General features: G+C 68.5%; 62 protein-coding genes and 2 pseudogenes (2 of these 64 only partly in view). 41 read left to right on the forward strand and 23 right to left on the reverse strand.

Features of this window, described 5'->3' with window-relative positions; genetic code table 11:
- Window positions 1-307 carry the 5' portion of a twin-arginine translocation signal domain-containing protein gene (locus tag AC5Y43_RS00825; protein ID WP_499968319.1) on the reverse strand. 221 nt of this gene lie to the left of the window's left edge, so the window shows 307 of its 528 coding nt (coding positions 1-307); its start codon is at window positions 305-307; its stop codon lies off the left edge, out of view.
- Window positions 308-463: 156 nt separating this feature from the next.
- On the opposite strand from AC5Y43_RS00825, the gene rimP reads away from it, so the two are divergent.
- The 7 genes from rimP to AC5Y43_RS00860 all read left to right on the forward strand — a co-directional run bounded on the left by rimP (window position 464) and on the right by AC5Y43_RS00860 (window position 8,074).
- Window positions 464-982, forward strand: a complete 519-nt coding sequence (gene rimP / locus AC5Y43_RS00830; RefSeq protein ID WP_499968321.1) for a ribosome maturation factor RimP — start codon at window positions 464-466, stop codon at window positions 980-982.
- Between the two features lie 76 nt (window positions 983-1,058).
- Window positions 1,059-2,102: a transcription termination factor NusA gene (gene nusA, locus AC5Y43_RS00835; RefSeq protein ID WP_499968323.1), complete on the forward strand. Its 1,044-nt coding sequence runs from the start codon at window positions 1,059-1,061 to the stop codon at window positions 2,100-2,102.
- Window positions 2,103-2,266: 164 nt separating this feature from the next.
- Complete coding sequence (locus AC5Y43_RS00840; RefSeq protein WP_499969344.1) at window positions 2,267-2,503, forward strand: YlxR family protein; 237 nt, start codon at window positions 2,267-2,269, stop codon at window positions 2,501-2,503.
- A gap of 89 nt (window positions 2,504-2,592) precedes the next feature.
- Window positions 2,593-5,307, forward strand: coding sequence for a translation initiation factor IF-2 (gene infB / locus AC5Y43_RS00845; RefSeq protein ID WP_499968325.1), 2,715 nt, complete (start codon window positions 2,593-2,595; stop codon window positions 5,305-5,307).
- The gene (gene rbfA, locus AC5Y43_RS00850) at window positions 5,307-5,789 is read left to right on the forward strand and encodes a 30S ribosome-binding factor RbfA (protein WP_499968327.1); all 483 of its coding nucleotides are present in this window, start codon (window positions 5,307-5,309) and stop codon (window positions 5,787-5,789) included. The genes infB and rbfA overlap by 1 nt, the downstream gene beginning before the upstream one ends.
- Complete coding sequence (locus tag AC5Y43_RS00855; RefSeq protein ID WP_499968329.1) at window positions 5,764-6,771, forward strand: DHH family phosphoesterase; 1,008 nt, start codon at window positions 5,764-5,766, stop codon at window positions 6,769-6,771. Before rbfA ends, AC5Y43_RS00855 begins: the two co-directional genes overlap by 26 nt.
- Window positions 6,764-8,074, forward strand: coding sequence for an MATE family efflux transporter (locus AC5Y43_RS00860; protein WP_499968331.1), 1,311 nt, complete (start codon window positions 6,764-6,766; stop codon window positions 8,072-8,074). The genes AC5Y43_RS00855 and AC5Y43_RS00860 overlap by 8 nt, the downstream gene beginning before the upstream one ends.
- Window positions 8,075-8,083: 9 nt before the next feature.
- Here the strand turns inward: AC5Y43_RS00860 and AC5Y43_RS00865 are convergent, their stop codons facing one another.
- Together AC5Y43_RS00865 and AC5Y43_RS00870 are read right to left on the reverse strand one after the other, a co-directional pair.
- Window positions 8,084-8,647, reverse strand: coding sequence for a hypothetical protein (locus AC5Y43_RS00865; RefSeq protein WP_499968333.1), 564 nt, complete (start codon window positions 8,645-8,647; stop codon window positions 8,084-8,086).
- A 62-nt stretch (window positions 8,648-8,709) separates the two neighbouring features.
- Complete coding sequence (locus AC5Y43_RS00870) at window positions 8,710-9,459, reverse strand: enoyl-CoA hydratase (RefSeq protein ID WP_499968335.1); 750 nt, start codon at window positions 9,457-9,459, stop codon at window positions 8,710-8,712.
- Window positions 9,460-9,504: 45 nt separating this feature from the next.
- Between AC5Y43_RS00870 and AC5Y43_RS00875 the strand changes: the two genes are divergently transcribed.
- A complete protein-coding gene (locus AC5Y43_RS00875; protein ID WP_499968337.1) occupies window positions 9,505-9,753 on the forward strand; it encodes a DUF2277 domain-containing protein in 249 nt (82 codons plus the stop codon).
- Window positions 9,750-10,322 (forward strand): DUF1802 family protein, encoded by a 573-nt coding sequence (locus AC5Y43_RS00880; RefSeq protein ID WP_499968339.1) that lies wholly within the window; start codon window positions 9,750-9,752, stop codon window positions 10,320-10,322. Before AC5Y43_RS00875 ends, AC5Y43_RS00880 begins: the two co-directional genes overlap by 4 nt.
- On the opposite strand, the gene AC5Y43_RS00885 is transcribed toward AC5Y43_RS00880, so the two are convergent.
- Together AC5Y43_RS00885 and AC5Y43_RS00890 are read right to left on the reverse strand one after the other, a co-directional pair.
- Complete coding sequence (locus AC5Y43_RS00885; protein WP_499968341.1) at window positions 10,281-11,993, reverse strand: CocE/NonD family hydrolase; 1,713 nt, start codon at window positions 11,991-11,993, stop codon at window positions 10,281-10,283. The two genes, AC5Y43_RS00880 and AC5Y43_RS00885, sit on opposite strands and share 42 nt — an antisense overlap.
- 9 nt (window positions 11,994-12,002) lie before the next feature.
- Window positions 12,003-12,575: a DUF3558 domain-containing protein gene (locus AC5Y43_RS00890; protein WP_499968343.1), complete on the reverse strand. Its 573-nt coding sequence runs from the start codon at window positions 12,573-12,575 to the stop codon at window positions 12,003-12,005.
- Window positions 12,576-12,716: 141 nt separating this feature from the next.
- Here AC5Y43_RS00890 and pptH point away from each other — a divergent pair, with 141 nt between their 5' ends.
- The 5 genes from pptH to AC5Y43_RS00915 are packed head-to-tail and all read left to right on the forward strand — an operon-like array spanning window position 12,717 to window position 17,748.
- A complete protein-coding gene (gene pptH, locus AC5Y43_RS00895) occupies window positions 12,717-13,682 on the forward strand; it encodes an ACP phosphodiesterase PptH (protein WP_499968345.1) in 966 nt (321 codons plus the stop codon).
- Window positions 13,679-14,377, forward strand: coding sequence for a 4'-phosphopantetheinyl transferase PptT (gene pptT, locus AC5Y43_RS00900; RefSeq protein WP_499968347.1), 699 nt, complete (start codon window positions 13,679-13,681; stop codon window positions 14,375-14,377). The genes pptH and pptT overlap by 4 nt, the downstream gene beginning before the upstream one ends.
- Window positions 14,332-15,252 carry a tRNA pseudouridine(55) synthase TruB gene (gene truB, locus AC5Y43_RS00905; RefSeq protein WP_499968349.1) on the forward strand — a complete coding sequence of 307 codons (921 nt, stop codon included), beginning with the start codon at window positions 14,332-14,334 and terminating at the stop codon, window positions 15,250-15,252. Before pptT ends, truB begins: the two co-directional genes overlap by 46 nt.
- A gap of 47 nt (window positions 15,253-15,299) precedes the next feature.
- Window positions 15,300-16,490 (forward strand): lipid-transfer protein, encoded by a 1,191-nt coding sequence (locus tag AC5Y43_RS00910; RefSeq protein WP_499968351.1) that lies wholly within the window; start codon window positions 15,300-15,302, stop codon window positions 16,488-16,490.
- Window positions 16,491-16,503: 13 nt separating this feature from the next.
- The gene (locus tag AC5Y43_RS00915) at window positions 16,504-17,748 is read left to right on the forward strand and encodes an acyl-CoA dehydrogenase family protein (RefSeq protein WP_499968353.1); all 1,245 of its coding nucleotides are present in this window, start codon (window positions 16,504-16,506) and stop codon (window positions 17,746-17,748) included.
- On the opposite strand, the gene mntR is transcribed toward AC5Y43_RS00915, so the two are convergent.
- Window positions 17,745-18,449 (reverse strand): manganese-binding transcriptional regulator MntR, encoded by a 705-nt coding sequence (mntR, locus tag AC5Y43_RS00920; protein ID WP_499968355.1) that lies wholly within the window; start codon window positions 18,447-18,449, stop codon window positions 17,745-17,747. The two genes, AC5Y43_RS00915 and mntR, sit on opposite strands and share 4 nt — an antisense overlap.
- A gap of 47 nt (window positions 18,450-18,496) precedes the next feature.
- Here mntR and AC5Y43_RS00925 point away from each other — a divergent pair, with 47 nt between their 5' ends.
- From AC5Y43_RS00925 to AC5Y43_RS00945, 5 genes are all read left to right on the forward strand, one after another.
- A complete protein-coding gene (locus AC5Y43_RS00925; protein WP_499968357.1) occupies window positions 18,497-19,465 on the forward strand; it encodes a bifunctional riboflavin kinase/FAD synthetase in 969 nt (322 codons plus the stop codon).
- A 94-nt stretch (window positions 19,466-19,559) separates the two neighbouring features.
- On the forward strand, window positions 19,560-19,829 hold the full coding sequence (rpsO, locus tag AC5Y43_RS00930; protein ID WP_499968359.1) for a 30S ribosomal protein S15: 270 nt from the start codon (window positions 19,560-19,562) through the stop codon (window positions 19,827-19,829).
- A 330-nt stretch (window positions 19,830-20,159) separates the two neighbouring features.
- Window positions 20,160-22,427 (forward strand): polyribonucleotide nucleotidyltransferase, encoded by a 2,268-nt coding sequence (locus AC5Y43_RS00935; RefSeq protein WP_499968361.1) that lies wholly within the window; start codon window positions 20,160-20,162, stop codon window positions 22,425-22,427.
- Entirely contained in the window at window positions 22,405-23,721 is a 1,317-nt protein-coding gene (locus AC5Y43_RS00940) for a M16 family metallopeptidase (protein WP_499968363.1), read from the forward strand. Before AC5Y43_RS00935 ends, AC5Y43_RS00940 begins: the two co-directional genes overlap by 23 nt.
- A gap of 63 nt (window positions 23,722-23,784) precedes the next feature.
- A complete protein-coding gene (locus AC5Y43_RS00945; RefSeq protein WP_499968365.1) occupies window positions 23,785-24,807 on the forward strand; it encodes a nitronate monooxygenase in 1,023 nt (340 codons plus the stop codon).
- On the opposite strand, the gene ald is transcribed toward AC5Y43_RS00945, so the two are convergent.
- Window positions 24,804-25,919, reverse strand: a complete 1,116-nt coding sequence (ald, locus tag AC5Y43_RS00950) for an alanine dehydrogenase (protein ID WP_499968367.1) — start codon at window positions 25,917-25,919, stop codon at window positions 24,804-24,806. The genes AC5Y43_RS00945 and ald overlap by 4 nt on opposite strands.
- Window positions 25,920-25,986: 67 nt before the next feature.
- Between ald and aldR the strand changes: the two genes are divergently transcribed.
- Genes aldR through AC5Y43_RS00975 form a run of 5 tightly spaced genes read left to right on the forward strand, consistent with a single transcriptional unit; the run spans window position 25,987 to window position 30,263 of the window.
- Window positions 25,987-26,499 (forward strand): HTH-type transcriptional regulator AldR, encoded by a 513-nt coding sequence (aldR, locus tag AC5Y43_RS00955; protein WP_499968369.1) that lies wholly within the window; start codon window positions 25,987-25,989, stop codon window positions 26,497-26,499.
- Window positions 26,500-26,506: 7 nt separating this feature from the next.
- Complete coding sequence (locus AC5Y43_RS00960) at window positions 26,507-26,968, forward strand: SRPBCC family protein (protein WP_499968372.1); 462 nt, start codon at window positions 26,507-26,509, stop codon at window positions 26,966-26,968.
- Window positions 26,969-27,014: 46 nt separating this feature from the next.
- The gene (locus tag AC5Y43_RS00965) at window positions 27,015-28,427 is read left to right on the forward strand and encodes a flavin-containing monooxygenase (RefSeq protein WP_499968374.1); all 1,413 of its coding nucleotides are present in this window, start codon (window positions 27,015-27,017) and stop codon (window positions 28,425-28,427) included.
- Between the two features lie 18 nt (window positions 28,428-28,445).
- The gene (locus tag AC5Y43_RS00970) at window positions 28,446-29,354 is read left to right on the forward strand and encodes a metal-dependent hydrolase (RefSeq protein ID WP_499968376.1); all 909 of its coding nucleotides are present in this window, start codon (window positions 28,446-28,448) and stop codon (window positions 29,352-29,354) included.
- Window positions 29,355-29,357: 3 nt separating this feature from the next.
- On the forward strand, window positions 29,358-30,263 hold the full coding sequence (locus tag AC5Y43_RS00975; RefSeq protein ID WP_499968378.1) for an alpha/beta fold hydrolase: 906 nt from the start codon (window positions 29,358-29,360) through the stop codon (window positions 30,261-30,263).
- Here AC5Y43_RS00975 and AC5Y43_RS00980 read toward each other — a convergent pair.
- Together AC5Y43_RS00980 and AC5Y43_RS00985 are read right to left on the reverse strand one after the other, a co-directional pair.
- Window positions 30,242-30,754 carry a GNAT family N-acetyltransferase gene (locus AC5Y43_RS00980; protein WP_499968380.1) on the reverse strand — a complete coding sequence of 171 codons (513 nt, stop codon included), beginning with the start codon at window positions 30,752-30,754 and terminating at the stop codon, window positions 30,242-30,244. The two genes, AC5Y43_RS00975 and AC5Y43_RS00980, sit on opposite strands and share 22 nt — an antisense overlap.
- A 3-nt stretch (window positions 30,755-30,757) precedes the next feature.
- Window positions 30,758-31,315 carry a TetR/AcrR family transcriptional regulator gene (locus tag AC5Y43_RS00985; RefSeq protein WP_499969346.1) on the reverse strand — a complete coding sequence of 186 codons (558 nt, stop codon included), beginning with the start codon at window positions 31,313-31,315 and terminating at the stop codon, window positions 30,758-30,760.
- A gap of 122 nt (window positions 31,316-31,437) precedes the next feature.
- Here AC5Y43_RS00985 and AC5Y43_RS00990 point away from each other — a divergent pair, with 122 nt between their 5' ends.
- Window positions 31,438-32,436 (forward strand): aromatic ring-hydroxylating dioxygenase subunit alpha, encoded by a 999-nt coding sequence (locus AC5Y43_RS00990; RefSeq protein WP_499968382.1) that lies wholly within the window; start codon window positions 31,438-31,440, stop codon window positions 32,434-32,436.
- A gap of 5 nt (window positions 32,437-32,441) precedes the next feature.
- Window positions 32,442-33,524: an NAD(P)H-dependent amine dehydrogenase family protein gene (locus AC5Y43_RS00995; RefSeq protein WP_499968384.1), complete on the forward strand. Its 1,083-nt coding sequence runs from the start codon at window positions 32,442-32,444 to the stop codon at window positions 33,522-33,524.
- An 8-nt stretch (window positions 33,525-33,532) separates the two neighbouring features.
- On the opposite strand, the gene AC5Y43_RS01000 is transcribed toward AC5Y43_RS00995, so the two are convergent.
- Window positions 33,533-34,894, reverse strand: coding sequence for an HNH endonuclease signature motif containing protein (locus AC5Y43_RS01000; RefSeq protein WP_499968386.1), 1,362 nt, complete (start codon window positions 34,892-34,894; stop codon window positions 33,533-33,535).
- Between the two features lie 117 nt (window positions 34,895-35,011).
- Between AC5Y43_RS01000 and AC5Y43_RS01005 the strand changes: the two genes are divergently transcribed.
- Window positions 35,012-35,326, forward strand: coding sequence for a DUF732 domain-containing protein (locus tag AC5Y43_RS01005; RefSeq protein WP_499968388.1), 315 nt, complete (start codon window positions 35,012-35,014; stop codon window positions 35,324-35,326).
- 6 nt (window positions 35,327-35,332) lie between these two features.
- Here the strand turns inward: AC5Y43_RS01005 and AC5Y43_RS01010 are convergent, their stop codons facing one another.
- The gene (locus AC5Y43_RS01010) at window positions 35,333-35,635 is read right to left on the reverse strand and encodes a DUF732 domain-containing protein (RefSeq protein ID WP_499968390.1); all 303 of its coding nucleotides are present in this window, start codon (window positions 35,633-35,635) and stop codon (window positions 35,333-35,335) included.
- A gap of 132 nt (window positions 35,636-35,767) precedes the next feature.
- On the opposite strand from AC5Y43_RS01010, the gene dapB reads away from it, so the two are divergent.
- The 5 genes and pseudogenes from dapB to AC5Y43_RS01035 all read left to right on the forward strand — a co-directional run bounded on the left by dapB (window position 35,768) and on the right by AC5Y43_RS01035 (window position 38,547).
- Window positions 35,768-36,505 (forward strand): 4-hydroxy-tetrahydrodipicolinate reductase, encoded by a 738-nt coding sequence (gene dapB / locus AC5Y43_RS01015; protein WP_499968392.1) that lies wholly within the window; start codon window positions 35,768-35,770, stop codon window positions 36,503-36,505.
- Window positions 36,502-36,951, forward strand: coding sequence for a tetratricopeptide repeat protein (locus AC5Y43_RS01020; protein ID WP_499968394.1), 450 nt, complete (start codon window positions 36,502-36,504; stop codon window positions 36,949-36,951). The genes dapB and AC5Y43_RS01020 overlap by 4 nt, the downstream gene beginning before the upstream one ends.
- 50 nt (window positions 36,952-37,001) lie before the next feature.
- A pseudogene (locus tag AC5Y43_RS01025) lies at window positions 37,002-37,166 on the forward strand (flavodoxin family protein); the annotation flags it as partial.
- Between the two features lie 41 nt (window positions 37,167-37,207).
- On the forward strand, window positions 37,208-37,660 hold the full coding sequence (locus tag AC5Y43_RS01030; RefSeq protein WP_499968396.1) for a flavodoxin family protein: 453 nt from the start codon (window positions 37,208-37,210) through the stop codon (window positions 37,658-37,660).
- A gap of 71 nt (window positions 37,661-37,731) precedes the next feature.
- Entirely contained in the window at window positions 37,732-38,547 is an 816-nt protein-coding gene (locus AC5Y43_RS01035; protein ID WP_499968398.1) for a trypsin-like peptidase domain-containing protein, read from the forward strand.
- Here AC5Y43_RS01035 and AC5Y43_RS01040 read toward each other — a convergent pair.
- The gene (locus AC5Y43_RS01040; RefSeq protein ID WP_499968400.1) at window positions 38,530-39,384 is read right to left on the reverse strand and encodes a hypothetical protein; all 855 of its coding nucleotides are present in this window, start codon (window positions 39,382-39,384) and stop codon (window positions 38,530-38,532) included. The genes AC5Y43_RS01035 and AC5Y43_RS01040 overlap by 18 nt on opposite strands.
- Window positions 39,385-39,470: 86 nt before the next feature.
- Between AC5Y43_RS01040 and AC5Y43_RS01045 the strand changes: the two genes are divergently transcribed.
- Window positions 39,471-41,024 (forward strand): hypothetical protein, encoded by a 1,554-nt coding sequence (locus tag AC5Y43_RS01045; RefSeq protein ID WP_499968402.1) that lies wholly within the window; start codon window positions 39,471-39,473, stop codon window positions 41,022-41,024.
- Window positions 41,025-41,036: 12 nt separating this feature from the next.
- Here the strand turns inward: AC5Y43_RS01045 and AC5Y43_RS01050 are convergent, their stop codons facing one another.
- From AC5Y43_RS01050 to AC5Y43_RS01060, 3 genes are all read right to left on the reverse strand, one after another.
- Complete coding sequence (locus AC5Y43_RS01050) at window positions 41,037-42,545, reverse strand: terminase large subunit domain-containing protein (protein ID WP_499968404.1); 1,509 nt, start codon at window positions 42,543-42,545, stop codon at window positions 41,037-41,039.
- Window positions 42,542-42,838 carry a hypothetical protein gene (locus tag AC5Y43_RS01055; RefSeq protein ID WP_499968406.1) on the reverse strand — a complete coding sequence of 99 codons (297 nt, stop codon included), beginning with the start codon at window positions 42,836-42,838 and terminating at the stop codon, window positions 42,542-42,544. Before AC5Y43_RS01055 ends, AC5Y43_RS01050 begins: the two co-directional genes overlap by 4 nt.
- A gap of 492 nt (window positions 42,839-43,330) precedes the next feature.
- A complete protein-coding gene (locus AC5Y43_RS01060; protein WP_499968408.1) occupies window positions 43,331-43,603 on the reverse strand; it encodes a helix-turn-helix domain-containing protein in 273 nt (90 codons plus the stop codon).
- Between the two features lie 143 nt (window positions 43,604-43,746).
- Between AC5Y43_RS01060 and AC5Y43_RS01065 the strand changes: the two genes are divergently transcribed.
- The 5 genes from AC5Y43_RS01065 (at window position 43,747) to AC5Y43_RS01085 (ending at window position 46,312) form a co-directional block, all read left to right on the forward strand.
- Complete coding sequence (locus tag AC5Y43_RS01065; protein WP_499968410.1) at window positions 43,747-43,968, forward strand: CDGP domain-containing protein; 222 nt, start codon at window positions 43,747-43,749, stop codon at window positions 43,966-43,968.
- A 104-nt stretch (window positions 43,969-44,072) separates the two neighbouring features.
- Window positions 44,073-44,378, forward strand: coding sequence for a CDGP domain-containing protein (locus AC5Y43_RS01070; RefSeq protein ID WP_499968412.1), 306 nt, complete (start codon window positions 44,073-44,075; stop codon window positions 44,376-44,378).
- A 58-nt stretch (window positions 44,379-44,436) separates the two neighbouring features.
- Window positions 44,437-44,820, forward strand: coding sequence for a hypothetical protein (locus AC5Y43_RS01075; protein WP_499968414.1), 384 nt, complete (start codon window positions 44,437-44,439; stop codon window positions 44,818-44,820).
- Window positions 44,821-44,900: 80 nt separating this feature from the next.
- Entirely contained in the window at window positions 44,901-45,188 is a 288-nt protein-coding gene (locus AC5Y43_RS01080; RefSeq protein ID WP_499968416.1) for a hypothetical protein, read from the forward strand.
- Window positions 45,189-45,409: 221 nt separating this feature from the next.
- Window positions 45,410-46,312: a hypothetical protein gene (locus AC5Y43_RS01085; RefSeq protein WP_499968419.1), complete on the forward strand. Its 903-nt coding sequence runs from the start codon at window positions 45,410-45,412 to the stop codon at window positions 46,310-46,312.
- A gap of 187 nt (window positions 46,313-46,499) precedes the next feature.
- Here AC5Y43_RS01085 and AC5Y43_RS01090 read toward each other — a convergent pair whose 3' ends face one another.
- From AC5Y43_RS01090 to AC5Y43_RS01100, 3 genes are all read right to left on the reverse strand, one after another.
- Entirely contained in the window at window positions 46,500-47,117 is a 618-nt protein-coding gene (locus tag AC5Y43_RS01090; RefSeq protein ID WP_499968421.1) for a recombinase family protein, read from the reverse strand.
- A gap of 138 nt (window positions 47,118-47,255) precedes the next feature.
- Window positions 47,256-47,513 (reverse strand): flagellar hook-length control protein, encoded by a 258-nt coding sequence (locus tag AC5Y43_RS01095; RefSeq protein WP_499968423.1) that lies wholly within the window; start codon window positions 47,511-47,513, stop codon window positions 47,256-47,258.
- Window positions 47,510-47,992, reverse strand: a complete 483-nt coding sequence (locus tag AC5Y43_RS01100) for a hypothetical protein (RefSeq protein ID WP_499968426.1) — start codon at window positions 47,990-47,992, stop codon at window positions 47,510-47,512. The genes AC5Y43_RS01095 and AC5Y43_RS01100 overlap by 4 nt, the downstream gene beginning before the upstream one ends.
- Before the next feature lie 64 nt (window positions 47,993-48,056).
- Between AC5Y43_RS01100 and AC5Y43_RS01105 the strand changes: the two genes are divergently transcribed.
- A complete protein-coding gene (locus tag AC5Y43_RS01105; protein WP_499968428.1) occupies window positions 48,057-48,374 on the forward strand; it encodes a hypothetical protein in 318 nt (105 codons plus the stop codon).
- A 344-nt stretch (window positions 48,375-48,718) separates the two neighbouring features.
- Here AC5Y43_RS01105 and AC5Y43_RS01110 read toward each other — a convergent pair whose 3' ends face one another.
- The 4 genes from AC5Y43_RS01110 to AC5Y43_RS01125 form a co-directional block, all read right to left on the reverse strand.
- Entirely contained in the window at window positions 48,719-50,578 is a 1,860-nt protein-coding gene (locus AC5Y43_RS01110; protein ID WP_499968430.1) for a YfjI family protein, read from the reverse strand.
- A 123-nt stretch (window positions 50,579-50,701) separates the two neighbouring features.
- Complete coding sequence (locus tag AC5Y43_RS01115) at window positions 50,702-50,845, reverse strand: hypothetical protein (RefSeq protein WP_499968432.1); 144 nt, start codon at window positions 50,843-50,845, stop codon at window positions 50,702-50,704.
- Window positions 50,842-51,060: a MerR family transcriptional regulator gene (locus AC5Y43_RS01120; RefSeq protein WP_499968434.1), complete on the reverse strand. Its 219-nt coding sequence runs from the start codon at window positions 51,058-51,060 to the stop codon at window positions 50,842-50,844. The genes AC5Y43_RS01115 and AC5Y43_RS01120 overlap by 4 nt, the downstream gene beginning before the upstream one ends.
- A 198-nt stretch (window positions 51,061-51,258) precedes the next feature.
- A complete protein-coding gene (locus AC5Y43_RS01125) occupies window positions 51,259-52,677 on the reverse strand; it encodes a recombinase family protein (protein WP_499968436.1) in 1,419 nt (472 codons plus the stop codon).
- A 61-nt stretch (window positions 52,678-52,738) separates the two neighbouring features.
- Here AC5Y43_RS01125 and AC5Y43_RS01130 point away from each other — a divergent pair.
- Window positions 52,739-52,993: pseudogene (locus AC5Y43_RS01130) on the forward strand (flavodoxin family protein); the annotation flags it as partial.
- Window position 52,994: 1 nt separating this feature from the next.
- On the opposite strand, the gene AC5Y43_RS01135 reads toward AC5Y43_RS01130, so the two are convergent.
- Entirely contained in the window at window positions 52,995-53,828 is an 834-nt protein-coding gene (locus AC5Y43_RS01135; RefSeq protein ID WP_499968438.1) for a thioesterase family protein, read from the reverse strand.
- A gap of 38 nt (window positions 53,829-53,866) precedes the next feature.
- Here AC5Y43_RS01135 and AC5Y43_RS01140 point away from each other — a divergent pair, with 38 nt between their 5' ends.
- Window positions 53,867-54,572, forward strand: the 5' end (the start) of a protein-coding gene (locus AC5Y43_RS01140; protein WP_499968440.1) for a class I adenylate-forming enzyme family protein. It continues 830 nt past the right edge of the window; 706 of the gene's 1,536 nt are visible here — the first part of the coding sequence; the start codon lies at window positions 53,867-53,869; the stop codon falls past the right edge of the window.

The following is a 54,572-nucleotide window of genomic DNA, read 5'->3' on the forward strand; positions in this document are numbered from 1 at the left end:
ACGAGGAGGCGAGCTTGCCGGCGGCCCGCGAGATCTCCGTCGACAGGGCGCGGGCATGCGCGCCGCGCTGGTTCGCGACCACGCTCAGCGCGGCCGCGATCTGCGGCGGGGTGCCGACGGCCGCGGCGGCGGCGGCGGCGAGCGCGCTGTCCTTGCGGGCCTGGTCCAGCGGCCCCCAAAGGTTCTCGACGGCCGGCGGCTTGGGCGGGGATTCGCCGCAGGCGGAGGCGACCACCCCGAGCGCGGCGAGGGCCGCGGCACCGGCGAGCACGCCCCGCCGGTTGGTGACGGGTGCTGCGCTGGACACAGCAACATCCTGCCACGCGGTGACCACGCCGCGGTCCGCCCGTTCTGGGCGAAATCCTGGCGTATCGTGGATAGCTACTAGACCGGAAGCCACCCGGAAGCCACTAGGGTGGCTCCTCCGCCAGATGACCGGACAACTCAAGATGAGGAGCTCGCCGTGACCACCGGGCTACCTTCACAGACGCAGGTGATCGAGCTACTCGGCGGTGAGTTCGCGCGCGCCGGTTACGAAATCGAAGACGTGGTCATCGACACCCGTGCGCGCCCGCCGCGGATCACGGTGGTCGCCGACGGCGACGACCCCCTCGACCTGGACACGATCGCCACCCTGTCGCGTTCGGCGTCGGTTTTGCTGGACGGGCTGGACCGCACCGCCGACGGCTATGTGCTCGAGGTCTCCTCGCCCGGGGTTGAGCGCCCGCTGACCAGCGAGAAGCACTTCCGCCGCGCCCGCGGTCGCCGGGTCGACATCGCGCTGTCGGATGGGTCACGGCTGACCGGGCGCGTCGGCGAGACCCGCGACGGCACGGTCGCGCTGGTGGTCCGCGCCGGGCGGGACTGGACGCTACGCGAAGTCTCACTCGCCGAGATCACGAAAGCCGTTGTGCAGGTTGAGTTTTCGTCGCCAAGCCAGGTGGAGATGGAACTCGCGACGGGGACGGAGGCCGCAACATGAACCGCGCCGGCGACGATGCAGAGCGCAAGAGCGATGTGGGGGCACCTCCCGCTTGCGGGGGAGAGGAGCGGCGCTGATGAACATCGACATGGGCGCGCTGCATGCGATCGAGGTGGACCGGGGCATCTCGGTCAACGAGCTCCTCGAGACGATCAAGTCCGCGCTGCTGACCGCCTACCGGCACACCCAGGGCCACCAGAACGAGGCCCGCATCGAAATCGACCGCAAGACCGGCGTCGTACAGGTGATCGCGTGCGAGACCGACGAGGACGGCAACGTCATCAGCGAATGGGACGACACGCCTGAGGGTTTCGGCCGCATCGCCGCGACGACCGCGCGGCAGGTGATGCTGCAACGGTTCCGGGACGCCGAAAACGAGCGCACCTACGGCGAGTTCTCCACCCGCGAGGGCGAGATCGTCGCCGGCGTCATCCAGCGGGACAGCCGGGCCAACGCGCGCGGCCTGATCGTCGTGCGGATGGGCACCGAGACCAAGGCGTCCGAGGGCGTCATCCCGGCCGCCGAACAGGTCCCCGGCGAGAGCTACGAGCACGGCAACCGGGTCCGCTGCTATGTCGTCGGCGTCACCCGCGGGTCCCGCGAGCCGCTGATCACGCTGTCCCGTACCCACCCCAACCTGGTCCGCAAGCTGTTCTCGCTGGAGGTCCCCGAAATCGCCGACGGGTCGGTGGAGATCGTGGCGGTCGCCCGCGAGGCCGGCCATCGCTCCAAGATCGCGGTGCGCTCCAACGTTCCCGGGCTGAACGCCAAAGGGGCGTGCATCGGCCCGATGGGGCAGCGGGTCCGCAACGTGATGAGCGAACTGTCCGGGGAGAAGATCGACATCATCGACTACGACGAGGACGCGGCCCGCTTCGTCGCCAACGCGCTGTCGCCGGCGAAGGTGGTCTCGGTGGCGGTCATCGACCAGACCGCCCGCGCCGCGCGCGTGGTGGTGCCCGACTTCCAGCTGTCGCTGGCCATCGGCAAGGAGGGCCAGAACGCCCGGCTGGCCGCCCGGCTCACGGGATGGCGCATCGACATCCGCGGTGATTCACCGGGGCACGCCGAGGACCACCCCGAACACGGCGCCAGCCATCCGGTGGCCCACGACCGCTAGCCGTTCGGAGCTCCGGTCGAGGGGCGCTAAACTAGCGCGTGATCCAGCGCGAGCCTTCGGAACCCCGATCACGTTGCGCGCACCGAAGCACCGGCGGACCGGTGCGGACGTGCGTGGGGTGCCGGAAGCGAGAGTTGGCCGCCGAACTGCTTCGAGTGGTGGCTGTGTCGACGGGGAACGGCGAATACGCCGTGATCGTTGACAGCAGGAGTAACCTGCCGGGGCGGGGTGCGTGGTTGCATCCCGAACCGCAGTGCGTACAACAGGCGATCCGGCGGCGGGCTTTCACCAGAGCGTTGCGCATCACCGGTTCACCGGACACCTCCGCGGTGGTCGAGCTGTTACGACAGCCCGACTCGCCCGGCAACAGAACAGGTAGCAAGAACATGAGCACACCGTGAAGTCCCGATGACTCGGATCAACATGCGTTACAGCTAATTCCCGAGGCGCGGCCGCCCACACGACTGTCGCCTCATAGACAGGAGATGTAGTGGCAGGTAAGGCCCGCGTACACGAGTTGGCCAAGGAACTCGGTGTCACCAGCAAGGAAGTTCTCGCCCGGCTGAGCGAACAGGGCGAATTCGTCAAATCCGCATCCTCGACGGTCGAGGCGCCGGTGGCCCGCCGGCTGCGCGAGGCGTTCGGCGGCAGCAAGCCGGCCCCTGAAAAGGCTGCGAAGGCGCCCGCCAAGACGCCCGACAAGTCCCTCGATAAAGCCCTCGACCAGGCGGTCGGCAAGCCGGCCGGCAACGGCGAGGCGACCGCCGCGTCCGCGCCGCCGGCACCCGCCGCCGCGCAGGCCGCCACCGATGCGCCCCCCGCGCCCCCGCGGCCGGCCCCCGGGCAGCCCGCGCCGCCGGTCCCCGGCCAGCCGGCCGCCCATCCCGGCATGGCGCCGGGCGCCCGGCCCGGCCCGGCGCCGAAGCCCGGGGTCCGCACCCCGCGCGTCGGCAACAACCCGTTCTCGTCGGCGCAACCCGTCGACCGGCCCATCCCTCGCCCGGTGCCCCGGCCCGGTGCGCCCCGTCCGGGTGCGCCGCGTCCCGGCGCTTCGCCCGGCAGCATGCCGCCGCGGCCCGGGGGCGCCGCGGGGCAGGGCCGCCCGGCCCGGCCCGGCGCCCCGCGACCCGGGGGCGGCAGGCCCGGCGGCCCCGGTGGCCGCTCCGATGGCGGTGGCGGCAACTACCGCGGTGGCGGCGGCGTCGGCGCCCCGCCCGGGGGCGGTGCGGGCGGCGGTTTCCGCGGCCGCCCCGGCGGCGGTGGTGGCCGCCCCGGCCAGCGCGGCGGTGCCGCGGGCGCGTTCGGCCGTCCCGGCGGCGCGCCCCGGCGTGGCCGCAAGTCGAAGCGGGCGAAACGCGCCGAGTACGAGAACATGCAGGCGCCGGTCGTCGGCGGCGTGCGGTTGCCGCACGGCAACGGCGAGACGATCCGCCTGGCGCGCGGGGCGTCGCTGTCCGACTTCGCCGACAAGATCAACGCCAACCCGGCCTCGCTGGTGCAGGCGCTGTTCAACCTCGGCGAGATGGTGACGGCCACCCAGTCGGTCGGCGACGAGACGCTCGAGTTGCTGGGCAGCGAGATGAACTACGTCGTCCAGGTCGTCAGCCCGGAGGACGAGGACCGCGAGCTGCTGGAGTCCTTCGACCTGACCTACGGCGAGGACGAGGGCACCGAGGAGGACCTGCAGACCCGTCCGCCGGTGGTGACCGTGATGGGCCACGTCGACCACGGTAAAACCCGGCTGCTGGACACCATCCGCAAGGCCAACGTCCGCGAGGCCGAGGCCGGCGGCATCACCCAGCACATCGGCGCCTACCAGGTGGCCGTCGACTTCGACGGCACCGAGCGGCTGATCACCTTCATCGACACCCCGGGCCACGAGGCGTTCACCGCCATGCGTGCCCGCGGCGCCAAGGCCACCGACATCGCCATCCTGGTGGTCGCGGCCGACGACGGCGTGATGCCGCAGACCGTGGAGGCCATCAACCACGCGCAGGCCGCCGACGTGCCGATCGTGGTGGCGGTCAACAAGATCGACAAGGAGGGCGCCGACCCCGCCAAGATCCGCGGGCAGCTCACCGAATTCGGTTTGGTGTCAGAGGATTTCGGTGGCGACACGATGTTCGTGGACATCTCGGCGAAGGTGGGCACCAACATCGAGGCCCTCGAGGAGGCGGTGCTGCTGACCGCCGACGCGGCGCTGGACCTGCGGGCCAACCCCGACATGGAGGCGCAGGGTGTGGCCATCGAGGCACACCTGGACCGCGGCCGCGGCCCGGTCGCGACCGTACTGGTGCAGCGCGGCACGCTGCGCGTCGGTGACTCGGTGGTGGCCGGCGACGCCTACGGGCGCGTCCGGCGCATGGTCGACGAACACGGTGAAGACGTCGAGGAGGCGCTGCCGTCGCGGCCGGTGCAGGTCATCGGCTTCACGTCGGTGCCCGGTGCCGGCGACAACCTGCTGGTCGTCGACGAGGACCGCATCGCCCGCCAGATCGCCGACAAGCGCAGCGCGCGCAAGCGCAACGCGCTGGCGGCGCGCAGCCGCAAGCGGATCAGCCTGGAGGACCTGGACTCGGCGCTGAAGGAAACCAGCCAGCTGAACCTGATCCTCAAGGGCGACAACGCCGGTACGGTCGAGGCGCTCGAAGAGGCCCTGATGGGCATCGAGATCGACGACGAGGTGGCGCTGCGCGTCATCGACCGCGGTGTCGGTGGCATCACCGAGACCAACGTCAACCTGGCGTCGGCCTCGGACGCGATCATCATCGGCTTCAACGTGCGCGCCGAGGGCAAGGCCACCGAGCTGGCCAACCGCGAGGGCGTGGAGATCCGCTACTACTCGGTGATCTACCAGGCGATCGACGAGATCGAGAAGGCCCTGCGCGGCATGCTCAAGCCGATCTACGAGGAAAACCAGCTCGGTCGCGCCGAGATCCGGGCGATCTTCCGGTCCTCGAAGGTGGGCATCATCGCCGGCTGCATGATCAGCTCGGGCGTGGTGCGCCGCAACGCGAAGGCCCGGCTGCTGCGGGACAACATCGTGGTCACCGAGAACCTCACGATCAACTCGCTGCGCCGCGAGAAGGACGACGTGACCGAGGTCCGCGAGGGCTTCGAATGCGGTATGACGCTGGGCTACTCCGACATCAAGGAAGGCGACATCATCGAGTCCTACGAACTCGTGCAGAAGGAACGCACCTGATGGCGGATCCCGCGCGGGCGCGCCGGCTGGCGAAGCGGATCTTCACGATCGTCGCCTCGGCGATCGAGTTCGAGATCAAGGACCCGGGGCTGGACGGCGTGACCGTCGTCGACGCCAAGGTGACCGCCGACCTGCACGACGCGACGGTGTTCTACACGGTGATGGGCCGCACGCTCGACGACGAGCCCGACTACGACGGTGCCGCGGCCGCGCTGGAGCGGGCCAAGGGCGCGCTGCGCACCATGGTCGGGGCGGGCACCGGCGTGCGGTTCACGCCCACGCTGACGTTCACCCGCGACACGACGGCCGACCACGTGCAGCGCATGGACGAGTTGCTCGAGCGTGCCCGCGTCGCCGACGCCGACCTGGCGCGGGTTCGTTCGGGTGCCAAGCCGGCCGGGGAGGCCGATCCGTACCGGGTTAGCGGGGGCAGTGACGCACGCGACGGAGACACCGGTGACGGCGATCGACCCGACGACTGAACTGTCCGGCGCGGCACCGGGGCGGTCCGTGGATGCCGCCGGGGCCGTGGAGTTGCTGTCGGGCGCCGCGACGGTGGCGGTAATCGCCCACGTTCACCCCGACGCCGACACCATCGGCGCGGGGCTGGCACTGGCGCTGGTGCTCGACAGGCGCGGCAAGCGCGTCGAGGTCAGTTTCGCCGCGCCCGAGACGCTGCCTGAGTCGCTGGCCTCGTTGCCGGGCTGCCGGTTGCTGGTGGCCCCGGACGCCCTGCGCCGCGACGCCGAACTGGTTGTGACGGTTGATGTTCCGAGCGTCAAGCGGCTGGGGGAGTTGAGCGACCTGGCGGGTCGCGGCCGCGACTTGCTGGTCATCGACCACCACGCCTCCAACGACCTGTTCGGCACCGCCAACTTCATCGACGTGTCGGCGGACTCGACCACGATGATGATCGCCGACATCCTCGACGCCTGGGGCGAGCCGATCGACCCCGAGGTGGCGCACTGCATCTACGCGGGCCTGACGACCGACACCGGGTCGTTCCGCTGGGCCAGCGCACGCGCGCTGCGGCTGGCGGCGCGGCTGGTCGACGTCGGCGTCGACAACGCCGCGATCAGCCGCACGCTGATGGACACCCACCCGTTCGTGTGGCTGCCGCTGCTGTCGCGGGTGCTGGCCTCGGCGCGGCTGCTGCCCGCCGCGGCCGGCGGCCGCGGGCTGGTCTACGCGGTCGTCGGGCATCCCGACTGGATCAGCTCTCGCCCGGAGGAGGTCGAGAGCATCGTCGACATCGTGCGCACCACGCGGCAGGCGGAGGTGGCGGCGGTCTTCAAGGAGGTCGCGCCGCGGCAGTGGTCGGTGTCGATGCGGGCCAAGGCCGACGTCGACCTGGCGGCCGTCGCGTCCGGGTTCGGCGGCGGCGGCCACCGGCTGGCCGCCGGGTATTCGACCGCCGGCTCGATCGACGACGCCGTCGCGTCGCTGCGCACGGCGCTTGGCTGAATACCGCCAGATCGCGAAGCTGGCGCTACCGGCGCTGGGGGTGCTGGCGGCCGAGCCGCTCTACCTGCTGTTCGACACCGCGGTCGTCGGCCGGCTCGGCGCGCTGAGCCTGGCCGGGCTGGCCGTCGGGGCCTTGGTGCTGGGCCTGGTGGCGTCGGACCTGACGTTTCTGTCCTACGGCACGACGGCGCGCTCGGCCCGTCACTTCGGCGCCGGGCGGCGCGAGGCGGCGGTCGTCGAGGGGGTGCAGGCGACCTGGATGGCCCTGGGGCTGGGCGCGGTGGTGGTGGTTGCGGTGCAGGCCGCCGCCGTGCCGCTGGTGTCGGTCATCGCCGGTGATCATCCGGGGCGCGGCGACATCGCCGGCGCGGCGTTGCCGTGGCTGCGGATCGCCATCCTGGGCGCCCCGGCGATCGTGGTGTCGCTGGCCGGCAACGGGTGGATGCGCGGCGTGCAGGACACCGCGCGCCCGTTGCGTTACGTGACCGCCGGGTTCAGCCTCTCCGCGCTGCTGTGCCCGCAGCTGGTCTACGGGTGGCTGGGGCTGCCGCGCCTGGGTCTGGCCGGGTCGGCGGTGGCCAACGTGGCCGGGCAGTGGCTGGCCGCGGTGCTGTTCGGGCGCGCGCTGCTGGCCGAACGGGTGCCGTTGCGGTGCGACCGTGCGGTGCTGCGGGCCCAGCTGGTGCTGGGTCGCGACCTGGTGGTGCGGACCCTGGCCTTCCAGGCCTGCTTCGTCTCGGCGGCCGCGGTGGCCGCCCGGTTCGGCGCGTCGGCGCTGGCGGCGCACCAGGTCGTGCTGCAGCTGTGGGAATTCCTTGCGCTGGTTCTGGATTCGCTGGCGATAGCGGCGCAGGCACTGGTGGGGGCGGCGCTCGGGGCCGGCGACGTGCCGCACGCCAAATCGGTGGCCCGGCGGGTGACGGTGTTTTCGACGGCGGCCGCCGCGCTGCTGGCGGCGGCGTTCGCGGCGGGCTTTCGCGCGCTGCCCCAACTGTTCACCGGTGACCGTTCGGTGCTGGCCGCGATCGGCGTGCCGTGGTGGTTTCTGGTGGCCCAACTACCTTGTGCGGGAGCGGTTTTCGCTTTGGACGGCGTGCTGCTGGGCGCCGGCGACGCCGCCTTCATGCGCACCGCCACCGTGGTCAGCGCGCTGGCCGGCTTCCTGCCGCTGATCTGGCTGTCGCTGATCTTCGGCTGGGGCCTGGCGGGGATCTGGGCGGGCCTGAGTGCGTTCATCGTGCTGCGGCTGGTCTTCGTGGGCTGGCGGACCGCGACGGGCCGCTGGGCCGTCACGCCCGGCTGACCGGATCTCCTAGAACGCCCAGCTCCCAAAGCGCTGCAGCACGAACCCGTGGTCGCCGCTGGTGGTATCCAGGCAGGCGACCAAGTTGTCGGCGCCCACCGCGCAGGTCACGTTGAGGTAGGTCAACTTCTGGCCCACGCCCAACGGCTTGCCGGCCGGCGGTAGCGGGGGAGGGTTGCCGTCGCAGCCGCCGTAGGACATGCGGCTCAACGCGTAGCCCGGACCCTTGAAGTTCGCCGCACCCACCACGCAATCGCCCGGCTTCGGGCGGCCGCCGCCGGAAATCGGGACGTCGTCCATCCCGGGCATGTCGCCGGTGCACTTGATGTCCTGCGACGGCTGCGCCGGGGGCGTGGTGCCGCCATAGAAGTCGCACACCAGCGTCGGCGTGACGGAAAAGCTGATGCGGGGGGCGTCGCCCTGGCGCGGGGCCGTTGCGTAGCCGTCGGCGGAAACCGCGGTGAAATTGTCGAGGTTGGGAAATCCCGGCGGCGGCGCCGCGCCGGCCTGCGGCGCGGGCAGCGACATCAGCGCCGCAGCCAGCGCCCCCACGGTGAGCCGACCAGCACGCATTCGAGTCCTCCCGCGCCGACAGTTACTGCTGTGGGGATGGTATTGCCCCCGCGGGCCCGTCGCTAACGCACCTGGGCGCGCCCGCGCTGCAGCACCTTCTCGCGGTTGGCGGCGATGTCGCCGGGGGTGGTCCGGAATTGCCGCGCCGCCGTCGCCTCCAGCCACAGCCCGGTGCTGGTGTCGGTGTCGTCGATGCGGTGGTACGAGGCCAGCAGCGCGCGCACCGCGTTCTGGTTGTTGCCGACGATCGACGCCGCCACCTGGCGGGCGGCGGGCAGCAGCCGGTCGTGCGGCACCACCTCGGTCACCAGCCCGGCGCGCAGCGCGTCGGCGGCCGACAGGTAGTCCCCGGTGAGGCTCATCCGCCGGGCCATCCCGACGCCCACCTTCTGGGGTAGCCGCACGCTCAGTCCCCAGGTGGGCAGCAGCCCCACCCGGGCGTGCGTGTCGGCGAAGCGGGCCTGCTCCGACGCGATCAGCACGTCGCAGTACAGCGCCAGCTCCAGGCCGCCGGTGACCGCGGCGCCGTTGATCGCCCCGATCACCGGCTTGGTCATCGCCGGCCAGCGCGGCGAGATGTCCGGCAGCGCCGACTGCCCGCCCAGCTCCTTGAGGTCCAGGCCCGCGCAGAACACCGGGTCGGCGCCGGTGACGACGACGACGTCGACGTCGGCGTCGCCCTCGGCGTCGGCCAGGGCGCCGAAGAACCGGTCCCGCAAGGCCGCCGACAGCGCGTTGCGTGCCTGGGGCCGGTTGAGCGTGAGCGTGCGCACCCGCTCCTCGGTGTCGATCAGCAGGATGTCGTCGGTCATGTGTCTCACCGTAAAGGAGGTCGCGCCCGCGCCTATCGTTGAGCCATGTGCCGGAACATCACCGAACTGCGCGGCCTGCAACCGGCGGTCACTCCCGAGGAGATCGCGGCGGCCGCGCGCCAGTACGTGCGCAAGGTCAGCGGCGTCAGGCACCCCTCGGCCGCCAACGCCGAGGCGTTCGAGGCCGCGGTTGCCGAGGTCACCGAGACGACGGCGCGGTTGCTGGCGGCCCTGCCGGCGCGGCGCCGGCCGCCGAAGACCGTCCCGCCGCTGCGCCGGCTGGCGACCGGGTGACGGCGACCGCGCTCAAGGAGTGGGGCGCGGTCGTGCACGCGCTGCTCGACGGCCGGCAGCGGGTGCTGCTGCGCAAGGGCGGGATCGGCGAGAAGCGGTTCGTGGTACCGCCCGCTTGCGGGGGACTGGCGGCCCGCGAGTTCCTGCTGTTCCCGACCGTCGCCCACAGCCACGCCGAGCGCGTCCGCCCCGAGCACCGCGACTTGTTGGAGGCCGGGGCCGCCGACAGCACCGACGAGCGCCTGGTGCTGCGCGCCGCGGCGAAAGTCGTTGCCGCACAAGAGGTCAACCGGCCCGACGGCCTTGCGGCGATCGAGGACCTGCACATCTGGACCGCCGAGTCTGTGCGCGCGGACCGGCTCGACTTCCGGCCCAGACACCGGCTGGCGGTGCTGGTGGTGTCGGTGCTTCCGCTGGCCGAGCCGGTGCCGATCGCGCGGGTACCCCAATACGCGGGCTGCGTCAGCTGGGTGCAGCTTCCGCTGACCGATGTGCGGCTGGCCGCGCCGGTGTACGACGACGCCGCGCTAGACGGGGTCGCCCGGCGGGTCCGCGACGCGGTCGGCTGACGGGTCGCCGGGGCCGACGGGCAGCAGCAGCCGCGAGCCTCCGTAGTGCACCGAGTGCGTGGCCGGCCGGATCTGCGCGGCGGTCAGCAAGGGTTCGCCGGTGCCGAGGTTGCGCGCGAAGCGGGGGAACCAACCCCCCGCGATCAGGACGCGGATGCGGGATCCGGCACGGAAGCGGTGGGCCACGCCGTCGAGTTCGATCCGCACGGTCCTCCCGCCGGGTCCCGCGGGGTTCAGCCGCAGGTAGCCGTCGCTGACGTTGCGGGAGCGGCCCCTGGCGTCCACCTCGCTCACCCGGACGAACAGGTCGACGTGGCGATTGTCGGCGCTGTGCTCGAGCTCCACAACCGGATTGCCGTAGACGCACACGTCGCGGGCGAGGGTGAGGCTGGTGAAGGCCAGCACGTCGTCGCGCAACGCGAGGCGGCTGTCGTCGCGGTAGCCCCCGTCCGGGGACAGCAGCGGGCCACCGGTGGTGGGTGTCGGGTCGGCGGGGTCGTAGCGAAATGTCGCCGGCGCCAGGCCGGTTAGGTCCGTCGGCGCCGTCTCGCCCAGGTGGCCGCCGGGCCGCAGATACAGCGCCCGTTCGGCGGTCGCGGGCGGCCAGTCGGGCAGGGTGCGCCAGCCCAGGCCGTTGACGTGGACGCGGACCCGGTCGGGCCGGCGTGGGGCCGCGCCGGCCAGGTGCGTGTCGAGCCAGTCCAGCGTGTCCCGCGCGCCGGTGGGCAGGCCCTTGCCGAGCAGCTGGGCGTGCATCCAGGGCCCCACGGTGAGCGCCGCGTCGACACCCCGGCCGCGCAGATGCACGTACTGTTGCAGGGTCTGGCGCAGGAAGATGTCCTGCCAGCCGCCGATGAGCAGCACCGGCACCCGCACCCGGTCCAGCGCCTCGGTGAAGCGCAGCGGGTCCCAGAACGCGTCGTTGCGGTCGTCGTGTTCGGCCCACGATTCGAACCACGGCGCGCCCGGGCCGAGCAGCTCCCGGGCCGCGTCGCCGAGGGGTAGCGCGGCGGCCGTTTCGGGCACCCTGCGCCGGGCCTGCAGCTGGCGGCGCACCAGCCGGATGCGCGACGGCTCCTCCTGGTGGGCGACCTGATCGCACCAGCCCAGAAAATCGTTGACGGTGAACGAGCCGGTGTCCCACGCAGAGGCGTTGAAATCGTGCGGGCCGGCGGTGATGACGGCGGCGGCCAGCTCCGGCGGGGGATCCTGCAACACCGCCCACTGGGTGAAGCCCAGATAGGACACCCCGACGGTGGCGAACCGCCCGGTGAACCACGGCTGCTCGCGCAGCCAATCGACCGTGTCGGCACCGTCGGCGGCCTCGTTGACCATCGGCTCGAACTCGCCGCCCGAGCCGAATGTGCCACGCACGCTTTGCAATACGACGTGATAGCCGCGCGCGGCATACAGCCGGGCGAAGGTCCACGAGAACGGGAACGCCCGACCGTACGGGCCGCGGGCCAGCAGGGTGCCCGCCGGGCTGGAGGTGACGGGCGCGTAGTGGTCGGCGGCCAGCGCGACCCCGTCGCGCATCGGCACCTCGACGCGACCCACCGTGTACTCGGTGCTCGCCCGCGGCAGCCCCAACAGCCGGCCGAGCGCGTCGTCGCCGATCCGCCCCGCGACGCCCGGCCCGGAGCGCGCGGCGCTGGTGGACGTCGTGCTCACCCGGGGTGGCTAGAACTTGTAGTAGGGCGCGAGGTCGTTGGCGCGCTGCACATTGGTGGACATGCAGTCGACTTCGGGGTTGGAGTAGACCGTCGAGTAGTACAGCGCCTGCTGGAGCACCCCGTAGCTGGTCTTGAACGCCACCATGCACGAGAAGAACCAGAAGCTGTTGTGATAGGTCGGCTTCATCACCCAGTACTGCGCGGCGCGGTGCCCCTGGATCGTCGTCTCGATGGCGTCCGGGGGCAGCGACTGCTCATAGGTGCGCCAGATGATGGGCTCGACGGCCAGCTGGTAGTTGCCCGCGTCGAAGTGGCAGCGCAGCCCGTCCTCGTGCTCGGGCGGCGTGAACGCCAAGCCCAGCCCCTGCAGCGCGTCGAACGGGATGTCCTCGCACGCGTCGAAGGGCCGCGGGTCGGTGGTCGCCACGATGGGACTCTTCATGGTGGTCTCCATCGGCGCGGCGGTCGACCGCAACTCGACCGGCCCGCCGCCGGCCGGCGCCGGCGGGGCGCACTGCCAGCCCAGCACCACGGCCGCGCCCAGCGCGCCCAGCGCGGACAGCAAACGCAGATTGACCAACGTGACACCCCCTGACGCCTCGGCGGGCCCTTGCCGGGAGTGTACAAGCCGGGTCAGCACCGTCACAGTCAAACGAGAACACGTTCTAATCCCGGGTTGCAAGGGCCGGCCCACCGAAGTGGGTCGTTAGGCTGGGTAGTCGTGGCGACTCGGGAATCGACGAACGGCGGGCAGCCGACGCTGTGGGCGGTGTCCGACCTGCACACCGGGCATCTGGGCAACAAGCCGGTCACCGAATCGCTGTACCCGTCGTCGCCGGACGACTGGCTGATCGTCGCCGGCGATGTCGCCGAACGCACCGACGAGATCCGCTGGGCGCTTGACCTGCTGCGACGCCGGTTCGCCAAGGTGATCTGGGTGCCCGGCAACCACGAACTGTGGACCACAAACCGCGATCCCCTGCAGATTTTCGGCAAGGCGCGCTACGAGCACCTGGTCGACATGTGCGACGAGCTGGGCGTCGTCACGCCCGAACATCCGTTCCCGGTGTGGACCGAGCGCGGCGGCCCGGCCACCATCGTGCCGATGTTTTTGCTGTACGACTACACGTTCTTGCCCGCGGGGGCGACGAGCAAAGCCGAGGGCATGACGATCGCGCGGGAGCGCAATGTGGTGGCCACCGACGAATTCCTGCTCTCGTCCGAGCCGTACCCCACCCGCGAGGCCTGGTGCCGCGAGCGGCTGACGGCCACCCAGGCCCGCCTCGAAGAGCTGGACTGGATGACACCCACGATCCTGGTGAACCACTTTCCGTTGGTGCGCGAGCCCTGCGACGCGCTGTTCTACCCCGAGTTCTCGCTGTGGTGCGGGACCACCAGGACCGCCGACTGGCACACCCGCTACAACGCCATCTGCTCGGTGTACGGGCACCTGCACATTCCGCGCACCACCTGGTATGACGGCGTGCGCTTCGAGGAGGTGTCGGTCGGTTACCCGCGGGAGTGGCGCCGCCGCAAGCCGTATGCCTGGCTGCGCCAGGTGTTGCCGGATCCGCAGTACGCGCCCGGCTACCTCAACGACTTCGGCGGACACTTCGTGATCACGCCCGAAATGCGCAGGCAGGCCGAGCAGTTCCGGGAACGAGTGCGGCAGCGGCAGTCCCGATGACGGGGGCCAAAGTGGTGTCGTCGGTGCTGCCCGACACCCTCCTCAATTCGGGGGCCGACGATCTCGCCTACGCCGAGGCCTTTTCCGATCCGCCCGGGCTGACGCCGTTGCCCGAGGAGGAGCCGCTGATCGCCAAGTCGGTGGCCAAGCGGCGCAACGAGTTCATCACCGTGCGTCACTGCGCCCGCATCGCGATGGGTGAGCTCGGCGTGCCGCCGGTCCCGATCCTCAAGGGCGACAAGGGCGAACCGTGCTGGCCCGACGGAGTGGTCGGCAGTCTCACCCACTGCACGGGCTACCGCGGCGCGGTGGTGGGACGCGCCGGCGCGGTGCGCTCGATCGGCATCGATGCCGAGCCGCACGACGTGCTGCCCGACGGCGTGCTCGACGCGATCACCCTCGACGAGGAACGCCACGAGATCGCCGCGTTGCCCGAGGGCCTGCATTGGGACCGAATCCTGTTCTGCGCCAAGGAGGCGACGTACAAGGCGTGGTTCCCGCTGACCAAGCGGTGGCTGGGTTTCGAGGACGCCCACATCGTGTTCGACCTCGACCCGCCCGACGGGGGCACCACCGGGGTCTTCGTATCCAAGATCCTGATCGACGGCGAGGCGCTGTCGGGCCCGCCGCTGACGGCGCTGCGGGGCCGGTGGTCGGTCGAGCGCGACCTGGTGCTGACGGCCATCGTGCTGTGAACGCGGGCCTGGTCGTGATCGACAAGCCGGCCGGAATGACCAGTCACGACGTGGTGGGACGCTGCCGGCGGATCTTTTCCACCCGCAGGGTGGGCCACGCCGGGACGCTGGACCCGATGGCCACCGGCGTGCTGGTGGTCGGCGTCGAGCGCGCCACCAAGATCCTCGGCCTGCTGACCGCGGCGTCGAAGTCGTATGCCGCCACGATCCGGCTGGGGCAGACCACGTCCACCGAGGACGCCGAAGGTGAACTGCTGCAATCGATTTCCGCCGAGCATGTGACCACCGAAGACATCGTCCGGGCGATGGCCGTGCTGCGTGGCGACATCGAGCAGGTGCCGTCGGCGGTCAGCGCGATCAAGGTCGACGGCCGCCGCGCGTATCGGCTGGTCCGCGAGGGCCACACCGTCGAACTGCAACCGCGGCCGGTGCGCATCGACCGGTTCGAGCTGCTGGCGGTGCGAGCCCATGACCGGCTCGTCGACTTCGACGTGGAGGTGGACTGCTCGTCGGGCACCTACATCCGCGCGCTGGCCCGCGACCTCGGCGCCGCGCTCGGCGTCGGCGGGCACCTGACGTCGTTGCGGCGCACCCGCGTCGGGCGCTTCGGGCTGGACCGGGCGCTGACGCTGGACGACCTGGCCGAGCGGCCCCGGCTGAGCCTGAGCCTCGACGAGGCGTGCCTGCTGATGTTTCCCCGCCGCGAGATGTCCGCCGAGGAGGCCGAGGCGACCAGCCACGGGCGGCCGCTGTCGCCCGCCGGCCTGGACGGCGTGTACGCCGCCGCCGACCCCGACGGCCGGGTGATCGCCCTGCTGCGCGACGAGGGGTCGCGGACGAAGCCGGTGGTGGTGTTACGGCCCGCGACGCTCTAGGAATACGCTGGGGCGCGAGTTTCCGAGCCGTCTGAAAGGGGCGCGCCATGTCCAGCAAGGTTTACGTCGTCGGCGTCGGCATGACGAAATTCGAGAAGCCGGGCCGCCGCGAGGGCTGGGACTACCCGGACATGGCGCGCGAGTCGGGCACCAACGCCCTGAAAGATGCCGGCATCGACTACCGCGAGGTGCAGCAGGGCTACGTCGGCTACTGCTCGGGTGATTCCACCTCCGGGCAGCGGGCGCTCTACGAGCTGGGCATGACCGGCATCCCGATCGTCAATGTCAACAACAACTGCTCGACCGGTTCCACGGCGCTGTTCCTGGCGGCCCAGGCTATCCGCGGCGGGATCGTCGACTGCGCGATCGCGCTGGGCTTCGAGAAGATGCAGCCCGGCGCGCTGAGCGGGGGCGCCGAGGACCGCGAGTCGCCGATGGGCCGCCACGTCAAGGCGATGGCCGAGATCGACGAGTTCGCGCTGCCCGTCGCGCCGTGGATGTTCGGCGCGGCCGGCCGCGAGCACATGCGCCAATACGGCAGCACCGCAGAACATTTCGCCAAGATCGGCTACAAGAACCACAAGCACTCCGTCAACAACCCGTTCGCGCAGTTCCAGGAGTCCTACACGCTCGACGACATCCTGGCGGCGCGGATGATCTCCGACCCGTTGACCAAGCTGCAGTGCTCGCCGACATCCGACGGCTCGGGCGCGGCGATCCTGGCCTCGGAGGGCTTCGTCGACAGCCACGGGCTGGCCGAGCAGTCGGTGGAGATCGTCGGCCAGGCCATGACCACCGACTTCGCCTCGTCGTTCGACGGGTCCGCCAAGAACCTCATCGGCTATGACATGAATGTGCAAGCCGCGCAACAGGTCTACGACCAGTCCGGGCTGGGTCCCGAGGACTTCCAGGTGATCGAGCTGCACGACTGCTTCTCGGCCAACGAGCTGCTGCTGTACGAGGCGCTCGGCCTGTGCGGGCCCGGGGAGGCCCCCAAGCTGATCGACAACGGCGACACCACCTACGGCGGGCGGTGGGTGGTCAACCCGTCCGGCGGTTTGATCTCCAAGGGCCACCCGCTGGGCGCGACGGGCCTGGCGCAGTGCGCCGAGCTGACCTGGCAGCTGCGGGGCGCCGCGGACAAGCGTCAGGTCGACAACGTCACCGCCGCGCTGCAGCACAACATCGGGCTGGGTGGCGCCGCCGTCGTGACCGCCTACCAGCGCGCCCAGCGCTGACCCCGGGCCACCCGTGTTCGAGTGGTCCGACACCGACCTGATGGTCCGGGACGCCGTTCGCCAGTTCATCGACAAGGAGATCCGCCCGCACCTCGACGAACTGGAAACCGGCGCCCTGTCGCCCTATCCGATCGCCCGCAAGCTGTTCAGCCAGTTCGGTCTCGACGCGATGGCCGCCGAAGCGGTCAAGAAGATGCTGGACCGCGATCGTAGCGGGCAGCGCGAGGAGGGCGAAACACAAGACAGTGCAGGCGGTTTCGGGGCGGGCGGCGCGCAGTCGTCGATGATGGCGGTGCTGGTCTCCGAGCTCGCCGGCGTCAGCATCGGGTTGCTGAGCACCGCGTCGGTCAGCCTGGGCCTGGGTGCGGCGACCATCGCGAGCCGCGGCACCCTGGCCCAGAAGGAGCGCTGGCTGCCCGACCTGATGACGCTGAAGAAGATCGCGGCGTGGGCCATCACCGAGCCGGACTCCGGCTCGGATGCGTTCGGCGGCATGAAGACCCACGTCAAGCGCGACGGCGAGAACTACATCCTCAACGGGCAGAAGACCTTCATCACCAACGGGCCCTACGCCGACGTCCTGGTGGTCTACGCGAAGCTGGACGAGGGTGACGCCTCGGTGGACAAGCGCAACCGGCCGGTGCTCGTGTTCGTGCTCGACGCGGGCATGGACGGCCTGACGCAGGGCAAGCCGTTCAAGAAGATGGGCATGATGTCCTCGCCGACGGGCGAATTGTTCTTCGACAACGTGCGCCTGACCCCCGACCGGCTGCTGGGGGAGAGCGAGCAGCACGCCGCCGGGGACGGCCGCGAAAGCGCGCGCGACAATTTCGCCGCCGAGCGGATCGGGATCGCGATGATGGCGCTGGGCATCATCAACGAATGCCACCGGCTGTGCGTGGACTACGCCAAGTCCCGCACCCTGTGGGGCAAGAACATCGGGCAGTTCCAGCTGATCCAGCTCAAGCTGGCGAAGATGGAAATCGCGCGAATGAACGTGCAGAACATGGTGTTTCAAACCATCGAGCGCCAGCAGGCCGGCAAACCGCTGACGCTGGCCGAGGCGTCGGCGATCAAGCTCTACTCGTCGGAGGCGGCCACCGACGTGGCGATGGAGGCCGTGCAGCTGTTCGGCGGCAACGGCTACATGGCCGAGTACCGCGTGGAGCAGCTGGCCCGCGACGCCAAGTCGCTGATGATCTACGCCGGCAGCAACGAGGTCCAGGTCACCCACATCGCCAAGGGGCTGTTGAGCTAGGCCAGCACCCAGATCGCCCGGGCCGCCGGGCTGCCCAGGTCGACGGTGTTCTCGGCGCCGTCTGCGGATTCGATGGCCACCGAGATCATCCCGGCGAACTCCCGGCGGGTCAGCACCCGCAGCCGGGAGTCCAGGTGGATCCCGACGTCGGTGAAATAACGCAGCATCTCGGGGTCGGCGTCGGAGATGCGGGCCACCGTCCCGGTGTCGCCGTCGCCGCACGCCCACAGCTGGCGCGCCGGCGGAGTGGGCACCTGCCCGTCGGAGGCCGGGATCGGGTCGCCGTGCGGGTCGCGCCGGGGGTACCCGAGCTTGGCGTCGATGCGGGCCACCAGGCGGTCGGATACCGCGTGCTCGAGCACCTCGGCCTCGTCGTGCACTTCATCCCAGCCGTAGCCGAGCTCGTTGACCAGGAAGGTCTCCAACAGCCGGTGGCGGCGCACCACCTCCAGGGCGGCCCGACGGCCGGCCTCGGTCAGCGTCACCGCACCGTACTTCTCGTGATCGACCAGGCCCTGTTCGGCGAGCTTGCGGATCGACTCCGAGGCCGTGCTGGCCGACACCCCGATCCGGTCGGCCAGCATTTTGGTGCTGACCTTCTCGGGCGCGCCTTCCGGGGACCATTCCTGGGCATTCCAGATGACCTTCAAATAGTCCTGGCCGACCGCGGTGATCCCGCCGGGCTCGTCGTCAGCCTTCACAAGCTGAAAGTTTAGGCAACCCCGTCCCGCGTCGTAGGCTTGCGGTCGTGCAGCGGTGGCGCGGCCAGGACGAGATCCCGACGGACTGGGGCCGATGCGTGGTCACCATCGGGGTGTTCGACGGCGTGCATCGGGGCCACGCCGAGCTGATCGCGCACGCGGTCAAGGCCGGCCGCGCGCGCAACGTCCCGTCCGTGCTGATGACCTTCGACCCGCACCCGATGGAAGTGGTCTACCCGGGCAGCCACCCCGCGCAGCTGACGACGCTCGCGCGCCGCGCCGAGCTGGTCGAGGAGCTGGGCATCGACGTCTTCCTGGTGATGCCGTTCACCAGCGACTTCATGAAACTCACCCCGGAGCGCTACATCCACGAGCTGCTGGTGGAAAACCTGCACGTGGTGGAGGTGGTGGTGGGGGAGAACTTCACGTTCGGCAAGAAGGCCGCCGGCAACGTCGAGACCCTTCGCCGCGCCGGCGAGCGGTTCGGCTTCGCGGTGGAGTCGATGTCCCTGCTGTCCGAACATCACAGCAACGAGACCGTGACGTTCTCGTCGACCTACATCCGGTCCTGCGTGGACGCCGGCGACATGGTGGCGGCCGCCGACGCGCTGGGCCGCCCGCACCGCGTCGAGGGCGTCGTCGTCCGGGGCCACGGGCGGGGCGTGGAACTGGGCTTTCCCACCGCGAACGTGGCGCCGCCGATGTATTCGGCCATCCCGGCCGACGGCGTGTACGCGGCGTGGTTCACCCTGCTCGGGCCCGGGCCGGTCACCGGCACGATCGTCCCGGGCGAGCGTTACCAGGCAGCCGTGTCCGTCGGCACCAACCCGACGTTCTCCGGCCGCACCCGCACCGTCGAGGCGTTCGTCCTGGACACCACCGCCGACCTCTACGGCCAGCACGTGGCGCTGGACTTCGTCGGGCGCATCCGCGGGCAGCGCAAGTTCGACTCGGTGGCCGAACTCGTCGCCGCGATGGGCAGGGACACCGAGCGGGCCCGCGCCCTGCTCGGCTGATAAACTGCCGGGCGACATCGGCGCGTGCTGCGGTTCGCGGTGGCCGCGCCCCGATTCCCACCCTGATCGCGGACCGATTGATGGAGATGTTTTCGTGGCGCTTACCGCCGAGCAAAAAAAGGAAATCCTGACCTCCTACGGCCTGCACGAGACCGACACCGGCTCGCCGGAGGCCCAGGTCGCGATGCTGACCAGGCGGATCGCCGACCTGACCGAACACCTCAAGGTGCACAAGCACGACCACCACTCGCGGCGCGGGCTGCTGCTGCTGGTGGGCCGCCGGCGCCGGCTGCTCAAATACGTGTCGCAGATCGACGTGGAGCGCTACCGCTCGCTCGTCGAGCGGCTCGGCCTACGCCGCTGAGCCGGGCCGGGGCGGCCCGGCTATCTCCGAGTCCCCGCTGGCGGGGGCGCTGCGCCCGTGTAGAGTGAGAGCGTTCTGGGCCCGTTCGGCCCGAACAAACGGTGCGGTCGCGCAGATCCGCGTGTGCCGTTCCAGCGTGTCAAGGCGGAAGCAGCCCAGTCTGTATCGGGCGGTCTTCGGTAGTGGCTGCCGTGCTCCCCGGATCTGGGGCCTCTCGGCCGCTTCGATCGATGGCCGTAGCCGTATTCAGACTCATTGCTCTCGGGTTCGCCCGCTTGTCCGCTGACGCGCGAAACCAGCTGAATACCCAGAGAGGCCACACGGGCACCCATGTCTGTAGCTGAAATTGAAGAGGGCGTGTTCGAGGCGACCGCCACCATCGACAACGGGAGCTTCGGCACCCGCACCGTCCGGTTCGAGGCCGGCCGGCTGGCCCAGCAGGCCGCCGGAGCCGTCGTCGCCTACCTCGACGACGAGAACATGCTGCTGTCGGCGACCACCGCGAGCAAGAGCCCCAAGGAGCACTTCGACTTCTTCCCGTTGACGGTCGACGTCGAGGAGCGGATGTACGCGGCGGGCCGCATTCCCGGCTCGTTCTTCCGCCGCGAGGGCCGCCCGTCGACCGACGCCATCCTGACCTGCCGGCTCATCGACCGCCCGCTGCGCCCGTCGTTCGTCGACGGCCTGCGCAACGAGATCCAGGTCGTGGTGACGATCCTGAGCCTGGACCCCAACGACCTCTACGACGTGCTGGCCATCAACGCCGCGTCGGCCTCCACCCAGCTGAGCGGCCTGCCGTTCTCGGGCCCCATCGGTGGCGTGCGCGTGGCGCTCATCGACGGCCAGTGGGTGGCGTTCCCGACCGTCGAGCAACTCGAGCGGGCAGTGTTCGACATGGTCGTCGCCGGCCGCATAGTCGGGGGCGGCGACCAAAAAGACATAGCGATCATGATGGTCGAGGCCGAAGCCACCGACAACGTCATCGAGCTCCTCGACGGCGGCGCCCAGGCGCCGACGGAAAGCGTTGTGGCCGAAGGCCTGGAGGCGGCCAAGCCGTTCATCGACGCGCTGTGCACCGCGCAGCAGGAGCTCGCCGACAAAGCCGCCAAGCCCACCAGCGACTACCCGACGTTCCCCGACTATGGCGACGACGTGTACTACTCGGTGTCCTCGGTGGCCACCGAGGAGCTGGCCAACGCGCTGACCATCGGCGGCAAGGCCGAACGTGACGAGCGCACCGCCGAGATCAAGGCCCAGGTGCTCGAGCGGCTCGCCGACACCTACGACGGCCGGGAGAAAGAGGTCGGCGCCGCGTTCCGCTCGCTGACCAAAAAGCTGGTGCGCCAACGCATCCTGACCGACCACTTCCGCATCGACGGCCGCGGCATCACCGACATCCGCGCGCTGTCGGCCGAGGTCGCCGTCGTCCCGCGGGCGCACGGCAGCGCGCTGTTCCAGCGCGGCGAGACCCAGATCCTGGGCGTGACCACGCTGGACATGGTCAAGATGGCCCAGCAGATCGACTCGCTGGGACCCGAGACGTCCAAGCGCTACATGCACCACTACAACTTCCCGCCGTTCTCCACCGGCGAGACCGGCCGCGTCGGCTCGCCCAAGCGGCGGGAGATCGGGCACGGCGCCCTGGCCGAGCGGGCCCTGGTGCCGGTGCTGCCGAGCGTCGAGGAATTCCCGTACGCCATCCGCCAGGTGTCCGAGGCCCTGGGCTCCAACGGCTCGACGTCGATGGGCTCGGTGTGCGCGTCCACGCTGGCGCTGCTGAACGCCGGGGTGCCCCTGAAGGCGCCGGTGGCCGGCATCGCGATGGGCCTGGTCTCCGACGACGTCGAAACCGAGGGTGGCGGTAGCGAGCGGCGCTTCGTCACGCTGACCGACATCCTCGGTGCCGAGGATGCGTTCGGCGACATGGACTTCAAGGTCGCGGGCACCAAGGACTTCGTCACCGCGCTGCAGCTGGACACCAAGCTCGACGGCATCCCGTCGAAGGTCCTCGCGGGCGCGCTGGCCCAGGCCAAGGATGCGCGCCTGACGATCCTGGAGGTGATGGCCGAGGCCATCGACGCGCCCGACGAGATGAGCCCGTACGCGCCGCGGGTGACCACCATCAAGGTCCCGGTGGACAAGATCGGTGAGGTCATCGGCCCCAAGGGCAAGGTCATCAACGCGATCACCGAAGAGACCGGTGCGCAGATCTCCATCGAGGACGACGGCACCGTGTTCGTCGGCGCCACCGACGGACCCTCGGCGCAGGCCGCGATCGACCGGATCAACGCCATCGCCAACCCGCAGCTGCCGACGGTCGGCGAGCGGTTCCTCGGAACCGTGGTCAAGACAACGGATTTCGGCGCGTTCGTGTCGCTGCTGCCCGGACGCGACGGCCTGGTGCACATCTCCAAGCTCGGCCGCGGCAAGCGCATCGCGAAGGTCGAAGACGTCGTCAACGTCGGCGACAAGCTGCGCGTGGAGATCGCCGACATCGACAAGCGGGGCAAGATTTCTCTGGTCCTGGTGGACGAAGAGGACTCGACGGACAGCACGGCCGCGCCCGCTCCTGCCGATGCCGCAACGGTCACCAGCTGATCCTGCGACCGCCCGGGCCCTGCGCCGCACCACGCTGCCGGGAGGCCTGCGGGTGGTCACCGAGTACCTGCCCGCGGTGCGTTCGGCCTCGGTCGGGGTCTGGGTCGGCGTCGGATCGCGCGACGAGGGTGCCAGCGTGGCGGGCGCCGCGCACTTCCTCGAGCATCTGCTGTTCAAGTCGACCCCGACCCGCACGGCGGTGGACATCGCCCAGGCGATGGACGCCGTCGGCGGGGAGCTGAACGCGTTCACCTCCAGGGAGCACACCTGCTACTACGCGCACGTGCTCGATACCGACCTCGAGCTGGCGATCGACTTGGTCGCCGACGTGGTGCTCAACGGGCGCTGCGCCCCCGACGACGTCGAGCTGGAGCGCGACGTGGTCCTCGAGGAGATCGCGATGCGCGACGACGACCCCGAGGACGCGCTGGGCGACGTGTTCCTCTCGGCGCTGTTCGGCGACCATCCGGTGGGCCGCCCCGTGATCGGCACCGCGCGTTCGGTGTCGGAGATGACGCGCGGCCAGCTGCACTCGTTTCACGTGCGGCGCTACACCCCGCAGCGGATGGTCGTGGCGGTGGCCGGCAACGTCGAGCATGACGCGGTGGTCGCGCTGGTGCGCGAGCACTTCGGGCGGCACCTGGTGCGCGGGCGGCGGCCGATCGCCCCGCGCAAGGGCGCCGGGCGGGTGAACGGCAGCCCCGGGCTGGCGCTGGTGAACCGGGACGCCGAGCAGACCCATGTGTCGCTGGGCGTGCGCACCCCCGGGCGCAACTGGGAGCACCGCTGGGCGCTGTCGGTGCTGCACAACGCGCTGGGCGGCGGCCTGAGTTCCCGGCTCTTCCAAGAGGTTCGGGAGCTGCGCGGCCTGGCGTACTCGGTCTACTCGGCGGTGGACATCTTCGCCGACAGCGGCGCGCTGTCGGTGTACGCCGCATGCCTGCCCGAGCGTTTCCCCGAGGTGATGCGGGTGACCGGCGAGGTGCTCGACGCGGTGGCGCGCGACGGCATCACCGAGGCCGAATGCCGTATCGCTAAGGGCTCGCTGCGCGGGGGGCTCGTGCTCGGGCTGGAGGACTCCGGCTCCCGGATGAGCCGCATCGGCCGCAGCGAGTTGAACTACGGCCGGCACCGCAGCATCGAACACACCCTGCAACAGATCGACGCGGTGACCGTCGACGAGGTCAACGCCGTGGCCCGCCGCCTGCTGGGGAAGCGCTACGGCGCCGCGGTTCTGGGCCCATACACCTCGAAACGGTCGCTGCCCCAACGACTTCGGACGATGGTAACGTAGCCTCAAATGTCCGCCTCCTTACTCGCGCCGTGCCGGCGCTCGCCGTCGGCGAACTAACTACCGATGGTACTGGGCTTCTGGGATATCGCGGTGCCCATCGTCGGTGCGCCGATGGCCGGCGGGCCGGGCACCCCGGCGCTGGCCGCGGCGGTGTCCAACGCCGGCGGGCTCGGCTTCCTCCCGGGCGGGTACCTGAGCCCGGAGCGGTTCGCCGCGGACATCGCCGCCGCGCGCGCGCTGACCACCGGCCCGCTCGGGGTCAACCTGTTCGTGCCGCAACCCAGCGTCGCCGACTGGGTCGCGCTGGACTACTACGCGGACGAACTCGAAGGCATCGCCGAGCACTACCAGGTGGAGGTCGGCCGGCCCGAATACGGTGACGACGACGACTGGGAGCGCAAGCTCGAGGTCATCGCCGACGTGCGCCCCGAGTTGGTGTCCTTCACCTTCGGGGCGCCGCCGCCCGACGTGATCCGGCGGCTGAGCGCGCTCGGACTGCTGGTGATGGTCACGGTGACGTCGCCCTACGAGGCCGGCGTGGCCGTGGCCGCCGGCGCGGACAGCCTGGTGGTGCAGGGTCCCGACGCCGGCGGGCACCGCGGCACGTTCGCCCCGGACCGCGAGCCCGGCACCGAGTCGCTGCACGACTTGATCGACCGGATCCATCGGGCGCACCGCGACGTCCCGATCATCGCGGCGGGCGGGCTGGGCACCGCGGCGGCCGTCGCGGGCGCGCTGCGCCGGGGGGCGGTGGCCGCGCAGGTGGGCACCGCGCTGCTGCTGTCCGACGAGGCCGGCACCAACCAGGCGCACCGCACGGCGATGAAGAACCAGCTCTTCGCCAAGACGATCGTCACCCGCGCGTTCTCCGGCCGGTATGCGCGCGGCCTGGAAAACGAATTCATCCGGCTGCTCGACGGCGTGGCCCCGCTGGGCTATCCCGAGGTCAACCAGATGACGCTGCCGATCCGCCGGGCGGCGACCGAACGGGAGGACCCCAACGGGATGGCCCTGTGGGCGGGAAACTCCTTCGCCGACGCCCGCCCCGGCCCCGTGGCCGACATCATCGCCGGTCTCGCCGGCTAGGCCAGCACGCCCGCCGGATCGGTGTGGGGCAGACCCAGGTCGCCGGCCACCCGTTCCGACAGCAGCGCGCCCTCGTGCGTCGAAAGCCCCTGGGCCAGAGCGGGATCCGAGTGGCACGCCGCCCGCCACCCCCGGTCGGCGAGCTGCAGCACGTAGGGCATGGTCGCGTTGGTCAGCGCGACCGTCGACGTCTTCGGCACCGCGCTGGGCATGTTCGCCACGCAGTAGAACAGGGTGTCGTGCACGGCGAACGTCGGGTCGTCGTGGGTGGTGGGCCGCGAGTCCTGGAAACAGCCGCCCTGGTCGATCGCGATGTCCACCAGCACGGCACCCGGCTTCATCTGCGCGACAACGGAATTCGCGACCAGCGTCGGGGCCCGCCCGCCGGGGACCAGGACGGCGCCGATCACCAGGTCCGCGCGCTTGACGGCGCCCTCGAGCTCGTAGGCCGACGAGTAGCGGGTGCCGACATGGCCGGCGAACTCCGCGTCGAGGCGGCGCAGCCTGGCGATGTCGACGTCGAAAACCAGGACGGCCGCGCCCATGCCGGCCGCGACCCGGGCGGCGTTGTAGCCGGCCGTGCCGGCCCCGACCACCACGACGTCGGCCGGCTTGACGCCCGGCACCCCGCCCATCAGGACGCCGCGCCCGCCGCGGGTGCGCATCAGGTGGTAGGCCCCGACCTGGGCCGCGAGCCGGCCGGCGACCTCGCTCATCGGCGCCAGCAAGGGCAGCGAGCCGTCGGCGGCCTGGACCGTCTCGTAGGCGATCGACGTGGTCCCGGACGCCAGCAGCGCGTCGGTGCACGCGCGCGAAGCCGCCAGATGCAGATACGTGAACAGGACCTGGCCGGCGTGCAACAACCCGTACTCGGCCGGCTCCGGTTCTTTGACCTTGAGCAGCAGGTCGGCGGCCGCCCACACCTCGTCGGCGGTACCCGTCACCTGCCCGCCCGCGGCCTTGAAGTCCGCGTCGGAGATGGCCGACCCGTCGCCGGCGCCGGCTTGGATCAGCACCTCGTGGCCGCGGTGGGTGAGTTCGGCGACGCCGGCGGGGGTGATGGCCACCCGGAATTCGTTGTTTTTGGTCTCCGTGGGAACGCCGACCCGCATCCCTCCAGTGTGAAGAAAGTTCACCAGTACGGCAAATATGCCGGTGATAATTCGGTACGGTGGCGCTATGCCCGTTTCATCTGCCGAGCCGGCGCCCCAGCCGAGCGATCCGTCGAAGGATGTTCGGCCCACCCTGGACTCGGTCGACCGCAAGATTTTGGGCCTGCTGCACGACGACGCGCGGATCACCAACAACGCGCTCGCCGAGGCCGTCGGGATCGCACCGTCGACGTGTCACGGGCGGGTCCGGCGGCTGGTGGACCTCGGGGTCATCCGGGGGTTCCACACGGACGTGGACCCGGTCGCCGTCGGGCTGCCGCTGCAGGCGATGATCTCGGTCAACCTGCAGTCCGGCGCGCGGGGCAAGATCCGCAGCTTCATCCAGCAGATCCGCGCCCGGCGCCAGGTGATGGACGTCTACTTCCTGGCCGGCGCGGACGATTTCATCCTGCACGTCGCCGCGCGCGACACCGAGGACCTGCGCGCGTTCGTCGTCGAGAACCTCAACGCCGACGCCGACGTCGCCGGCACCCAGACGTCGCTGATCTTCGAGCATCTGCGCGGGGCGGCACCGTTATGATCGGCGAATGGGTGAGCGGTGCGTGACGGCAAGCGTGCAGATCGATGCCCGGCCCGAGGCGGTGTACGGGCTCATCACCGACCTGCCGACGCTGGCCTCGCTGGCCGAGGAGGCGGTGGGCATGGAGTGGCGCAAGGGTGACACCGCCTGCCCGGGCGCGGTGTTCGTCGGACGCAACGAAAACGGCGACAAGCGCTGGACCACGAAGTGCACGGTCACCGACGCCGAACCGGGCCGGGTCTTCGCCTTCGACGTGCGCTACGCGGTCTTGCCGGTCGCCCGCTGGCAATACGACATCGCCGCTGCGGACGGCGGCTGCCGCGTCACCGAGAGCACCTGGGACCGCCGGCCCGGGTGGTTTCGCAAACTCGCCGGCAAAAGCACCGGCGTCACCGATCGCGCGGCCGCCAACGCCGAGCACATCCGGCTGACCCTGCAGCGGCTCAAGCAGCGTGCGGAAGCAGGATAGCCGCCCGGCCACACGTGATCCCGCGGTCGCCATCGTCGGAGCGGGGATGTCCGGGCTGTGCGCCGCAATCGCGTTGCTGCGCAGCGGCATTGACGACGTGACCATCTACGAGAAGGCCGGCGAGGTGGGTGGTACCTGGCGCGAGAACACCTATCCCGGGCTGACCTGCGACGTGCCCTCGCGGGTCTACCAGTACACGTTCGCCACGAAACCGGATTGGTCGCACATGTTTTCGCCCGGCGGCGAGATCCAAGCCTACTTCCGCGGCGTCGCCGACCAATTCGGGCTGCGGCAGCGGATCCGGTTCGGCACCGAAATCGCCGGCGCCCGTTTCGACGACGGTCGCTGGACACTGCGTACGGATGCCGGTTCGGAATCGACCGTGGACTTCCTGATCTCGGCGACCGGCGTGCTGCACCATCCCCGGTTCCCGTCGATCGACGGGCTGGACGACTTTGGTGGCCGGGTCTTCCACTCGGCGCGCTGGGACCATTCCGTCGAGCTCGCCGGCAAGCGGATCGCGGTGGTGGGCAACGGGTCCACCGGCGTGCAGCTGGTCTGCGGGCTGGCCGGCGTCGCGGGCAAGGTGATGCTCTTCCAGCGCACCGCCCAGTGGGTGGTGCCGATGCCCAACCCGCGCTACTCGCGCTTCGCCGACCTCACCCACCGGGCGGTCCCGTTCCTGGATCGGTTCGCCTACCGGGCGTACAGCCTCCTCTTCGACACGTTCGCGGTCGCACTGACCAAGCCGGGCCTGCGGCGCCGGATGATGGGCGGGCTGTGCCGGGTCAGCCTGCGCAGGGTGCGCGACCCGAAGCTGCGCGCGGCGCTGACGCCCGACTACCAGCCGATGTGCAAACGGTTGGTGATATCGGGCGGGTTCTACCGCGCGATCCAGCGCGACGACGTCGAGCTGGTGACCGCCGGCATCGACCACGTGGAAGCCCGCGGCATCGTCACCGACGACGGCGTCCTGCACGAGGCCGACGTCATCGTCCTGTGCACCGGGTTCGACACCCACGCGTTCTTCCGGCCGATGCACCTCGTCGGCCGCGACGGTGTCGCGGCCGACGAGGTGTGGCGGGAGGGGCCGCGGGCCTACCAAACCGTCGCGATGCCCGGCTTCCCCAACTTCTTCATGATGCTGGGGCCGCACAGCCCGGTGGGCAACCACTCCCTGACGGCGGTGGCCGAGTCCCAGGCCGACCACATCGTGGCGTGGATCCAGCGTTGGCGCCGAGGCGAATTCGACACCGTCGAGCCGACCCAGTCGGCGACCGAGAGCTACAACGCGCGGCTGCGCGCCGCCATGCCGGACACGGTGTGGACCACCGGCTGCAACAGCTGGTACCTCAACAAGGACGGGGTGCCCGAGGTATGGCCCTTCACGCCCGCCGAGCATCGGGCCATGCTGGCCCGCACAGATCCCGGCCAATACGCTTACACTCACCAGCACTGAAAGGGCAGGGGGCCGACGATGTTCACCGTCGACGACCAGGCAGCGGGTCCGCATGACACGTCTGTGGACCACGAGCGGCTCGTCCTCGAGGCGCGCGACGTCGAGTTCGATTGGACGGGACTGCCTTTCCACTACGTGCCGGGCGAGCCGTTCGCGACGCACGTCCTCAACGTCCTGCATCTGCTGCTGCCCGCCGGCGAGGAGTTCTTCGTCGACGCGTTCAAGAAGGCCCTGCCATTGGTCAAGGACGATCAGCTGCGCCTGGACGTACAGGGCTTCATCGGTCAGGAGGCCACGCATTCGCGCGCGCACGCCAACGTGCTCGCCCACTTCGCGGCCTCCGGCGTCGACCTCACGCCCTACACCGACCAGGTCCGGTGGCTGTTCGAGAAGCTCCTGGGCCCGCGGCCCCAGTGGGGTGCGCGACGACAGCACAGCTGGCTGCTCGAGCAGGTGTCGATCGTGTCGGCGATCGAGCACTACACCGCCATACTCGGCGAGTGGGTGCTCGACGCGCCGGCCCACGACGCCATCGGCACCCACCCGGTGATGCTGGACATGCTGCGCTGGCACGGTGCCGAGGAGGTCGAGCACAAGGCCGTCGCGTTCGACACCATGAAGCACCTGCGGGCCGGCTACTGGCGGCGGGTGCGCGCGCAACTGGTTGTGGCGCCGGCCATGCTGCTGCTGTGGATCCGCGGGGTCCGGTTCCTGTATTCGGTGGACCCGTACCTGCCGCCGGGCAGCAGGCCGCACTGGTGGAACTACCTGCGGGCGGCCCGGCGCGGTCTGGTGCCCGGGCCGCTGCGCTTCGTGCGGGTGGTCTTCGACTATTACCGGCCGGGATTCCACCCGTCGCAGTTGGGCGGCCTGGAGCGGGCGGTCGACTACCTGGCGGTGTCGCCGGCGGCGCGCGCGTCGCGCTGACCGATGGCTACCTCGTCCGCATCATCCTCGCGCGTCACCGCCTCCGACGGTGTCACCCTGGCGGTGCACCGCTACACCGAGATCGATCCGGCGCGCCCGACCATCCTCGCCATTCACGGTTGGCCCGACAACCACCACCTGTGGGACGGGGTGGCCGCCCAACTGCGAGGCCGCTACAACGTGGTGGCCTACGACGTCCGCGGGGCAGGCGAATCCTCCCGTCCCGCAAAGCGATCCGGCTATGTGTTCGCGCAGCTGGTGTCCGACATCGGCGCGGTGATCGACAGCCTTGGCGTCGGCCGCGTGCACCTGCTGGCCCACGACTGGGGCTCGATCCAGGCCTGGGCGGCGGTCACCGACGACTCGGTGGCGGCCCAAGTCGCGTCGTTCACCTCGATTTCGGGTCCGCACCTGCGGTATGCGGGTGCGTTCCTGCGGTCGGCGCGCACGCCGCGGGCCGTGGGGCAGGTCGCGCTGCAGCTGCTGGGATCGGCCTACATCGCCTTATTCTTGTGCCCCGGCGTGCCTGAGCTCGCGTTCTTTTCCCGGATCGGCGTGAAAGTCCATCAGGCACTGGAACGCATCGGCACCCAGGGCACCTGCCGCCCGTCGCGGTCGCTCGCCGACTACGTCAACGGCCTGGGCCTGTACCGGGCGAACATGCCCGGCCCGATGCTGCGGCCCGGTCCGCGGCTGCCGCAGACCACCGTCGCCGTGCAGGTGCTGGCGCCGCGGCGGGACATCTTCGTGACGCCCGCGCTGCAGCGGTTCACCGGCGCAATTCCGCCCGGCGGCAGGGTGATTGAGATCGACGGCGGGCACTGGGTGGTCGCCTCGCAGCCCGACGCCATCGCCCGGCTGACGGCCGAATGGGTCGAGCGGACCCGTCAGCGACGCCTGAGCCGGTAGCCAAGGTGGGCCACCTGGATCCCGGGCAGCGGCTCCCAGGTGAGGGTGCGGCCGTCGGCGCGAAAGTCGTTCTTCTCGTAGAAATTACGTGCCTTGGCGTTCTGTTCGGCGCACCACAGGATCGCGTCACCGCTGGGATGTGCGCTCAGCACTTCGTCGAGTAGGCGGCCGCCGAGTCCGTGCCGCTGGCAGTCGTCCGCGACGTACAGCGCGTCGATCTGCAGATCCTCGGGATCGTCGGCATCCGGGCCGAAGATGGCCACACCGAGCGTCCGGTCGCCGGCCTCGGCGACCCACATGCGCCACCCTTCGCGGTTCAGGCTCTGCGGGTAGACGTCGGCGACCCAGCGCTTGGCCGGGCCGAGCAGATCCAGCACCGCGGGGATCAGGATTCCGGTCCAGGACTGTCGCCACACCGGGTAGTGCATGTCCGCGACGCGCGCGTAGTCGTCCGGAGTGGCCTCCCGGATCGAGATGTCGGCGGCCGCCACGGGTCAGGGCTCCAGATAAGCGGCCAGTGCGTTGGTCAGGCCCCGGCGCGCCAGGTCGAGGTCGGCGTAGGAGCCCAGCTGACGCTCGGACACCAGGCCGCGCATCGCACCGGGGATCAGGGCGGCCACCTCGCGGACGCGGTCCGGGTCGACGTCGAGACCGGCGAAGGCGTGCTGGCAGGTTTCGAGCCAGCTCTTGCCCCAGGAGACCAGCTCGGCGGCGGTTCGCGGGTAGAGGCGCTCGAGCTCACGCGGGTCGCGGGGGAGCGCGGCGCGCAGGTTTTCGATCGCGCGGGAATCCGCGGAGGCCAGGCCGCGGTAGAGGGTGTCGACGATGGCGCCGACCCGCTCGCGCAGGGGGACGTCGCACGGCCCCGGTGCGGAGAACGTCGCGGCGCGCCGCTCGGCGGTGCGGTGCAGCACGGCGGCCCAGAAGCCGTCGGTGTCCCCGAACTGGTACTGCACCGCCCCCCAGGTGGCCCCGATGTCCTTGGCGATGCGATTGGCCGACACCGATCCCGGCTCGCCGGAGGCCAGCGACTTCAGCGCCGCCTCGAGCATGCTCTCGCGCGTCGCGTGGCCGCGCCGGTTGGGGCGCCTGCCGGAGACCTTGGTTTCGGCCACCGGCCTAGCCTAGCATTTTCATAGAGGGTACTGTGATTCCGTGCATGGAGGGCAGTTCGATGGCTAAGCCGCCGTTGTCGATGAAGCCGACCGGGTGGTTCCAGGTCGCCTGGTGCGACGAGATCGGCGTCGGCGACGTGCACAAGATGAAGTACTTCGACCAGGAGATGGTCGCCTGGCGCGCCGAGTCCGGCGAGCTCACCGTGATGAACGCCTATTGCGAACACCTCGGCGCGCACCTGGGTTACGGCGGCAAAGTCGTCGGCGAGGCGCTGCAGTGCCCGTTCCACGGCTGGCAGTGGAGCCACGAGGGCCGCAACGTCTGCATCCCGTACCAGGACCGGCCCAACCGCGGCCGGCGCATCCGCACCTACCCGGTGGCGGAGCGCAACGAGTCGGTCTACATCTGGCACGACGTGCAGCGCCGCGAGCCGTTCTTCGACGCGCCCGACGTGTTCGCCTCCTTCGGCGACGGCAGCGGCGGCCGCGACTATTACCCGCAGCAACGGCTCTACCGGGCGACCTTGGAGCTGCATCCGCAGTACGTGCTCGAAAACGGCGTCGACTTCGCGCATTTCAAGTACGTGCACAACACCCCGATCGTTCCGGTGTTCACCCGCCACGACTTCGCCGACGCGGTGTCCTTCGTCGACTTCACCATCACGTTCGAGGGCGACGACGGCCAAAAGATCGAGGACGTCAACAGCGGAGTGCAGGCCATCAACGGCGGCCTGGGCATCGCCGTGACCAAAAGTTGGGGGATGGTCGACAACCGCACCATCTCCGCGGTCACCCCCGTCGACGACACCACCTCCGACGTCCGGTTCATGGTCTACATCGGGCGGACCCCGGGCAAGGATCCCGCGCGGGCCGAGCTGAGGGCGGCCGAATTCGGCCGGGAGGTGATCCGTCAGTTCGAGCAGGACATCGAGATCTGGCAGCACCAGCGCTACTCGGACCCGCCGGCGCTGGCCACCGACGAGTACGCGGGCTTCACCGCAATTCGCGCGTGGGCCAAGCAGTTCTACCCCGAGGCATTCGCACCGCAGAGAGGCTGAACAGAATGAGTACAGCGCCGATCCGCGTCTTCCAAGTCGCCACCGGAAACGTCGGCACCGAGATGATCAAGCGGCTTGGCACCCAGCCAGACCTGGAACTCGTTGGCCTGCACTGCTATTCGCCGGACAAGATCGGGCGGGACGCCGGCGAGATCGCGGGTATCGCGCCCAACGGGGTGAAGGCCACCGGCAGCGTCGAGGAGATCATCGCCGCCAAGCCGGACGTACTGACCTTTCACGGGGTGTTTCCCGACGAGGACCTCTACGTCAAAGTGCTCGAGGCGGGCATCAACATCGTCACCACCGCCGATTGGATCACCGGCTGGCACCGCGACAAGAACCACCCGCACCCGTCGGGGAAGCCGGTGACCCAGCTGCTGGCCGAGGCCTGCGCAAAGGGCGGCGCCACGTTCTACGGCACCGGCATGAACCCCGGCGTGAACCAGATCCTGGGCGTGGTGTGCTCGGCCGACGTCGCCGAGATCGAGAACATCACCACTATCGAGTCCGTCGACGTGTCGTGTCACCACTCCAAGGACACCTGGATCGAGGTGGGATACGGCCAGCCGGTCGACGATCCGGAAATCCCCTCCAAGCTCGAGAAGTACACCCGGGTGTTCGCCGACAGCGTGCTGATGATGGCCGACTGCTTCGATCTGCCGCTCGACGAGGTCACGTTCAGCTACGAGCTCGGCGCGTGCACCAAGGATGTCGACCTGGGCTGGTACACGCTGCCCAAGGGCTCGCTGGGCGGCAACTACATCCGCTACCAGGGCATGGTCGACGGGGTGCCGCGCGTCGAGACGCACCTGGAATGGCAGATGACCCCGCACACCGACCCGAGTTGGAACATCAAGGGCTGCTACATCACTCAGATCAAGGGCGACCCCTGCATCTACAACAAGCACATGATCTTCCCCAAGCCCGGCGTCGACCTGTCCGACCCGGCCAGCTTCGCCTCCATCGGCATGACCGTCACCGGCATGCCCGCGCTGGCCTCGATCAAGTCGGTGGTGGCCGCGCCGCCGGGGCTCCTCACCAGCGCCGACCTGCCGCTGCGCGGCTTCGCCGGGCGGTTCAAGAGGTAGCCGGGGTATCAACCCGGCTCGTCTTCGTCGAAGAGGCGTTCGGGGTGGTGATAGTCGTTGGTGCGTTTCTGCCCGCGGTCCAGGCCGGGAGGGGGGATCCACTCGGTGCGCCCGTCGGGCAGTTTTCTGGTCCGCCAACCCATTTCGAGCAGCTTGTGGTTGGGCGGGCAGGCGAAGGTGAGCCTGTCGGCGTCGGTCCTGCCCCCGGCGGCCCACTCGTCGATGTGGTGGACCTCCGACCAGTAGCCGGGCACGTCGCAGCCAGGGTGGGTGCAACCGCGGTCCTTCGCGTACAACACAATCCGCTGATCGGGTGAGGCGATCCGGCGGGTACGGCCCAGATACAGCGGGCGTTCGGAATGCTCGTCGAAGATGGCGAGGTAATGCCAGGCGTGGCTTGCCATCCGGATCACGTCGCGCATCGGCAGCAGGGTTCCGCCTCCGGTGACGGCGTGTCCCGCGGCCGCCAGCAGCTCCTGCAGGGTGGCGGAGGCGACGACGGCCACCGGTAAGCCGTTGTGCTGGCCCAGTTTCGGATCGCCCAGCTGGCCGCGGACCAGGGCGTTGAGCGCGTCGTGTTGGCGCTGGGCGTGGCTGCGCGCGTCCCTGTTGACGAACACCTCGGCGGGTTCGCCGTCCACACACGGGAATTCGTCATCCGGGTTGCACATGCCGGGCGCCGCGAACCGCGCGAACCAGGCGTCGAGGTTGGCGCGCAACTCGGGTGAGGCCACCAGCCTGCCCACGCTCATCTTGTCGGAGCGCTGACCACACCAGGCAAACCCACGTTGGCGCGCGCGGTCGGAGTCGGAGAACTTCCCGTCGGGGTTGATCCGCACCGCCCAGCGGTTCGCCACCTTTTGCAGCTGGTCGGGCCGCAGCTCCCGCGCCTGGCGGGCCAGGAATCGCTCGGTCTTTTCCACGATGTCGACCGGCGTGGCCTCCGGCAGGTCGCGGAAGAACGTCTGGATCACCCGCAGGTGCTGACCGTCGAGCATGCCGTCGCGCCACGCGGCGGCGGTGGCCGGCAGCTCGGGCGGCAACTCCTGACCGGTGAGCGTCAATCGCGGCGAGAGCTGTCGGGCGTCACCGAGCCGGCGGCTCGCCTCGGCGCAGCTGATCCGCAGCCAGTCGGCGATCACCTTGTGGACCGGGCCGCCGACGTGGGCGGGGTCCTCCCTGTCCAGGCCCGCCATCACGTCGTGGCTAGCCGCGATCTGCCGTCGGCGCGAGGTCTCCATCCGCTCCAGCGCGCGCAGCCGGAGGGCAGGGGCCAGGGCGCCGAAGTCGAGCGAGGCGATCGCGGCCACGGCGGCGTCGAGCGCGTCGAACGCGGCGGCGACGTCCGGCGCGGCGTTAATCGAAAGCATGTTCGAAGGCTATCCATCCGTAAGGCGGCCGGCCACCGGAAAACCCGCGCCTGTGGACGAACCGCCAACTGTGGATAAAGCGCCCGGGCCGCGGCCAAAACGCTACGATGCGGCACCATGACGCGCGGGATTTCGGCGGTAATCGTGGCGCTTTTGGCCGGGATCGGTCTTGCGATACCAGCGCGCGCCGATGATGACGACACCGCGTTTCTCAACGCCGCCCACGACCGCGGCATCACCATGGAACACGGCGACCCCGAACTGATCGGCTTCGCGCACAACGTCTGCCGGCTGCTGGCCGACGGCTACGGCATGAACTCGCTCGTGGACAGCGACGAGCTGCACGAGGCCAACGGCATCTCGAACGACGACGTGAGGTTCATGGTGCAGGCGGCCGCCACGTCGTACTGCCCCGAATACGCGGTGCCGTAAGACCGATCAGGCGTTGGGGCACAGATCGGCTACCGCGTAGCCGACGAGCGCGTTCGCCTGGTCGGGGGTGAGCCCATTGGCGCCCAGCGTGGCGTCGGAGCGTTGCAGGGCGATGCCCACGAGCTCCGCCGGCGAAGCGCCATAGGTGATCTGGTTGCACAATTTCTGGCCGACCTGCAGCAGTGCGGCGTCGCCGCCGTCGACGTCATGGATACCGACGTTGTGCAGGTGGTCGAGATAGCTTGTGGCGTCGGCGTGCGCCGGCGCGGCCCAAGCCAATCCGGCAATCAGCAGAGGGCCGGTGATCACCGCTAAACCCATTGATCGTGCCGCCATAGCTCGTCTCCAGAATTGGCTGCGATAAATATGAGAATAGCTCTGCCAACTGTGAAATAGCTTCCAAATTCGGGGGACGGCGACGCCCCGTCTAGGGTTGAAGCCATGCGGGTAGGCGTGTTGGGGGCCAAGGGCAGAGTCGGCGCGACGATGGTGGCGGCTGTGCAAGCCGCCGAGGACCTGACCCTGTCCGCGGAGGTGGACGCCGGCGACGCGTTGAGCCTGCTGACCGACGGCGACACCGAGGTGGTCATCGACTTCACCCATCCCGACGTGGTGATGGGAAACCTGGAGTTCCTGATCGCCAACGGAATTCACGCCGTGGTGGGCACCACGGGCTTCACCCAGGAGCGTCTCGGGCAGGTGGAGTCCTGGCTGTCCGCCAGCCCTGACACGTCGGTGCTGATCGCCCCGAACTTCGCGATCGGGGCAGTGCTGTCAATGCATTTCGCCAAACAGGCCGCGCGGTTCTTCGACTCCGTCGAGGTCATCGAGCTGCACCACCCACGCAAGGCCGACGCGCCGTCGGGCACCGCGGCGCGCACCGCGAAACTGATCGCCGAGGCGCGAAAAGGCATGCCGCCCAACCCCGATGCCACCAGCACAAGCCTCGAAGGCGCCCGCGGCGCCGACGTGGACGGCATACCGGTGCACTCCGTGCGGCTGGCCGGGCTGGTCGCACACCAGGAGATCCTGTTCGGGACCGAGGGCGAGACGCTGACCATCCGCCACGACAGCCTCGACCGCACCTCGTTCGTGCCCGGCGTGCTGCTGGCCGTGCGGCGCAGCACCGAACGCGCCGGCCTCACCGTCGGCCTGGAACCCCTGCTCGACCTGACATGACCAAGGCGCTGCGCATTCAGCTGCTGATCGCGTTCCTGTGCGTGGCGATGCTGGTGTACTTCGTGTTGCTGGGCCGCCTGGCCGTGGCGATGGTCGGCTCGGGCCGCGCCGCCGCCGTCGGGTTGGGCGCGGCCCTGTTGGTCATGCCGGCGATCGGGCTGTGGGCGATGGTCGCCACCCTGCGGGCCGGTTTCGCCCATCAGCGGCTGGCCCGCCTGATCGCCGACGACGGGCTCGAACTCGACACCAGCGCGCTGCCGCGGCGGCCCTCGGGCCGCATCGAGCGCGACGCGGCCGACGCGCTGTTCGCCGCGGTGCGCACCGAGGTCCAGGCCGACCCCGACGACTGGCGGCGCTGGTACCGGCTGGCCCGGGCCTACGACTACGCGGGCGACCGCCGCCGCGCCCGCGAGGCCATGAAGACCGCGGTGGAACTCGGCCCGTGACCAAGACGCTGCTGATCGTGCACCACACCCCGTCCCCGCACTGCCAGGAGATGTTCGAGGCGGTCATGTCCGGGGCCACCGACCCCGAGATCGAGGGCGTACAGGTGGTGCGACGTCCCGCGCTGACCCTCGCGCCCGCCGACGTGCTCGAGGCCGACGGCTACGTGCTGGGGACCCCGGCCAACCTGGGCTACATGAGTGGGGCGCTCAAGCATTACTTGGGCGAATACCCGCTTAGTAGACATTGGGCAAGCTAGTGGCCCGTCTGCTGATCATCCACCACACTCCGAGCCCGCACTGCCAGGAGCTGTTTGAGGCGGTCGTGGCTGGGGCGACGGACCCCGAAATCGAGGGCGTGGAGGTCGTCCGGCGGCCGGCGCTGACGGTTTCGCCGGTCGAAATGTTGGAGGCCGACGGCTACCTGTTGGGCTCTCCAGCGAACCTCGGATATCTCAGCGGGGCCATGAAGCACGCCTTCGATCAGTCGTACTACCAGCTCCTCGACTCCACTCGGGGCCGACCCTTCGGGCTGTGGCTGCACGGCAACGAGGGCACCGAGGGAGCCGAACACGCGGTGGACGGAATCACGGCCGGCCTGGGTTGGGTGAAGGCAGCGGAGTACGTGGTGGTTTCGGGCAAGCCGACGAAGGCCGACGTTGAGGCTTGCTGGAATCTGGGCGCGACGGTCGCCGCGCAGCTGATGGGTTGAACTTGACTGAACTTGTATCCCCGCATAAGGGAACGATTCCTCGGGAATCGTTCCGTTCCATCCTGCTTGAGATGGTCTACCGAGGTGGCGGGGCCGATCCACCCGATACGGTATACGCAACGGGATCGGCGTTCTTCTACAAGGTGGGAGAAGAAGACTTTCTGATTACAGCCCGTCACAACTTCACGGGTTGGGATGACGTAAACGATGCGCCGCTTTCATCTCGGGGCGTCGGGCCAACCCACGTCAGCATTGGGTTTTGGCCACCGCAACCGGCGGGCGGCTATGAGCTGACCGACCCCCTCGTGATCAGCCTGTTCAAACTGCCGCTGTATGACGATCCTGATGAGCACGGCGACCGAGCGCCTCGCTGGCTGGAGCACCCGACCTACGGCTCGAAAGTCGATGTAGCGGCGATGAAGGTCAACATTCCTGAGACACCCGAAGTCCTCTATCTCCCTTGGGAAGCGGGCACCCCTAGCATCGCGTACTCAGACGCAAAACTCTGGGTGACACAGAACGTGACCATCGTCGGCTATCCCTACGGTTTAAACAACAACAACTTTCCCGTCTGGGTGCGTGGTTCAATCGCATCGGAACCCGAATTTCTATATGTCAATGAGTCCGGCGAGGGACTGCCTCTCTTCCTGGTCGATGCACGCACTCGTAAAGGTCAGTCTGGCTCGCCCGTAATCCTCTTCCGCCACCCTGGCGAAGTAGTCGCGACGGGCCCAAACTCAGCTGGTGTCACACGTGGAACCCAATCCAAATTGCTCGGCGTCTACTCGGGACGCGTCAACAAAGACTCTGACTTGGGATTTGTCTGGCGAATCGGCATAGTGGACGAAATTTGCCGTGGGGGCGCATTTTCAACGTTCAAGGGGTAGGCACGCCGGTGCCTCCCCATCGTCGTCGTTATCGCCGTCCCAGGACTCGACGTCGCCGAGCACTTCGGTCAGGGCGTCGTGTGGCGACTTCCAGACCTCGGGGTCCAGAGGCTTGGTCAGGTCGGTCGGCACCGGCACGCCCACCGCAGACACGTACGCTTTCACGGGTTCATCGACGCTGGTCATCGTGACGACGACGGCATCAGTGAACACCTCGGGATCGACAGTCAACAACCCCTTGTCTATCAGCGCCCTGATCATGATCTGCGTATAGATCACGCGGTCGCAGATGCGTGCGATGCCGGGGGCGGCGGCGTGGTAACGCTGGTTGATGTCGAGGTCACGGGTGACTGGCGATTCCGGCGACTTCGCGTGCACGACATCGCCATAGAGCCAGGCGTACATCAGTTTGCGGTCGGTAATTGAGCCGCTGGCAGTGGCCACCCAATACGCCTGGGCGTCGAGGTTTGCGTCGATCACCGACCGCCAGTAGTCGTGCCACCAGGCCAGGTCGATCTCTTCGTTGAGCTTGTCGGTTCCGATCAGCTCTTCAAGCGCATTGAGCACCTTTTCGTAGTAGATCGGGTCTGAGGCCAAAATTAGTGGGCGGACCCGGCTTGCCAGCGATTCCATCGCCTCCTCGGGTGGGTACTCGGCTTTGCGTCGGTAGGTCTGCTCGCCTGTATTCGTGTTGACCGTGATGGTGAGATCGATATGGCCGTCGTTCAGCTTCGCCATGAGCTGCGCCTGCTCGCGGATCAGCGAGTGCGACAACACCCGCCGGGTGCGAAGCAGGAAAGCTTCGACGGTGGCTTGGGGAGTCGGTCGTGAGGCCATGAGACGCACTCTAAGGCCGAGGGCCGACACAGTTAGGGAGCGCGTCGTCACGGAAGTCTGTCGGGTGGTCGCGCAACAATCAGCTCATGGTCTCACCCAACACCACCCCGACCGCTCTGGTGATCCCGTCAGACGGCCCTCATTCGAAGTTCCTCCGCTATGCGCGCGCTGTCGCCGAGGAGCACCCACCGCTGTTCCCGATCACGCCCGCGACGCGGCCTCTGGTCGTCGGGCTGGATCTGCGCACCCTCGGCCCGAAACCCGAGGACTATCAAAACCTGGTGCACATCCTCCGCCGGGATGTGGTCACGCCGAAGCTGATGGTGTACGACGATGACGACCGCGATCTGGCCGCAGCGTGGATGCAGGCGTGCGAGGTCGATGAGCGTCATGTCATCCACTACACCGATCCCGAGAGCGCCAGCCGGTTCATGGATGCGATGGAGTTCGGCGTCTCGACCATGCAGGGCGAGGAGCGGCAAGGGTGGCGCAACTGCCGTTTCTTCGACGTCTACGCGCTGATGGATGCTCAGAAAGCGTCAACAACCGATCTGAGCATCGAAGACCGTCTACGCGCCGCGGTGCTCGCCTCCGCTGGGTTCGGTCTGGGCACCGATGTGATCGTGTCGCTTGGCCCCGCAGTGGGACGTGCTGACGTCGGCGACCACGACATCGTCACGATGGTCACACCCGACGATCTGCACCCCGTATTCGGCCACTACCTCCGGATGACCGGCAACCGGACGGTAGCGGAATATCGTTCCGGTGGATCATTTTTGAGTGTTGTCACGATGAAGCCACCTTCGGTGAAGGAGATGTACGACATCGGGCTGTTGAGCCTACTGGGTTGGCTGGACATGTTGCGCTGGGTCGCCGTCAGTCTCCGGGACAGCCAGGCGGTCTCCGAGATTGACACCCTGCAAACACGAGTCCGTCGCGCGGCTCGGGCGCTTGATGAGGTCATCGCTGCATTGAGCCGAACCAACGGGCGTGACGCCGCCCCCTCCGTGGACACCATCGAGTTTGTAAGCGAAGCGTTCGACCGCGAGATGCTTTACCTCATGGCAGTTTTCGACGGGTACGGGCGCGCCTTCGTGCGATGGCTGGAACCGGCCGCGGGCACGAATCTACGCAAGTCACTGCACTCAGCCCAGACGCTCGATGACTACGTGGACCCGAACTACCCCGGTGCGCCACAGCTGACCCGGCTGCGTGAATTGCAACGATTCGCGTTTGCGTGCTCCCAGCTGCGCAACCGAATACACGAAGCCGTGCTACCCACCGGGGCGTTCACAACTCGGGCCTACGGCTCGGCTCAAGCCATCGCTATCGACCTTGGCCAGACCGACGTTGAACTAACCCAGGAACTAGTTGACCGCCTCGGCGTCTGGCAAGCGACGCCACTGAACGACATGTTCGTCCAGCCGACGACCGTGGCAGACGTCGCCACCACCGCGGTCGAGTTGTTCAGAGCCAGCCTCGAGTACGTCAACCTCTTCACGCATCTGATTATGTGCACCAAACCGGCGAATGCTCCCGCCGCTGCTGAGCTGTTGGGCAAGGTGACCGATGACGGATATCGACCGCCGAAACCGCACCCCACCCAGGCGCTTTACCGTCAGCTGTTCCGTTGGGATTGAGTTCAGTCTCACCTAGCCGCCGATCCGGCGGGTCATCCACGCGGGCGGCGGGGGCATTCGGCCCTCGCGGGCGCGGCGGGCGGCGTCCAGCGGCGACGCGAACGCCCACTGTTGCCCGGCTGAGTGGACCAGCACGTCGTGTGCGACCACCAGGGCGGCCAGGGCATCGGGCTGGTGTTGTCCCGCTTGCCAGTTCACCGCCGCTGCCTCTAGACGGGGCAGGTGGCCCGCGATCCGGCAGGTACCCACCTCGAAGGCTTGGAGCAACGCCGCCGACCGAGCCATACTGTCGCCGCCGCCACGACCAGAGCCTTTCGGCGGCCACGTGGAGACGCGGATCGGCCGGTTGAGCTTGGCCCGGCGCAGCGCATCATGGACCACCCGCCGGTACGTCTCACGGGCCGAGAAGCCCTCCACGACGATCTCGGACGCGCAGACATCCACGGCCAGATCGGCGGCCGCCCTGGCCCATTGGTCCGATGTCATCGGCGCGGAGACATCAGCGATCACCGCCACGACGCCGTCGGTGGTCATCGACGCCGCCACGACGCCGCAGCTGTCGCCTGAGCCGCTGTCGGAGGGGTCCACCCCGACGACGGTCTTCACGGGGCGCTGCGGTGCTGCGGGGAGCCGCCAGTCGTCCAGCCACTCCCGCTTGATGAGCGCACCCTCGGGGCTACCGGGCACACCCTGGAACATTGCATACCAGCTGCGTTCGGAAACGGACCGGCGCAGGTCGGCGAATTGCTCGGGTGTCCGGCCCAGCGCCGAGGTCATCGCCACGCCGGGCTCGCGGCCCAGTGCGTCAGGTATCCCCGCCTCGGCGATGGCCGGGATGTTGATGTGGGTCCACCGTTCCGGTTCGTCGGACAGCAGCGTGCCGATCAAATCAGCCTCGGCCCAACGGGTGCCGATGATGACAGCACTGCCGCCGGGGTGTAGCCGCGTCATCAGCGTCGAGCGGAACTCGTACAGGATGCGGCGGCGGTGCGCGGCGGAATCGGCCTCTTGGGCATTTTTGATCGGGTCGTCGATCAGCAATAGGTCTGCGCCGAAACCTGTTATGCCCGAAAGGAGTCCCGCCGCTAGGAGGCCGCCGTCGTAACCGTCAACGCGCCATCGCCCAACTGCGGTCTTGTCCGGGCGCAGCGCGTATCCGAGATAGTCGGAGTGTTCGGCGATCAATGCGCGGGCCGCGTGGCTGTGCTCCTGGGCGAGTGCGTCAGCGTAGCTGGCAAGGATGATGCGTGCGTTGGGGTCGTGCGCGAGCGCGAACAGTGGGCCGACCTGGCTGACCAAGACGCTCTTGCCGGTGCGGGGAGGCGTCGAGATGACGATGCGTCGATCGGGCTGGGCGACCGCATCGGCCAGCGCGTCGGAGATCAGCGCAATTGCCGGCGTCACGCAATAGCCGGGAATGATTCGGCTAGCCAGCTGGGCGGGCGTCTCCGGCCGTCGACGTGCACGCACTGCCTGCCCGGCCCGTGCGGCAACCAGGCTGCGGATCGCCTCGACGGTCACGCCACGATCACCTTGCGCGAACGGCCCCGCGCCCTGGCAATGATGGCGAGCTGTGCGTCGGCGTCGTCGCCCAAGCACACGTAGGGGCGTCCCCGCACCTTGATGAGATACACCCTGCCGTCGTTGTGCAGCCGATGGAGGGCTGTTGCTTTGGACCAGAAGCAACCGGGCACACGCTGGGCGATCCTGGGCCAGCTCACCAGTTCGTCGCCGGTCGGCGCGAGCGCAGCGAGGATCGCGGCGTCGATCTCGTCATCGGTTGGGTCGGCGGTCAAGTCGTGTGTGGTGGCCATGACGTTCTCTCCGCACCTACCCGGGCAGGCTGGGTCGGGGTCGGGATCGGGGTCTTGCGGCGCAGCCTCATGCGGTCACTCCCGTGCGCAAATGAGCCACCAATGCGTCGACACCGCCCCGCGAGAGCCGCCCGGCCTCGGCATCGATGGACCGCCGGATGCGGTGGAATGCCAACGCTTCCCGGCACTCGATGACCCTCGGGTCATCGTCGGGCACACGACGAGACTTCAATGCGGCGAGGCGTGCAGCCCACCCGGAAGCCGACCGAGACGCAGGATCAATGGTTTTTTGTTGCTCCATGCAAGCGACGTTATTGAACGGGGGTGCAAACGCTGCCGCGCTGACCTGCTGCGGGGCTGCCCAGGCTGCATGGGTTGGCACAGAGTTGGCACGATTGCGGCCCGGTAGAGCGCCAACGGGTGGGCGAAAGATGATCAGATAGGAGAGATCATCGGACCTCGGATATAACTGGCACCGCCGAACGGACCGTCTCAATGGCAGGAAACATCGGGTTCGCTGTGTGGGCGACGTTCCTCGGTGAGTAGGTCAAGCGGGTCTATGTCGAGCACATCCGCAATGCGTTCCACGGCTTTGAGCGTGAGATTCCGCTCGCCGCGCTCCAGGCCACCCATGTAGGTACGGTGCACGCCGAGCACGTAGGCGAAGGCTTCCTGACTGAGGCCACGGCCAGCCCGAACAGCGCGCAGATTGCGCCCCAAGGCTCGCTGCAGGTCGCCTTCCATAGCAAGGTCGACAGTGCCCACTTGCTACTTGAGCGTCTACAGACTTATAAATAGCATCTGCTACTTATCGCGTCGTGTTGTGGGCTTGCGACATGGGGAGAGGATCACGACCCATGAGGCTCAGAGCATTTCTGTTGGGGCTAGGCATTGCCGGAGCCGCGCTAATGGCTGCCCCTGCCGCGGACGCCTACCCGGGCCTGTCCGGGACGAACTGCGAGACGAACCAGCTGGGGGTTTTGTTCTGCGACGGAAAGGTGCAGCCGGACGGAACATGGGTTCGGTGTTACCCCATCCCCCAATCGCTGAACTATCAGTGCTGGTCGTATGACCCGAAGTCACCGCCTTCGCTACCGCTATTTCAGCCGAACCATCACATCGACGAATAACCGACGACCACGCTCGGGCGACTGAGCCTGGTCGGCACCACTGTGTTCATCCCTCTGAAACCGACACCGCGACAGCACACTTCGATCATCGAGGATCACACCCTATGAAGATCAACTCATCCCTGGTGGGGTTGGGCATCGCCGCCGCCTCGCTGACGGCCGCCTCTGCTGCGCACGCCTACCCCGGCGATCCGCCAGGAGCCAATTGTGAGACAAATTTTCTCGGGGCGCTGTACTGCGACGGTCCGGTGCAGCCCAACGGCAGCTGGACGAGATGCGTGAGTGTCCAGCCCAGCTGGACCTCGGCCGGCGGCTACACGCCGCCCTTCCAGCAGTGCTACCACTACGACCCGGCACAGCCACCGCTCAAACTAGGTCAGCCGGATCATCACATCGGGGATGGGCTGTGATCTGGGCGGCGCTGCTTGGTGACGCACCGCTGTGAAGCGATTGGCTAGGGGTGCAGTGGTGATGCTGGCGGTGTGCGGTGTCGTGCCGCCACCAGCGCACGCCGACCCGATGGACAGCTGGCCCAGCACCTGCGTGATGATGCAAAAGCTGGATGGCACCGAACCGCACGACATCGAAGAGTTGACGGCCGTCGCCAACAGCATGTCGGCCTACTATCACCTCGACCCAGGTGCGGCGGTGCGCTTGATGAAGCAGCAGGTCGAGCGTTACTGCCCCGACATGGACGCGGCACTGACAGCCGCAGGCGCGTGGACCGCAGAGCACCCAGCACCAGTAGTGCCGCCGCTGGTGGACGTGCAGTGGCTGGCCGGGGTGGGTGTGCCACCCTGCCAGCTGTCAGCATGGGCGCCCGGTGTGCAAGTGAACGGTTGCCCGCAGTAACCCACCCCCGGTCACCGTCTCGCACTACGAGACGGTCAGAGGCCGCTTCGCTGCACCACCGCCTGACACGCTTGTGGGCTATGACCGATGTGCTGCCCGATGGTTTTCACTGCGTGTGCTGCGGCCTCGACTCGCTGAGCGTGCCCTCGCTAGGGTTCCTCGACTGGGATGTCTCCTGCATGGACGACCGGGTGATCGCCTGCCGCGGCTGCATGGACAGCGGACAGGCCGCCCTCGACGCCATCGGGGTCGCACTAATCTCGTGCCGCGATGTCCCCCCCATCACCGATGACAACGCCTTCGAGGTTGACCGCGAGGCCGCCATAGCCGCGATTGCCACGTGGGGCACCCCGGTGATCGACCGCTGATGCCCCGCGTAGCCATCGTTTCCGCCGTCCAAGCCGCCACCCTCAGTCGCGATCGGCGCCTGGCCGATGTCATAGCGGCGACGAAGCTGACACGTTGTTCTATGCTCGTCTGAGTGCGAAACCGCCTCTAGCACAACAAGAATCCCTAAGTCGGTAAGGGATTGTCTGCGCCGCAAACAGCATGGGCTGTCAGCGCACCGTGCACGCCTACTATCACGGCGGTGAACGCAACGCGTATCCCGTTCCCCCGCAACGGCCTGATTAGCTATCACTACTTCCGCACCAAGGACATCTCCATGTTGGAGGGGTTCACGCTGATCGCCGACTCAGGCGCGTTCTCCGCCAAGACACAGGGGGCCGAGATCAAGCTGCCTGACCTCTGCGCCTGGGTCAACGAGTGGCGCGACCGCTTCGCCTGGGTCGCATCACTTGACGTGATCGGCGATCCTGCTGCCTCTCGGCGGAACTGGGAGGAGATGCGCCGCCGCGGTATCAACGCGGTGCCCACCATCCACTTCGCCGATCCACCCATGGCCATCGACGACTACGCCCGCGAGGGCGTCACTTTCATCGGGCTGGGCGGGCAGGTCGGCGGGCTGCCGGGTTCCCTGATGCGGTGGGCGGTCTCGGTGATGCGCTACGCGCGAGACCACTGGCCTGACATGCGGTTCCACGGGTGGGGCACGACCAGCCGGCTCAGTTTGAAGCTGCCGTACTTCAGCGTCGACAGCACGTATTGGCTCCAGGGCGCGATGTGGGGCAAGACGATCCTGCACGACCCGCGCAATCCGCTTGCGACCCACAAGATTCGCTTCGACGGCCGCGACGTGTACCGGCCGGAGGTCGCGAACCTGCTGAGCACCTTCTACAGCGTCGACCCCGCGTCGGTTGCCACCAGCAACCAGATGAACTGGAAGGCCATTGCGTTAATGGCCCGCTCCGCGTCGGTCTGGGAGTCCCACCTGAAAGCCGCGCACGGCCTCATTCAACCTCCGCAGGAGCTGGCTGGCCAGCCCCTAGGCCCCCGGCTTCACATCGTTCTGCCGAACAACATGACCACCGTGCAGCGGATGGCCCAAGTGTTGAACGAGGAGGCTGCGGCGACCGGAAATCAGTTCTTGTAGGTTCGCGCTGGATGGCAGATACCCCGTCGCAGCGGCAGGTGCACTGAGCAGCGTCACCACGGGTGTCGGCGTGCAGGATCGGCTCCTGCACAGCGCGGGTACGTTCGGCCGTCCTGCGCAGATACTCTTTGCGGTGTGCGATCAGTTCGGCCGTCGATGGCGTCGAGTGATGGCTGGCCTTCGGCGGTCATGCCGACGCCGCCGCGCTGCGCTCGGCCAGGAGCCGGTACATGGTCGGCGTGCTGACACCGAGGGTCTGCGCGATCGTCGGCACGGGCTCACCGTTGGCCCGCATCCGTTCAGCCAGCGCGATCTGGTCGTTGCTGAGCACCCGCGGCCTGCCGATGTGCAGCCCGCGTGCCTTGCGCGCAGCCTTCGCCGCAGCACGGCGCTCGCGGCCGAGTTCGAGTTCCAGCTCGGCGAAGCTGGCCAGGGTGCCCATGATGGCGCGACCTACAGCATTGGAGGAGTCGATGCCCTCACGCAGCGACCGGATGGTGATGTCTCGCGCGTTCAGGTCGCGGATGGTGAGCATGACCTCGGCGGCGCTGCGGCCCAGGCGGTCGATGCCCACGACCACGATGGTGTCGCCAGGGCGTGCGTAACCCAGCAGGGCAGCTAATCCGGGGCGCTGTTCGCGGGTCGACGTGCCGGTGAGCTTGTCGGAATACACCTGTGCCATTTCGACGCCCGCAGCCGTCAGCGCGTCGGTCTGCTGGTCGAGGGACTGGTGGTCGGTGCTCACTCGGGAGTAGCCGAGAAGCTGGCCGATGCTGGCAGTGGCGGTAGGAGAATTTGCTGTCATGGCTTAATTTTATATTGAAAGTCGGCATAGTGGCAATTTCAATACAAGAGAACTTTCGAGAGCGTCGAACTGCAAATACCACTGTGACATCGCACGATAGAAGTGCACTATTAAATGTTTACTTTCAATAATCACCCGTCAGCCGTTCGGCTGGCGCGCCACCGCCAGCCATTCGGTCAGCTCATCGGCCGGAACTCCCCTCTGCGCCAACACATCTCGTGCCACCTTGACCTGAAGCTCCCACAGCGCATCACCAGGGCCAGTGACGGTGCCGAACAACTTGCGGCACTCGGCCACTGCCTGTTCGTGCAATGCCGCCGGGCTCAGTCGGCCCTCGGCAGCGTCGCGGGCGACGGACGCGGCCGCCCTGATCACATCGTCGGGCGCCATAGTCATTCGATCACTTCTCCTTCGATCACGCCGCCGAGGGCAGGCTGCGGTTGGCGCTGCAGGGCCACCAGGGCCAGCAGGTCAGACTCCATGCGGTCGATGATCGCGCTGGGGTCGGTGGACACGTTCACGTCCACCTCGGCGCGCCGGGGTGCGTAGGCACCAACAAGCTTGGCGCGCTCGGCAACGGTGCTCCTGATCTCCTTGGAGTACTGCAGCGTCATGTTGTCGTCGCCAGCCTGTAGCGCCGTCAGGTATCGGGTGAAGTTGTTGCGCTGGACAAGCCGCAGGGCGTTGTCGTGCTTGGCACGGGCCTGTCCCACGGTCTCGGGCGGGGTTCGGTTGCCCAGCCGCTTCACTGCTTGCGATGCCGCCTGGCGACTCCGGTAGCCCAGCTGGTCGGCGATCTCCTGCCACGTCGCGCCAGTCGCCGCCATTCGTTCGGCCTGTTCCGCGCGATGCCGGGCATCAAGTCGGTTGGTCACGTAAACATCTTGTCAACGCACCGTGCTGAGGTCGCGCGCTCGCGCAGTAACTACAATCCCGCCGATGACCGACAACAAGAGGCCCGTCGTGTGCTCGCATTGTGCAAAGAGGCTCACGGTCCCAGCCGAAAGCACACGAACGCACTTCAAGTGCGTCGAGTGCGGCGAACGGACGACCATCCAGCTCGGAAGCGCACTCGCAAGGAATACGACCGAGAATTCGACTCCCCAGAACGATTCCGATCAAAGGACAGTTCTCTTTCTCGTGCGGATTATCGCAGCAGTTTTCGGTGTCGTGCTGCTAGCCTTCGGCATCAATCAGTTGGGTGGCTGCGACGGCAGTAAACCGGCGAGGCCGGATTATGGCGTGACAGACCGATGACGAGCGTTAGGCACGGATTCAGGGTCGGCCCAGAACTTTAGCTACTTCCTAGCCGCGGGTTAGCCACGACTCTAGCCGCAGCCCCACAGCCGCCTACCTGGCAAAACAGAGTGGCTTAGCCGGTTTAGCCAGATCTGGCGCAACTGCGCGAAAAACGTTGGCCACCTTCGCCATTGACCAATAAGACGCAAATTAAAGATCTATCTCTCTATAGAGAGTGACGTGTGTGGTCTGTGCGATCTCGACCAGCCCGGCTGGGCCAAATCGTGGCTAAAATGGCTAGGGCTCTCGGTTTTGGCTGGTGACGCGTTGTTTGGCATGGCTAAACCACGGCTAGCCAATAGCTAACATTCGCGGATCGTGGCTAAGGTAGCCGACGCGCACACCACGTCGGAGGCTGTGGGGTTGAGGTACACCGCATCCTTCCTCCCGGTCTTGGTGCGCGCCAGGTAGTTGAGATCCACCAGCAGCGCCACCAGCTTGTCGCGACCCGATTTCTGCCGTGCGCGCCTAGGGTTGGCGTATTGCAGGATCCGCGACAAAGGGATCGGCTGATAGGGCGACTTCGCATGCTCGGCAACCAGCCATCGGACGAACGCCTGCACGTCGTCCGTGTCGACGTCCGTCTCGACATCGGCCAGCCCGTACGCCTCACGTTCGTTTGCGATGAGCCACTCCTCGATCTCGATGGCGCGCTCCACGGTTTCATGTCCGATCAGCAGTCCGGCTGCCCTCACAGCCCCGTACTCGGCCACGTGCTCGACCATGTGGAGGTGCAGCGCGCGCCGTGCCACCCGCCCCGAGCACTTGGCGGCCCAGCGGGAAAGCTTCCCACCGAGGTCGGCATCGGCGCGGCGGCGCGCGTCGATCTCCCGGGTATGGCGCTTCATCCGAGCCTGCGCCGCCTCGGTCAGCCTGGCTGTTGTCTCGGGGGAGTTCCACAGACCAAGGGCCAGGTCGCGGATCACCGCGCGGTACGCCTGCACCACTGCATGGCTCACCGGCTCAGGATCGTCGCAGAGCTGCCCCAGCGCCGACAGACGCTCGGCACGATCCAGACGTGGCTCGGGAAACGCGACCTCTAATCGCGCCACGAAGCCCTTCCCCGCGAACCACTCATTCGCCATCACCGCGTGCCAGACCGCGGGCTGTGTGGCCAGGCACAACGTCAGTGCGGGGTGGGTGAGGTGCACCCGCCCACGGCTGGTGCGATCCACGTCCACCCGCTCGCGGCTGTAGCTCTTGAGATACAGGCTCAGGTTGGGCGGATTGCTGCCCTTGCTGGAATAGCGCCCCGACAGAATGTCGAACACATCGCCCTCGGCGTCCGCGACGATCATGTACTCGCGGCTTTCGGCCATCAGCGCACCGAGCTGTTCGGTCGTCACATCGCTCGCGAGTAGTCGCGGTTCCGGGCCATCGTCGGCCTCGCGCTCGGCACCAATCGCTTCCACGCCCTCATCGACGTCCTCGTGCACGCGCTGGTTGTGCAGCTGGGCCAGCTCCAGCTGTACTGCCATCAGCGGGTCATTGAACATCTGCGCGAACGCCGGGCTCTTGCGGCCGCCGCTCTCGTCAACCACGACGATGTAGGACACCCCGTTCTCGATCCAATTGCCGTGCACCTGAACAACAACACGCCCACACAGCGCACCCGAGATAGCGCCCAGCCCGAAGGCTGCCGTCATCGCTGGGTCGACCCCAAGCTCGGTGGCAACACCCTGGACCATCTCGGCGAGCACCGCAGGTAGTGCGTGCACTGGAAACGGGGGCACCTTGGATACAGCCAGCGGCAGCGGGTCGGACTGAAAGTGCGCCCTCACGTGTGCGCGTCGCCGCTCGGCCCTTAGCGATTCGCCGGCGCTCAGCCTCTCGGCGATCAGATGGGGGTCATCCAGCCCGTGACTGGCCGCGTACTCGGCGACTTCGGCCCGGGTGAGGGTCTTTTCAGCAATCCGGCTGCCAACACTCGCAGGCATGAGGGGCAGCTTGCTCCACGTGATGGTCGTGTCCAGATCTTCTCCGCACAGCTGACGCCAGGCTTCGCACGTCTCGCGCCGCTCGGCCGCGCTCAACTCATCGAACACAGGGTAGTCGAGCATCTCCTCGGTGTAGCTCATCTGCTCGGCGCATTGCTGTGGCGACCAATAGACTGCCGGTTGCGCGACAGCCGTGGTGGCGGCCGCGGGGGTAAACTCACTCACATCTCCTCCTCGGAGTGTTTCTGGTGAGGCGGTGCCGTTTCGGTGGGCGGCACCCCACACATCTCCTTTCCGATGCGTTCGGTCCTGCGGTGTGGTTGTGCGGCGGCGAATTTCAGTCCTGGGTCAAGTGCTCGCGGCGGGTACGTCGGCCGCGAGGCTGACGAGCATCCGTGCCGCGTGGCGCAACTCGTCTGGCGAGAACTTGACGACCTGTTCGGCGACCCACGCGGGGTCGGGCGGAGCGTCGGTCCGGCTGTCGCCGATCATCGCGCACCGCAGCGCGTGGGAGCGACGGGCTTCATCAGCGCGTCGACGTCGGCGATCCTGACTCGAAACGGGCTGTTGGGCTTGTCGCTGATGCGGTACGCGGGCAGCTCGCCGTCGTCGATCTTCTCGCGGAGAGTGGGTATCGAGAATCCAGTCCGGACAGAGGCATCGCGGAGGGATTCGAACACAGGGGTGGGCGCGGACTTGCTGCTCACGGCTCAGAACTCCGGGGAGTTGGGGCCCCGATTCCGTGTGTGTGGGTGTGTGAGGTGCGCAGGCGCTGGTCCGGGGGATTCGACCTAGGTCAATGATAGATGACAAAAGCCGATAAGTGCCTTCAGGTTCGTCGGAAATTGCTCAAAGGTGTTGCAATATAACTAAATCCCCTCACCGACCGAGGGATTGTGGTCGGCTCAGGCTGGCGCTTCGACCTCGGCTACGGTTGTGGTTGTCTCACGGCGCGGCGTGATGATGATGCCGTCCTCCTTGGCGTGCCACCGGCTCACGACCCGCTCCACCTTGATGGTCATTACCGCGCGGATGAACTCGCGCTTGCCTTTCAGCGGCAGGCCACGCCACATCGCCACCGGATCGTGCGCAGTGGCCAGCTCCCGCACCAGCGGCTCAGTGAACGTGGGCGCGGTGGCTTTGTCCAGCTCGGCGATGCGCTCGGCCAGCCGCGTCGCTACCCGAGCGCCCACGTCGGCGGGCATCTTGTTGTCGATCATCTGATCCTCTACGGCCTGTAGCTGGCGCTTGAGTTCGCCTAGGTCGGCCTTGGCGGTGGAGTCGGGCTCGGTGGGCGGCTCGGCCAGCGCTGCCAGTGCCTCGGGAGTGGTGAGGATGCCCGCGACCACCGACAGCACGACGGCATCGACTTGGCCCAGATTGCGCCCCACGCAACCCTTCCGGCATTTGTAAACCTCATAAAGCGAGCCGTCCTTCTTGCGTCCGGCTTTGCCCCGCCAGATTTTGTCGCCGCACACCGCGCACGCCGCGATACCGGATAAGAGGTGGACAGGCTCAGGCCCACGCGGCCCGGTCTTGCGGGCGGCAAATAAGGCCACCAGGTCGTCGTGCTGCGCGGGCGTGAGGAGCGGCTGCCAGGTGCCCTCGCCGTGGATCATCTGAGGGCCGCGCTTGCCGTTGACCTTGTGGCTTTGGGTCCGGTACCCCGCGCTGGTGGGGTTGAGCAGAATCCGCCGCAGCTTCGCGCCGTTCCAACGGGGGTCGGGGTCTTTGCTCGCGATCCACCGCACCGTCGATTGAAGGCTGTGGCCGTCGAGTACCCGCCGCGCTGCCTCAGCCACCAGCGGAGCGCGGGCCGGGTCAGGTTCGCGCCCGGTGGCCCTGCCGGTCTCTGGGTCGCGAACAATCCTGTAGCCGTAGGGAACTCGGCCGTGTGGCTTGCCTGCCGCTAGGTTGGCCCGGTGGGCACGGACGATGCGTTTACGGATGTCCTCAGCTTCACGCTCGGCGATCAGCGCGTCCAGGCCGGTGGCGAAGCGGTCGTCGCCATTGTCCATGTCGAACAGCCTGCCGGAGTAGGACAACAACACCCCGCGCTCGGCACACAGCCGCCGGAGATCGACGTAGTGGTCCAGTGACCGGCCCGCTCTGCTTGCCTCCCACACCACCAGCACGTCACCCGGCCGGAGGATTGTCCGCAACCGCTCATACTCCGGCCGGTCCTTCGTGGCGAAACGTGTTGCGGAGCGATCGTTGTCGATCAGAACGTCGTCGGCGACGGGCCAGCCTCGGCGTTCACACTCGGCCCGGCATTCTGCTTCTTGCTCGACGACGGAGCGCCCTTTGGCCCGGTCGGATGACACCCGCGCATAGATGACAGCACGAGTGACCTGCGGTGATAGCGTCGGGAGCATACTAAGAGATTATATATCAAATAAGCACGCGTTCGACGTCTGCTACTACCCGTGCCTCGACGCGACGCGGGGGCGACCGTTCGGCCTGTACCTGCACGGCAACGAGGGGACCGAGGGCGCCGAGCGCGGCGTCGACGCCATCACGACCGGCCTGGGATGGACGAAAGCGGCTGAGACCGTGGTGGTTTCGGGCAAGCCAAGCAAGGCCGACCTGGAAGCGTGCTGGGAGCTGGGCGCGACGGTGGCCGCGCGGCTGATGGAGTGACCTACTGATAGGTCGGCCGGAACGCGTCGGCGGGTTGGGCCAGCGCCAGCGCGGTGCTGGAGCCGAGCGGCCCGTGCCGGTCGAACAGGACGGCGCTCCCCGTGGCGACGCCGTCGGCGCCGTAGTGGCTCTGGGCCGCCAGGCCGAGGAATTCGCCGTCGGGCAGGCGGCTCGCGGTGACGGTGTAGTCGGCGTTGATGTAGCGCAATCCGCCAGTGCCCCAATGGGTGAGCGAGCTGGTGCAGTCGCCGGCGAACGCCAGGCGAACGAACGGCGTGAGCGGGAAGCCCGCCACCATCGGCCGGAACAGCCGCGCCCACGCGAACTTCTGGGAATGGGCCTGTTCCCACTCGCCGGCCGCGATGCCGGGGGTGCCGTCGAGGGTGGCCCCATAGCCCCAGATGAGGAACGGCATGTCCGCTGGGAAGCCGTCGGTGCGCGTCGGAAGCGGCGGCATTTCCACCGGGGCGCACCACACCTGACCGTCGGGATGATCGCCGCGCCGCAGGAACAGTGCGCTGGCGCGCGCGACGGTCCGCCCGTTCTGCACCAGCGCGGCGTCGACCAACCGGATGCGCCGGCCCTCCCGCTGCACCGAGGTCTCGATCCGCACCGGCTCGAGCAGGACCGGGCGCAGCAGGTCGACGGTGAGGCGCGCGGGCTGAAATTCGGGGTCGATGCCCGATCGCTCGATGCCCCAGCCCAACAGGCCGCCGACGATCTGGCCGCCCATCGCCGCACCCCACGGCCCCCGCGTCATCGCGCCCGGCACATAGGAGTCGCCGTCGACAGTGAAGAACGCCTCGGGCATGATGGCGGAATCCTCGATCGTCACCGCTATCACGATAGGACACCGGAGAGTAGGGACCGGGCATGCCTCCAGTGATCGAAATTCCGCGGGAGCACAACCCATTCCCGACGGCCGGGGTGTCCCGCGGCGCCGACGGCATCCCGCGCTATGACGGCCTGCCCGCGACCCTGCTGGACATGCTCGCCGAGCAGGTCGACCTGCTCCCCGACAGCGAGGCCGTGGTGGAGCTGGGTGGCGGCCGGTTGTCCTACCGGCAGCTGTGGGACCGCGCGGCGCGGGTCGCCGGGGGGCTGCGCGCGGCGGGCCTGAAGCCCGGCGACCGCGTGGCCGTGCGCCACCCCGCGGGCATCGACTGGGTGCTGGCGTTTTGGGGCACCGTCATGGCCGGCGGGATTGCGGTGGCGGTCAATACGCGCTCGGCGGGGCCGGAGGTCGAGTTCGTGCTGTCCGATTCGGGCGCGCGAATCAACCTGCCCGCGGGCGCGCCGCTGCCCGACGGACCGCCCTACGTGACGGAGCGACTCGGCCGCGCGGACACCGCCGCGCTGTTCTACACCTCGGGCACCACCGGCCACCCCAAGGGCGTGCCCACCACCCACGAGGCGTTCCTGACCAACACCGAGAACGCGATCCGATGCCTCGAGCAGCCGAGGGACCTCGGCGAGGAGATGCGCACGCTGATCTCGGTGCCCCTGTTTCACGTGACCGGATGCAACACACAGCTTTTGGTCGCCACCCGGCTCGGGGGTGCATCGGTGATCATGCCCG

The sequence above is a fragment of the Mycobacterium sp. NGS57 genome (genome assembly GCF_059812405.1).

What these genes read in the sequence shown, in the direction of transcription:
- nusA (WP_499968323.1), top strand. Translation starts at nt 1,059, where the DNA reads ATGAACATCGACATGGGCGCGCTGCATGCGATCGAGGTGGACCGGGGC.
- rbfA (WP_499968327.1), top strand. Translation starts at nt 5,307, where the DNA reads ATGGCGGATCCCGCGCGGGCGCGCCGGCTGGCGAAGCGGATCTTCACG.
- AC5Y43_RS00865 (WP_499968333.1), bottom strand. Translation starts at nt 8,647, where the DNA reads ATGCGTGCTGGTCGGCTCACCGTGGGGGCGCTGGCTGCGGCGCTGATG.
- AC5Y43_RS00870 (WP_499968335.1), bottom strand. Translation starts at nt 9,459, where the DNA reads ATGACCGACGACATCCTGCTGATCGACACCGAGGAGCGGGTGCGCACG.
- AC5Y43_RS00875 (WP_499968337.1), top strand. Translation starts at nt 9,505, where the DNA reads ATGTGCCGGAACATCACCGAACTGCGCGGCCTGCAACCGGCGGTCACT.
- pptT (WP_499968347.1), top strand. Translation starts at nt 13,679, where the DNA reads ATGACGGGGGCCAAAGTGGTGTCGTCGGTGCTGCCCGACACCCTCCTC.
- AC5Y43_RS00910 (WP_499968351.1), top strand. Translation starts at nt 15,300, where the DNA reads ATGTCCAGCAAGGTTTACGTCGTCGGCGTCGGCATGACGAAATTCGAG.
- AC5Y43_RS00935 (WP_499968361.1), top strand. Translation starts at nt 20,160, where the DNA reads ATGTCTGTAGCTGAAATTGAAGAGGGCGTGTTCGAGGCGACCGCCACC.
- AC5Y43_RS00940 (WP_499968363.1), top strand. Translation starts at nt 22,405, where the DNA reads ATGCCGCAACGGTCACCAGCTGATCCTGCGACCGCCCGGGCCCTGCGC.
- AC5Y43_RS00945 (WP_499968365.1), top strand. Translation starts at nt 23,785, where the DNA reads ATGGTACTGGGCTTCTGGGATATCGCGGTGCCCATCGTCGGTGCGCCG.
- ald (WP_499968367.1), bottom strand. Translation starts at nt 25,919, where the DNA reads ATGCGGGTCGGCGTTCCCACGGAGACCAAAAACAACGAATTCCGGGTG.
- aldR (WP_499968369.1), top strand. Translation starts at nt 25,987, where the DNA reads ATGCCCGTTTCATCTGCCGAGCCGGCGCCCCAGCCGAGCGATCCGTCG.
- AC5Y43_RS00960 (WP_499968372.1), top strand. Translation starts at nt 26,507, where the DNA reads ATGGGTGAGCGGTGCGTGACGGCAAGCGTGCAGATCGATGCCCGGCCC.
- AC5Y43_RS00965 (WP_499968374.1), top strand. Translation starts at nt 27,015, where the DNA reads ATGTCCGGGCTGTGCGCCGCAATCGCGTTGCTGCGCAGCGGCATTGAC.
- AC5Y43_RS00970 (WP_499968376.1), top strand. Translation starts at nt 28,446, where the DNA reads ATGTTCACCGTCGACGACCAGGCAGCGGGTCCGCATGACACGTCTGTG.
- AC5Y43_RS00975 (WP_499968378.1), top strand. Translation starts at nt 29,358, where the DNA reads ATGGCTACCTCGTCCGCATCATCCTCGCGCGTCACCGCCTCCGACGGT.
- AC5Y43_RS00985 (WP_499969346.1), bottom strand. Translation starts at nt 31,315, where the DNA reads ATGCTCGAGGCGGCGCTGAAGTCGCTGGCCTCCGGCGAGCCGGGATCG.
- AC5Y43_RS00990 (WP_499968382.1), top strand. Translation starts at nt 31,438, where the DNA reads ATGGCTAAGCCGCCGTTGTCGATGAAGCCGACCGGGTGGTTCCAGGTC.
- AC5Y43_RS00995 (WP_499968384.1), top strand. Translation starts at nt 32,442, where the DNA reads ATGAGTACAGCGCCGATCCGCGTCTTCCAAGTCGCCACCGGAAACGTC.
- AC5Y43_RS01000 (WP_499968386.1), bottom strand. Translation starts at nt 34,894, where the DNA reads ATGCTTTCGATTAACGCCGCGCCGGACGTCGCCGCCGCGTTCGACGCG.
- AC5Y43_RS01005 (WP_499968388.1), top strand. Translation starts at nt 35,012, where the DNA reads ATGACGCGCGGGATTTCGGCGGTAATCGTGGCGCTTTTGGCCGGGATC.
- dapB (WP_499968392.1), top strand. Translation starts at nt 35,768, where the DNA reads ATGCGGGTAGGCGTGTTGGGGGCCAAGGGCAGAGTCGGCGCGACGATG.
- AC5Y43_RS01020 (WP_499968394.1), top strand. Translation starts at nt 36,502, where the DNA reads ATGACCAAGGCGCTGCGCATTCAGCTGCTGATCGCGTTCCTGTGCGTG.
- AC5Y43_RS01035 (WP_499968398.1), top strand. Translation starts at nt 37,732, where the DNA reads ATGGTCTACCGAGGTGGCGGGGCCGATCCACCCGATACGGTATACGCA.
- AC5Y43_RS01040 (WP_499968400.1), bottom strand. Translation starts at nt 39,384, where the DNA reads ATGGCCTCACGACCGACTCCCCAAGCCACCGTCGAAGCTTTCCTGCTT.
- AC5Y43_RS01045 (WP_499968402.1), top strand. Translation starts at nt 39,471, where the DNA reads ATGGTCTCACCCAACACCACCCCGACCGCTCTGGTGATCCCGTCAGAC.
- AC5Y43_RS01055 (WP_499968406.1), bottom strand. Translation starts at nt 42,838, where the DNA reads ATGGCCACCACACACGACTTGACCGCCGACCCAACCGATGACGAGATC.
- AC5Y43_RS01065 (WP_499968410.1), top strand. Translation starts at nt 43,747, where the DNA reads ATGGCTGCCCCTGCCGCGGACGCCTACCCGGGCCTGTCCGGGACGAAC.
- AC5Y43_RS01070 (WP_499968412.1), top strand. Translation starts at nt 44,073, where the DNA reads ATGAAGATCAACTCATCCCTGGTGGGGTTGGGCATCGCCGCCGCCTCG.
- AC5Y43_RS01080 (WP_499968416.1), top strand. Translation starts at nt 44,901, where the DNA reads ATGACCGATGTGCTGCCCGATGGTTTTCACTGCGTGTGCTGCGGCCTC.
- AC5Y43_RS01090 (WP_499968421.1), bottom strand. Translation starts at nt 47,117, where the DNA reads ATGACAGCAAATTCTCCTACCGCCACTGCCAGCATCGGCCAGCTTCTC.
- AC5Y43_RS01095 (WP_499968423.1), bottom strand. Translation starts at nt 47,513, where the DNA reads ATGACTATGGCGCCCGACGATGTGATCAGGGCGGCCGCGTCCGTCGCC.
- AC5Y43_RS01105 (WP_499968428.1), top strand. Translation starts at nt 48,057, where the DNA reads ATGACCGACAACAAGAGGCCCGTCGTGTGCTCGCATTGTGCAAAGAGG.
- AC5Y43_RS01115 (WP_499968432.1), bottom strand. Translation starts at nt 50,845, where the DNA reads ATGATCGGCGACAGCCGGACCGACGCTCCGCCCGACCCCGCGTGGGTC.